46 protein-coding genes (2 of these 46 only partly in view) are annotated in these 57,671 nt (G+C 59.2%); 29 read left to right on the top strand and 17 right to left on the bottom strand.

All coding sequences use genetic code 11. The annotated features are described in order from the left end of the window. The 4 genes in view from prsT to H035_RS0107090 are tightly spaced (at most 11 nt apart) and all read right to left on the bottom strand, a layout consistent with a single transcriptional unit that may run on beyond the window. Nucleotides 1–72, bottom strand: the 5' end (the start) of a protein-coding gene (prsT, locus tag H035_RS0107105; RefSeq protein WP_022948295.1) for an XrtA/PEP-CTERM system TPR-repeat protein PrsT. It extends 2,700 nt beyond the left edge of the window; the window shows 72 of its 2,772 coding nt (coding positions 1–72); it begins with the start codon at nucleotides 70–72; its stop codon lies off the left edge, out of view. An 11-nt stretch (nucleotides 73–83) separates the two neighbouring features. After that, nucleotides 84–1,457, bottom strand: a complete 1,374-nt coding sequence (gene prsR, locus H035_RS0107100) for a PEP-CTERM-box response regulator transcription factor (RefSeq protein ID WP_022948294.1) — start codon at nucleotides 1,455–1,457, stop codon at nucleotides 84–86. Continuing rightward, nucleotides 1,454–3,550, bottom strand: a complete 2,097-nt coding sequence (gene prsK, locus H035_RS0107095) for an XrtA/PEP-CTERM system histidine kinase PrsK (RefSeq protein WP_022948293.1) — start codon at nucleotides 3,548–3,550, stop codon at nucleotides 1,454–1,456. Before prsK ends, prsR begins: the two co-directional genes overlap by 4 nt. 1 nt (nucleotide 3,551) lies before the next feature. After that, nucleotides 3,552–4,889: a TIGR03013 family XrtA/PEP-CTERM system glycosyltransferase gene (locus H035_RS0107090; protein ID WP_235044614.1), complete on the bottom strand. Its 1,338-nt coding sequence runs from the start codon at nucleotides 4,887–4,889 to the stop codon at nucleotides 3,552–3,554. Between the two features lie 345 nt (nucleotides 4,890–5,234). Between H035_RS0107090 and tviB the strand changes: the two genes are divergently transcribed. The 5 genes from tviB to bioD are packed head-to-tail and all read left to right on the top strand — an operon-like array spanning nucleotide 5,235 to nucleotide 10,025. Continuing rightward, the gene (gene tviB / locus H035_RS0107085; protein WP_022948291.1) at nucleotides 5,235–6,515 is read left to right on the top strand and encodes a Vi polysaccharide biosynthesis UDP-N-acetylglucosamine C-6 dehydrogenase TviB; all 1,281 of its coding nucleotides are present in this window, start codon (nucleotides 5,235–5,237) and stop codon (nucleotides 6,513–6,515) included. Continuing rightward, nucleotides 6,512–7,522 carry an NAD-dependent epimerase gene (locus H035_RS0107080; protein ID WP_022948290.1) on the top strand — a complete coding sequence of 337 codons (1,011 nt, stop codon included), beginning with the start codon at nucleotides 6,512–6,514 and terminating at the stop codon, nucleotides 7,520–7,522. The genes tviB and H035_RS0107080 overlap by 4 nt, the downstream gene beginning before the upstream one ends. Continuing rightward, nucleotides 7,519–8,079: a molybdopterin-guanine dinucleotide biosynthesis protein B gene (gene mobB / locus H035_RS0107075; RefSeq protein ID WP_022948289.1), complete on the top strand. Its 561-nt coding sequence runs from the start codon at nucleotides 7,519–7,521 to the stop codon at nucleotides 8,077–8,079. Before H035_RS0107080 ends, mobB begins: the two co-directional genes overlap by 4 nt. Continuing rightward, on the top strand, nucleotides 8,060–9,319 hold the full coding sequence (gene moeA, locus H035_RS0107070) for a molybdopterin molybdotransferase MoeA (RefSeq protein WP_022948288.1): 1,260 nt from the start codon (nucleotides 8,060–8,062) through the stop codon (nucleotides 9,317–9,319). Before mobB ends, moeA begins: the two co-directional genes overlap by 20 nt. Continuing rightward, the gene (gene bioD, locus H035_RS18630; protein WP_022948287.1) at nucleotides 9,312–10,025 is read left to right on the top strand and encodes a dethiobiotin synthase; all 714 of its coding nucleotides are present in this window, start codon (nucleotides 9,312–9,314) and stop codon (nucleotides 10,023–10,025) included. The genes moeA and bioD overlap by 8 nt, the downstream gene beginning before the upstream one ends. Before the next feature lie 306 nt (nucleotides 10,026–10,331). Here bioD and H035_RS0107060 read toward each other — a convergent pair whose 3' ends face one another. The 4 genes from H035_RS0107060 to H035_RS0107045 are packed head-to-tail and all read right to left on the bottom strand — an operon-like array spanning nucleotide 10,332 to nucleotide 12,605. Further along, nucleotides 10,332–11,339: an NAD(P)H-dependent glycerol-3-phosphate dehydrogenase gene (locus H035_RS0107060; RefSeq protein WP_022948286.1), complete on the bottom strand. Its 1,008-nt coding sequence runs from the start codon at nucleotides 11,337–11,339 to the stop codon at nucleotides 10,332–10,334. 7 nt (nucleotides 11,340–11,346) lie between these two features. Continuing rightward, complete coding sequence (secB, locus tag H035_RS0107055; protein WP_022948285.1) at nucleotides 11,347–11,805, bottom strand: protein-export chaperone SecB; 459 nt, start codon at nucleotides 11,803–11,805, stop codon at nucleotides 11,347–11,349. A gap of 19 nt (nucleotides 11,806–11,824) precedes the next feature. Then, nucleotides 11,825–12,253, bottom strand: a complete 429-nt coding sequence (locus H035_RS0107050; RefSeq protein ID WP_022948284.1) for a rhodanese-like domain-containing protein — start codon at nucleotides 12,251–12,253, stop codon at nucleotides 11,825–11,827. 34 nt (nucleotides 12,254–12,287) lie between these two features. Continuing rightward, nucleotides 12,288–12,605 carry an ArsR/SmtB family transcription factor gene (locus H035_RS0107045; RefSeq protein WP_022948283.1) on the bottom strand — a complete coding sequence of 106 codons (318 nt, stop codon included), beginning with the start codon at nucleotides 12,603–12,605 and terminating at the stop codon, nucleotides 12,288–12,290. A 177-nt stretch (nucleotides 12,606–12,782) separates the two neighbouring features. Here H035_RS0107045 and gpmI point away from each other — a divergent pair, with 177 nt between their 5' ends. The 4 genes from gpmI to nhaD all read left to right on the top strand — a co-directional run bounded on the left by gpmI (nucleotide 12,783) and on the right by nhaD (nucleotide 18,440). After that, complete coding sequence (gpmI, locus tag H035_RS0107040) at nucleotides 12,783–14,342, top strand: 2,3-bisphosphoglycerate-independent phosphoglycerate mutase (protein WP_026596361.1); 1,560 nt, start codon at nucleotides 12,783–12,785, stop codon at nucleotides 14,340–14,342. A 10-nt stretch (nucleotides 14,343–14,352) separates the two neighbouring features. After that, on the top strand, nucleotides 14,353–15,504 hold the full coding sequence (locus tag H035_RS0107035; protein ID WP_022948281.1) for a murein hydrolase activator EnvC family protein: 1,152 nt from the start codon (nucleotides 14,353–14,355) through the stop codon (nucleotides 15,502–15,504). Between the two features lie 75 nt (nucleotides 15,505–15,579). Further along, nucleotides 15,580–16,896: a S41 family peptidase gene (locus H035_RS0107030; protein WP_022948280.1), complete on the top strand. Its 1,317-nt coding sequence runs from the start codon at nucleotides 15,580–15,582 to the stop codon at nucleotides 16,894–16,896. A gap of 176 nt (nucleotides 16,897–17,072) precedes the next feature. Beyond that, nucleotides 17,073–18,440 (top strand): sodium:proton antiporter NhaD, encoded by a 1,368-nt coding sequence (gene nhaD, locus H035_RS18625; RefSeq protein ID WP_022948279.1) that lies wholly within the window; start codon nucleotides 17,073–17,075, stop codon nucleotides 18,438–18,440. Here nhaD and H035_RS0107020 read toward each other — a convergent pair. Then, complete coding sequence (locus tag H035_RS0107020) at nucleotides 18,437–19,705, bottom strand: AmpG family muropeptide MFS transporter (RefSeq protein ID WP_022948278.1); 1,269 nt, start codon at nucleotides 19,703–19,705, stop codon at nucleotides 18,437–18,439. The genes nhaD and H035_RS0107020 overlap by 4 nt on opposite strands. A 111-nt stretch (nucleotides 19,706–19,816) precedes the next feature. Between H035_RS0107020 and pilB the strand changes: the two genes are divergently transcribed. The 7 genes from pilB to H035_RS0106985 all read left to right on the top strand — a co-directional run bounded on the left by pilB (nucleotide 19,817) and on the right by H035_RS0106985 (nucleotide 27,301). Continuing rightward, a complete protein-coding gene (gene pilB, locus H035_RS0107015; protein ID WP_407635335.1) occupies nucleotides 19,817–21,535 on the top strand; it encodes a type IV-A pilus assembly ATPase PilB in 1,719 nt (572 codons plus the stop codon). A 5-nt stretch (nucleotides 21,536–21,540) separates the two neighbouring features. After that, nucleotides 21,541–22,770 (top strand): type II secretion system F family protein, encoded by a 1,230-nt coding sequence (locus tag H035_RS0107010; RefSeq protein WP_022948276.1) that lies wholly within the window; start codon nucleotides 21,541–21,543, stop codon nucleotides 22,768–22,770. Continuing rightward, entirely contained in the window at nucleotides 22,770–23,645 is an 876-nt protein-coding gene (locus H035_RS0107005) for a prepilin peptidase (protein ID WP_022948275.1), read from the top strand. The genes H035_RS0107010 and H035_RS0107005 overlap by 1 nt, the downstream gene beginning before the upstream one ends. 32 nt (nucleotides 23,646–23,677) lie before the next feature. Beyond that, entirely contained in the window at nucleotides 23,678–24,286 is a 609-nt protein-coding gene (gene coaE / locus H035_RS0107000) for a dephospho-CoA kinase (RefSeq protein WP_022948274.1), read from the top strand. A gap of 13 nt (nucleotides 24,287–24,299) precedes the next feature. Further along, nucleotides 24,300–25,448, top strand: a complete 1,149-nt coding sequence (gene hemW / locus H035_RS0106995; RefSeq protein WP_022948273.1) for a radical SAM family heme chaperone HemW — start codon at nucleotides 24,300–24,302, stop codon at nucleotides 25,446–25,448. A gap of 158 nt (nucleotides 25,449–25,606) precedes the next feature. Continuing rightward, nucleotides 25,607–26,248 (top strand): orotate phosphoribosyltransferase, encoded by a 642-nt coding sequence (gene pyrE, locus H035_RS0106990; protein WP_022948272.1) that lies wholly within the window; start codon nucleotides 25,607–25,609, stop codon nucleotides 26,246–26,248. Between the two features lie 33 nt (nucleotides 26,249–26,281). Continuing rightward, on the top strand, nucleotides 26,282–27,301 hold the full coding sequence (locus H035_RS0106985; RefSeq protein ID WP_022948271.1) for a DUF4124 domain-containing protein: 1,020 nt from the start codon (nucleotides 26,282–26,284) through the stop codon (nucleotides 27,299–27,301). Here H035_RS0106985 and argB read toward each other — a convergent pair. Genes argB through coaBC form a run of 4 tightly spaced genes read right to left on the bottom strand, consistent with a single transcriptional unit; the run spans nucleotide 27,287 to nucleotide 32,290 of the window. Further along, nucleotides 27,287–28,192, bottom strand: a complete 906-nt coding sequence (gene argB / locus H035_RS0106980) for an acetylglutamate kinase (RefSeq protein ID WP_022948270.1) — start codon at nucleotides 28,190–28,192, stop codon at nucleotides 27,287–27,289. The genes H035_RS0106985 and argB overlap by 15 nt on opposite strands. A gap of 8 nt (nucleotides 28,193–28,200) precedes the next feature. Next, nucleotides 28,201–30,633, bottom strand: coding sequence for a phosphomannomutase/phosphoglucomutase (locus H035_RS22415; RefSeq protein ID WP_022948269.1), 2,433 nt, complete (start codon nucleotides 30,631–30,633; stop codon nucleotides 28,201–28,203). A gap of 9 nt (nucleotides 30,634–30,642) precedes the next feature. Continuing rightward, complete coding sequence (gene dut / locus H035_RS0106970) at nucleotides 30,643–31,101, bottom strand: dUTP diphosphatase (protein ID WP_022948268.1); 459 nt, start codon at nucleotides 31,099–31,101, stop codon at nucleotides 30,643–30,645. Further along, nucleotides 31,067–32,290, bottom strand: a complete 1,224-nt coding sequence (coaBC, locus tag H035_RS0106965; protein WP_022948267.1) for a bifunctional phosphopantothenoylcysteine decarboxylase/phosphopantothenate--cysteine ligase CoaBC — start codon at nucleotides 32,288–32,290, stop codon at nucleotides 31,067–31,069. The genes dut and coaBC overlap by 35 nt, the downstream gene beginning before the upstream one ends. Nucleotides 32,291–32,330: 40 nt before the next feature. Between coaBC and radC the strand changes: the two genes are divergently transcribed. Continuing rightward, nucleotides 32,331–33,005, top strand: coding sequence for a RadC family protein (radC, locus tag H035_RS0106960; RefSeq protein ID WP_022948266.1), 675 nt, complete (start codon nucleotides 32,331–32,333; stop codon nucleotides 33,003–33,005). Nucleotides 33,006–33,038: 33 nt separating this feature from the next. On the opposite strand, the gene H035_RS0106955 is transcribed toward radC, so the two are convergent. Continuing rightward, a complete protein-coding gene (locus tag H035_RS0106955; RefSeq protein WP_022948265.1) occupies nucleotides 33,039–33,941 on the bottom strand; it encodes a phosphoribosylaminoimidazolesuccinocarboxamide synthase in 903 nt (300 codons plus the stop codon). Nucleotides 33,942–34,015: 74 nt separating this feature from the next. Between H035_RS0106955 and djlA the strand changes: the two genes are divergently transcribed. The 3 genes from djlA to H035_RS0106940 are packed head-to-tail and all read left to right on the top strand — an operon-like array spanning nucleotide 34,016 to nucleotide 35,725. Next, entirely contained in the window at nucleotides 34,016–34,843 is an 828-nt protein-coding gene (gene djlA / locus H035_RS0106950) for a co-chaperone DjlA (protein WP_022948264.1), read from the top strand. Between the two features lie 54 nt (nucleotides 34,844–34,897). Next, nucleotides 34,898–35,227, top strand: coding sequence for a DUF6763 family protein (locus H035_RS18620; RefSeq protein ID WP_022948263.1), 330 nt, complete (start codon nucleotides 34,898–34,900; stop codon nucleotides 35,225–35,227). A gap of 15 nt (nucleotides 35,228–35,242) precedes the next feature. Continuing rightward, nucleotides 35,243–35,725, top strand: a complete 483-nt coding sequence (locus H035_RS0106940; protein ID WP_022948262.1) for a YajQ family cyclic di-GMP-binding protein — start codon at nucleotides 35,243–35,245, stop codon at nucleotides 35,723–35,725. A gap of 6 nt (nucleotides 35,726–35,731) precedes the next feature. Here H035_RS0106940 and rmuC read toward each other — a convergent pair whose 3' ends face one another. The 3 genes from rmuC to uvrA all read right to left on the bottom strand — a co-directional run bounded on the left by rmuC (nucleotide 35,732) and on the right by uvrA (nucleotide 41,740). Continuing rightward, a complete protein-coding gene (gene rmuC, locus H035_RS18615) occupies nucleotides 35,732–37,111 on the bottom strand; it encodes a DNA recombination protein RmuC (protein WP_022948261.1) in 1,380 nt (459 codons plus the stop codon). A 204-nt stretch (nucleotides 37,112–37,315) separates the two neighbouring features. Further along, on the bottom strand, nucleotides 37,316–38,608 hold the full coding sequence (locus tag H035_RS0106930) for a hypothetical protein (RefSeq protein ID WP_022948260.1): 1,293 nt from the start codon (nucleotides 38,606–38,608) through the stop codon (nucleotides 37,316–37,318). A gap of 273 nt (nucleotides 38,609–38,881) precedes the next feature. After that, entirely contained in the window at nucleotides 38,882–41,740 is a 2,859-nt protein-coding gene (gene uvrA / locus H035_RS0106925; protein ID WP_022948259.1) for an excinuclease ABC subunit UvrA, read from the bottom strand. A gap of 71 nt (nucleotides 41,741–41,811) precedes the next feature. Between uvrA and H035_RS18610 the strand changes: the two genes are divergently transcribed. The 9 genes from H035_RS18610 to treY form a co-directional block, all read left to right on the top strand. Next, complete coding sequence (locus tag H035_RS18610; RefSeq protein WP_321162845.1) at nucleotides 41,812–43,362, top strand: MFS transporter; 1,551 nt, start codon at nucleotides 41,812–41,814, stop codon at nucleotides 43,360–43,362. A 4-nt stretch (nucleotides 43,363–43,366) separates the two neighbouring features. Beyond that, nucleotides 43,367–43,843, top strand: coding sequence for a single-stranded DNA-binding protein (gene ssb / locus H035_RS0106915; protein WP_022948257.1), 477 nt, complete (start codon nucleotides 43,367–43,369; stop codon nucleotides 43,841–43,843). 194 nt (nucleotides 43,844–44,037) lie between these two features. Further along, nucleotides 44,038–44,730: a PAQR family membrane homeostasis protein TrhA gene (trhA, locus tag H035_RS18605; protein ID WP_022948256.1), complete on the top strand. Its 693-nt coding sequence runs from the start codon at nucleotides 44,038–44,040 to the stop codon at nucleotides 44,728–44,730. A 270-nt stretch (nucleotides 44,731–45,000) separates the two neighbouring features. After that, nucleotides 45,001–46,917, top strand: a complete 1,917-nt coding sequence (locus H035_RS18600) for a 4-alpha-glucanotransferase (protein WP_022948255.1) — start codon at nucleotides 45,001–45,003, stop codon at nucleotides 46,915–46,917. 3 nt (nucleotides 46,918–46,920) lie between these two features. Continuing rightward, on the top strand, nucleotides 46,921–50,232 hold the full coding sequence (gene treS / locus H035_RS0106895; RefSeq protein WP_022948254.1) for a maltose alpha-D-glucosyltransferase: 3,312 nt from the start codon (nucleotides 46,921–46,923) through the stop codon (nucleotides 50,230–50,232). A gap of 1 nt (nucleotide 50,233) precedes the next feature. Next, entirely contained in the window at nucleotides 50,234–51,475 is a 1,242-nt protein-coding gene (gene glgC / locus H035_RS18595; RefSeq protein WP_022948253.1) for a glucose-1-phosphate adenylyltransferase, read from the top strand. Beyond that, on the top strand, nucleotides 51,475–53,649 hold the full coding sequence (gene glgX, locus H035_RS0106885) for a glycogen debranching protein GlgX (RefSeq protein WP_022948252.1): 2,175 nt from the start codon (nucleotides 51,475–51,477) through the stop codon (nucleotides 53,647–53,649). Before glgC ends, glgX begins: the two co-directional genes overlap by 1 nt. Next, nucleotides 53,646–55,589: a malto-oligosyltrehalose trehalohydrolase gene (gene treZ / locus H035_RS0106880; RefSeq protein WP_022948251.1), complete on the top strand. Its 1,944-nt coding sequence runs from the start codon at nucleotides 53,646–53,648 to the stop codon at nucleotides 55,587–55,589. The genes glgX and treZ overlap by 4 nt, the downstream gene beginning before the upstream one ends. Further along, nucleotides 55,586–57,671: the beginning of a malto-oligosyltrehalose synthase gene (treY, locus tag H035_RS0106875; RefSeq protein WP_022948250.1), read on the top strand. 3,023 nt of this gene lie beyond the right edge of the window; only the first 2,086 of its 5,109 coding nucleotides appear in the window; the start codon lies at nucleotides 55,586–55,588; its stop codon lies off the right edge, out of view. Before treZ ends, treY begins: the two co-directional genes overlap by 4 nt.

Genomic DNA, 57,671 nt, shown 5'->3' with positions numbered 1-57,671 from the left:
ATACGGATCCCCTTCTCCGGAGACCACCTGCACACTCCACATCAATAAGGCAATGGCAAAATGTCGAGTCATTATCTCCTCTCCTAGACTTTTAAATTAAATTTGTTGAGTAAAGCATACAAAGTGGGACGGGTAATATCGAGAATCTCGGCGGCCCTGGCAATCTTTCCGTCCGCTTCGTTGAGCGCCGCGCACAGCGCTTGACGCTCCGCCGCCTCCCGAGCCTCGCGCAAAGTCAGCAAACGGCGCTCGGCATCGGCTTCGGCCAGTTTGAGATCGCGAACCTCGACCTTCGGCCCCCCCGCCAGGGCGATGGCGGTCTTGACTCGACCTTCAAGTTCGCGCACGTTTCCCGGCCAATCATAGGCTTCCATAGCCATCAAGGCGGCATCGCTAAAATCAAGCAAATTTCGCTTCATTTTTCGGTTGTAGCGATGCAGAAAGGCTCTACTCAGCACCGGGATATCTTCTTTGCGCTCGCGAAGGGGCGGAATCTCGATTGAGGTTTCGTTAATGCGGAAATACAAATCCCGGCGAAACCGTTCCTCGGAAATCAATCGGTCAATTTTTTGATGGGTGGCACAGACGACCCGCACATCCACGGCAATCTCCTGCCGCCCCCCGACACGCTCGATCACTCGTTCCTGCAAGAAGCGGAGCAACTTGGGCTGTAACCCCAAGGGCATATCCCCGATTTCATCCAAAAACAGGGTACCGCCGTGAGCCATTTCGATCTTTCCTTTGGTCTGTTTGGCGGCATCGGTAAAGGCGCCCTTCTCGTAACCGAACAATTCGGCTTCCAGCAGGCTATCGGGGATGGCGGCGGTGTTGATTGCGATAAAAGGCCCCGCCGCGCGCGGACTCAGTCGATGCAAGGCCCTCGCCAACACTTCCTTCCCGGTACCGCTCTCCCCTAATAGTAATACACTCAAATCCGTGGATGCCAATTGCTCCACCAAGCGGCATACCTCGTGCATCTGAGGGCTGGCGGCGATCACGCCGTCGAGGGGGTGACTTACATGCAGGCGCGCCAGCTTGCGGTTCTCCTCTTCCAACTCATAGAGACGAAAGGCGCGCTCCACCACGAATCCCAACATGTTGGGATCCACCGGTTTGGCATAGAAATCATAGGCGCCCAACCCCACCGCGCGCACCGCATTATCGAGATCGTCATTCCCCGTGATGACAATCACCTTGGTCGCCGGCGCCAATTCCAACAATGCCTCCAACGTGGCGAACCCCTCCGACACGCCTCCCGGATCGGGGGGCAGCCCCAGATCCAGAGTTACCACCGCCGGTGCGCTTTTTTTCACCAAATTCAACGCCGTTTCGCGGTCCCCCGCGGTAATCACTTTGTAACGGTCGGCAAAGCTCCATTTGAGCTGGTTTCTCAACCCTTGATCGTCCTCGATAATGAGCAAAGCATCCTCTCCGTCTTTTTTCAAGTAAGTGGTCAAACTGAAACTCCTTGAGGGGACTGGGTCTTATCGGATACGCATTCAGCCAAAGGCAAGGCGAAACGAAATCGACTTCCCTCACCCGGCACGCTCTGGACGGTGAGTTCGCCGCCCAATGCACGGACATATTCCCGGCTTTCGTAGGCTCCGATCCCCATGCCGCTTAACCCCTTGGTCGTTTCGAATGGTTTGAACAAGCGGTGCTGAACGAACTCCGCGTCCATTCCTTGGCCATTGTCCTCTACTTCAACTATAGCCTGCTCTTGCCGATACTCCAGCATAACCTTAACATTTCCGGATTTGCCCGCCGCTTCCTGGGCGTTTTGAATGATATGCTCGAACGCTGATGCCAGCCTGTCGGGCTGGGCCAAGACGTAAATTTCCGAGTGCGCCAGACACTCGTACCTTGGTCGAGGCAACTGACTGGCCCGTGCGGCGACCACTTCCTGCAGCAAACTGCGCAAATCAATGCGTTCTTTCCTTTTTTCCGCGCCCAAATTCCTGAGCTGGGACAAGAGACTATTCATTTTGCCCACCGCGTGCTCCACGGTGGTCATCGCGTCACGCACGAATTCGGGATTGGCGGCATGCTTGTCGGCATTACGAACGACCAGGGAGAGTTGCGCGATCAGGTTCTTTAAATCATGCACGACGAACGCCGCCAAGCGGTTGAACCCTTCGAACTGACGCGCCTCCAACAAGCGCTGAGCGGTTTCCTCCACCACCAGGAAACTGGCTGCCTGACGGCCGGCGGTTTTAAGCACATCCAACACTTCCCAATTGCAATCGACGCGGGCCCGGGGACGAGTCAGCAAAACCATCCCCCACAAGGTTTCTCCGTAGAACAGGGGAATCAGCAACCAGGCGTCGTGCTGGCCAGCCAACCAGGGGGGAGAAACAAACCCGGGATACAATTCAGGCAAGGACTTAAGTTCCCGTAAATTCACCACCCATTCTTTTCGCCGGAGAAAATCGACCACCGGATCATCGCTCTCGAGGGACGCCACCTGGAATCCCGGATCCCCCCATTCGGCCTGTTGAAAATAACGTCCCGTTTCGGAGCGGACCCACAGCAGGCCGGAAGGACTCTCCACCAGATCGGCCAAGGTCCGGATCACCCGCTCGCCCAAGGGAGAAGCATCCTCCGGATAGGATAGATTGGCAGTGATCCTCAGCCACTCCTTACGATAGTCGTAGCGATAATTAAAAAAATGTTTATCCAGGAGAACCCGTAGCTGGGCCCTTACCTGACCGGAAAACAACAACACCAAGAGCAATAAGAAGGCCGCCGCCAAAAAGGCGATCCGGATCACTTCGCCCCACTGCCCACCGTACGAGCGCACATAGTAGCCGGCCGTGGCCATCACCAGCAGATAAAGCCCGGCGCCGACAACCGCAACCGAATGGAAAACGAAATCGCGGGATACGAACGCCGCCACCGACCAATCCGGATTGCGCGCCGCCGTTACCGCCAGGAAAGGCACCAATAAGCTTGCCATCAAGCCGCGCGCCATCCATAAATTCAGATCGATCCGTTTGAACAATAAGGCGTCCGAGTAGAGATAGAACTCATAAGCGAAAAATCCTCCCAGCGCCAGACATAAAAACTTGATATACCAGCGCCGGTCCGGCCGGGTATTGCGATACAACTGCTCTACCAAAATCAATCCTGCCAGCGCCAGCAGCAACTGCCCGGTTAGCGGTAATTCGATCAACTTAAACGCCGGTTGAAATCGCTCCAGCCACGACTCCGTCCATGCCTGAATCACCAAGGTTGATACCAGACCGAATCCGGCGTATCGAATCCAGCGCAAATGCCTTCGGACACGAATACCGGCCGGCAGCAACTGCCACAAAAACTCCAACCAAAACACCAGGTGAAGCGCCTCCAAGGTCCAGATCAACGCTGCCGGCAAACCTCGTTCGCCCAGTTGCCAAGCATTGATGCCGGCCCAAAGCGTCATCACCCCCACCGCGGCTAGCAGCAATCCGCCCCGGAAGCGCCCGCGCCATGCGGTGGCCATGATCGCAAACAACAACGAATAAGCCCCGGCGGCCACGCCGTAACTCACCGCCCCGATCGAGGATTCCACGTCAGCGCGCCCCCTTTCCCCAAAGGACCACTTCCACTGTCTGGAGCATGATCAAAAAATCCAGAAACAAGCTGTAATTCTTTACATAATACAAATCATACTGCAGTTTTTCGACCGTATCGGCCTCGTCTTCGGCATAGGGATAACGCACCTGTGCCCAGCCGGTGATGCCCGGCTTGACCCGATGCCGCTCGGCATAATAAGGGATTTTCTCGGCGAATTTCTCCACGAACTCGGGGCGTTCGGGACGCGGCCCCACGAAGCTCATATCCCCTTTGAATACATTCCACAATTGCGGGAGTTCGTCGATCCGGGTCTTGCGAATGAATCGCCCTACCCCGGTCACTCGATCGTCTCCCGTTCGGGCCATGCGCACGCCGTCTTTTTCCGCATCGGGACGCATGCTGCGGAACTTGATGACCTGGAATAATTTCCAGTTGCTCCCCACCCGCGTCTGGCGATAGAAGATGGGATGTCTTCCCCGGCTTTCGATCCAGATCGCCACCGCGGTCGTCAACATCACCGGCCAGGCCACGGCGAGCAGCGCCAAACTGGCAGCGATATCGAAAAGGCGCTTGACCAACATGCTACTGCGCATTCGGAAGCCATCGGAAAAAACCAGCCAACTGGGGTGTAAACAGTCGATCTTGACGATCCCCGCTTCGCGCTCGAAGAAGGTCAGCAGATCCACCACATCCACCCCTTCCATTTTACAATCGAGAATCTCGTCCACCGGCAGCCCCTGACGCCGGTCGTCGGGAGCGACCACGATCTCATCGATATCTTGGCTTTCCGCCAATTCCCGGAGCGGCGCGTTCAGCTCGAGCAATCGCTCCGCACCGACCCGGCAAGGCTCATACCCCATCCGAACGAATCCCACGAATGCCAGGTGACCGAATGGCAAACGTCGTTCGAAATCCAAAATTCGGTGAGCGAAATCGCCGGCCCCCAGGACCAACACCCGGCGTTTAAGACGCTGGCTATCGACGTAGCGGTAAAATAGTCGCCGAACCCCGATCACCGCGGCGAAAGAGAACAGCAGTGCGAAGCCGAAAACGCCCCGGCCGACGAACAAGGCCGGAAACGCGTAGAACAGCCAGCTCATCACCGCCGTCCCGAGAGCAAAGCTCGCCATCAAACGCAGCAAAAGGTTGGATAGACTCCATTGGGTTATGCGTTGATAAAGCCCCAGCCCGGCGTTCAGGGTGACCATGGCAAAAGTGAATAGAACGGCGGTGATCCACCACTGGGGTTCCATTTGCCACCCACTCGAAAATAGAAACCGGAGCTTCCCGCCGACAAAGATGGCCGTCAGGAATGAAATGGACTCCAGCAGCATCAAGCTCAAATAAGCCGCGGAAATATAATGGCGAAATATCCGGATTGTGGGCATAACTCTGCAATTTTTGTTATGGATGGAAACCGCCGTCCATTGGCTGCGTCATGCTAACAGAAAAAATCGGAACGCGGTCAATGCTTAGAATTATAAGCTTTCCGCCGACCTCTCTTTCCTTTAGAATGCGAATTCCCGCCCGGGAAACGAATGGTATCGAAGATTTCAATAGAAACCCGATTGTTTTAGGTCATTGCCCCCTTGACCGATGCTAAACCGCCCCAGGGTCTATCCCAGACCTAAATCGGCTATGCTTTTGCTTGCTCGGCCATAATTTTTACAGGAGGTTTCATGCCGTCACCTGACAACGTCAAAATCGGAGTCGTCGGACTCGGTTACGTGGGGCTCCCCCTCGCGGTGGAGTTCGGGCGCCAGTATGAGACGCTCGGCTTGGATATCAACCGGCAAAGGGTAAAAGAGCTCACTCGCGGGCTCGATCGCTCCCGCGAAGTCTCACCGGAGGAGCTCCGGCGAGCCGAACGCTTGGGCTACACCGCCGATGCCGAGGATTTGGCGCAATGCAATGTGTTCGTGGTGACCGTCCCCACTCCGATCGATCATCACAAACGCCCCGACTTGACCCCGCTGATCTCCGCCAGCCGAACGGTAGGCAAGCTGCTCAAGTCGAACGATGTGGTTATCTACGAATCCACCGTCTATCCCGGCGCCACCGAAGAAGTGTGCGTCCCGATCCTGGAGCAGGAATCCAATCTTACTTTCAACCGCGATTTCTTTGCCGGCTATAGTCCCGAAAGGATCAATCCAGGCGACAAGGAACACCGGGTCACCAGCATCGTCAAAGTGACCTCGGGCTCGACGCCGGAAACCGCCGATTTCGTCGACCGGCTTTACCGAAGCGTGATCTCCGCGGGCACCCATAAAGCCAGCAGCATCAAGGTGGCCGAGGCGGCCAAAGTGATCGAAAACACCCAGCGCGACGTCAATATCGCCTTGATCAACGAATTGGCGGTCTTGTTTCACAAGCTGAATCTGGATACTCTGGAAGTTTTGGAAGCCGCCGGCAGCAAATGGAACTTTCTTCCCTTCCGCCCCGGCTTGGTGGGCGGTCACTGCATCGGCGTGGACCCCTACTACCTGACCCACAAGGCACAGGAAATCGGGCATCACCCGGAAATCATCCTGGCCGGACGCCGCATCAACGACGCCATGGGAGAATACGTGATCTCACGGCTGGTCAAATTGATGAACCAACGCCGCATTCACGTGTGTCAATCCAACATCCTAATGCTGGGAATCACCTTCAAGGAAAATTGTCCCGACATCCGCAACACCCGGGTAATCGACATGATCCGGGAACTGCAAACCTATCACGCCAACGTGGAAATTCACGACCCCTGGGCTTACCCGGAGGAGGCCAAAGAAGAACTGGGCATCGAATTGCTCGAACAGCCACCGGAAACGGGGCGATACGACGCAATCATCCTCGCCACCGCCCACGACCGGTTCCGGGAAATGGGCACCACTTGGATCCGCTCCTTGGGCAAGCCGAACGCAGTCGTCTTCGACGTCAAAGGCATTCTTCCCCATGACGTCGTGGACGGGCGGCTATGAGGATTCTGGTCACCGGTACCGCAGGTTTCATCGGCTCGTTCCTCGCTCATAGGCTCCTCGATCGCGGCGACGAAGTCATCGGCGTCGACAACGTCAACGACTATTACGACGTGCGCCTCAAGGAAGACCGCCTCAAGCGACTCAAAGCCCGTTCCGGCTTCGTCGAAATCCGCGCCGACCTGGAGGACCGAGAGGCGCTGAGCGCGGCCTTCCGCCGCCACCGTCCGCGCCGGGTGGTGAATCTGGCCGCCCAGGCCGGAGTCCGCTATTCGCTGGAAAATCCCGGCGCCTACATCGACGCCAATCTGGTGGGATTCGGCAACATTCTCGAGGCGTGTCGACATTACGAAGTGGAACACCTGGTCTACGCTTCCTCCAGCTCGGTGTACGGCGCCAACACTCGGATGCCGTTCTCGGTCCACCACAATGTAGACCATCCGGTCAGTTTATATGCGGCCACCAAGAAGGCCAACGAGTTGATGGCCCATACTTACAGCCATCTCTACGGACTCCCCACCACCGGCCTGCGGTTCTTTACCGTTTACGGGCCATGGGGACGGCCGGACATGGCCTTGTTCAAGTTCACTCGCAACATACTCGAAGGCAGGCCCATCGACGTTTACAATCACGGCAGGCACAAGCGCGACTTCACCTATATCGACGACATCGTCGAAGGGGTGGTCCGTACCTTGGACCGGATCGCCGAATCCGATCCCGCTTGGTCCGGCGATCGCCCCGACCCGGGCACCAGCCAAGCGCCCTATCGACTATACAACATCGGCTGCCACAACCCGGTGGAACTGATGCGTTTTATCGAAGTGTTGGAAAATGCCCTGGGAATGCGCGCGGAAAAAAACTTCCTCCCCATGCAACAAGGCGACGTTCCCGCCACCTACGCCGATATCGACGATCTCATGCAAGCCACCGGTTATGCGCCCACCACTCCGATCGAAGAAGGCGTTGCCCGCTTCGTGGCATGGTATAAGGACTACTACGACTATCGATGACGGATTTCCCAAAAAACAAAGAAGCACATCCTGCTCCCCCCTTGCTCGGATTCGCCGCCTTCAGTGGAACCGGCAAGACCACCCTTTTGTGCCGACTGATTCCCCTACTCAAACAGCGGAATCTCAAAATCGGATTGATCAAACACGCCCATCACAAATTCGATATCGACCGTCCCGGCAAGGACAGTTATCAATTGCGCCAAGCCGGCGCCAGCCCGGTCATGGTGGTCTCCTCCAAACTGCGGGCGATCGTCTACGACTTGCAAAACGAGGCAGCGGAAAACTTGGAAACACCTCGCCTCGCCGAGCAATTACCCTATTTAAACACGCAAGATCTGGATCTGATTCTGGTGGAAGGTTTTAAGCGCGAACCGTTTCCCAAAATCGAGCTTCACCGGCCCTCCTTGAACCAACCGCTCTTATTCCCGAACGATCCCGACATCATCGCGGTGGCCACCGATACCCCCTTGGCATGTTCCTGCCCCCTTCCCGTGCTAAACCTCAACCAACCGGAACAAATCGCCGATTTCATCTGCCATGACTTTCTCTCCCGTTGATCCTTGCCGGAATGCTTCCCTCAACCTAGAGGCCGCCCTAGACCGGGTCTTGACCGCCATCGAACCCATGCATGCCTGTGAGCAGGTGCCGATCAAGGGAGCCTTGGGGCGTATTTTGGCCGAATCGGTCAGCGCTCCCGGCGACACCCCCCCCTTTGCCAATTCGGCCATGGACGGCTACGCCGTATCCGCTTCCGATAAGGCTTCGGGAAATGCTGAACAGGAAACGTTCACCGTTGTAGGAAGCGCTTATGCGGGTAAACCCTTCCCGGATCGACTCGCGCACGGGCAATGTGCGCGCATTTTTACCGGAGCGCCGGTCCCCGAGGGGACAGTGGCAGTCGTCATGCAAGAGGAAGTGGAGTTAGCAGGCCGCTCGATCCGCCTTAAGCGCCACCCCGCTGCGGGAGAAAATATTCGCCCCGCCGGTAGCGACGTTCGCGGGGGCGAAACGGTTCTATCCCGCGGTCGCTTGCTTCAACCCGCCGATCTGGGGCTTCTGGCGACGTTCGGCATCGCTCGGCTTCCTGTTTATCAAAAACCGCGCGTGGGCTACTTCTCCAACGGCGATGAACTCCGCGGTTTAGGCGATTCCCTGGCGCCAAGCCAAATCTACGACAGCAACCGCTACAGCTTGCACGGCTTGCTGGCGGACCTTCCCGTCGCCGCGACGGATCTGGGCAACGTCCCCGACGACCTGACTCGACTCACTGAGTTGTTGAACGAAGCCGGCCGGAATTTCGACCTGATTATCAGCTCCGGCGGCGCCTCGGTTGGGGAGAAGGACCTGTTGCGCCAAGCACTGGTCCGCGTGGGCGAAATCAATCTCTGGCGGATCGCCATCAAGCCGGGCAAACCCTTGATCTTCGGTCGGGTCGGACGCGCTTGGTATTTCGGCCTGCCGGGCAATCCGGTCTCGGCCCACGTCACTTTCGCTCAAATCGTTCGCCCCGCGCTTTGGAAACTGGCCGGCGGCTCTTTCAGGCCCTTGCGCTTGACCGCGCGCTGCCAAAACGACCTGGTCAAGACTTCGGAGCGGATGGAATTCCAGCGCGGCCGGTTGGAACTGGACGCACGAGGCCGACTGGCGGTGACCGGCCTGGCGGGACAAGGTTCGCACCAACTGGCCGAACTCAGCCGGGCCAACTGCTTCATCCTCCTGTCGGCCGCCAGCCACGGCGCTCGGGCAGGGGAGACGGTCCAAGTGGAACCTTTCTCCACCCATCTTTCGCATGGCTGAATTCGCCGGTTTGTTCATCACCGGGACCGATACCGGGGTGGGAAAAACCTTCATCGGAGCGGCCTTGGCCGGCGCATTGCGGCGACGCGGCCATTCGGTCCGGGTACGCAAACCGGCGGAAAGCGGCTGCCTCAGGGAAAAAGGCGATCTCGTGCCCCGAGATGCGCAAATCCTAAGCCGTGCCGCCGGCGATCCGGAGCCTCTGGAAATCGTCTGCCCCTATCGATTCGAAGCGCCCGTTTCCCCGGAACGCGCCGCGCGCCTGGCCGGCCGTCCCCTGCGGTTACGGGAATTGCTCGAGGCCTGCCAGCCTCGGGAACGAGACGTTCGGTTGGTGGAGGGCGCCGGGGGGTTTTATTCCCCCATCGCCGCCGATGGCCTCAACGCCGATCTGGCCCAGGCTTTGAAACTTCCGATCCTGCTGGTCGCCTCCGACCGGTTGGGCGTCATCCATCAGGTTCTGTTGACGCTCGAGGCCGTCGCCTCCCGGGGCTTGATCCCCCGGGGGGTGATGCTCAATCAAACCGAGCGATCGAACGGTTCCGCCATGAACAACCTGGAAGACCTGCGCCGCTGGAGCACAGTCCCGGTCTATCCAATTCCATTTTGTTATCCGGAAAAAAGCGCCGCTTTGGAGGCCGCCCTGATGCCCTTGATCGAAAACCTGGAACGAAGGATACAAAATAGTGGTGGACCGGATGCGTGATAGCGCATCACGGCGGACAGGAGGGTGGATGCGCTTCGCTTATCCACCCTACCAGGCTGTTTCAAAACTCGATATACCATACAAGCCTAGGGGCATGATGACCCCTTAATTCCCTCTCCATCCGGGAATGACTCAAGAAGCGTCCCTTCTCCCGCTGGCGGGAGAAGGTTAGGATGAGGGTGGATCTAATTGAAATGAAAGACTTTTTTATTTAACCACCCTCACCCCTGCCTCTCCCGCCAGCGGGAGAGGGGGATAATGGCATCCCGTTTACCCTGACCCTCACACGAGTTTTGAAACAGACTCTTAGCAATCCTCGGGTTTACGGTCGTCCCGAAGGAGCAGATTGTGCACCGCCTCTCGAGGCAACACCCCGTCATAAAGAAGCGCATACACCTGCTCCACAATGGGCATTTCGACCCGCAACCGGCAAGCCAGTTGCCAAATCAAGCGCGCCGTCAATATCCCCTCGATCTCCTGGCCGATTTCAGCTTTGATCTCCTCGATCGCCATCTCCTTGCCGAGCCCCAATCCCAAACGACGATTCCTGGATTGATCGTCGGTACAGGTGAGGATGAGATCGCCGACGCCGGCCAATCCCATCAAGGTACGCGCCTCGGCGCCCATAGCCTCTCCCAGACGCATCATTTCCGCCAGCCCCCGGGTAATCAGGGCGGCGCGGGCGTTGGCCCCGAACCCCATGCCGTCGGAAACCCCCGTGGCAACTGCCAAGACGTTTTTAACCGCGCCTCCCAACTGCACTCCGATGGGGTCTTCGCTGGTATAGACGCGGAAATAATCGTTATGGAGAAGTTCGGCGACTGCGGGGGCAAAGGACCGCTCGACGGACGCGACGGTGATGGCGGTGGGGAGTCGCAGCATGACCTCACGGGCGAAAGTGGGGCCTGATAGGACGGCCAATCGACAATCCGGACCCACCACTTCCAATGCCACTTCGTGCAGCAGACGGCCGCTGTCCGGATCCAATCCTTTGGTGCCCCAGGCGATAGGGGGCGAAACCGGCAAAAACGGCCGCAGGGACGTCAAGCAAGACCGGAACGCATGACTGGGCACCGCCAACAGGATGAGATCGCGTCCTTCAACCGCCCGTCCCAAATCGCTTTCGAACACGATGCCGGGCGACAATTCCAATCCGGGCAGATAGCGTTCGTTGGTGCGCGTGGATGCCAACGCCCGAATTCGCTCCGGATTGATGTCCCACAGGCTGACGGCAAAACCGTTGTCGGCGATCAAGTTGGCCAGAGCGGTACCCCAGGAGCCGGCTCCCAGCACGCAAACGGAGGAAAGTTTCATGTTTCCTTTAGTTGGGTTTTCCGGCGGTCTCCTGCTGCGATCCCTGTTGCTTTTTCTGTGCGTAGATCGCCTCGAAATTCACCGGCGGCAAAATCATGGGCATGAAACCGCCCTTGCCGGAAAGGTCCGTGACCACTTCCCGGGCATAGGGGAATAAAACGTTGGGACAGTAGATTTCGAGCAGCGGCTCCAATTCTTCCTCGCCGAACCCCTGAACATTGAAAATGCCCGCTTGGGCCACTTCCACCAGATAAGCGGTGGTTTCCCCCAACTTGACCGTCACGGTAACGGTCAATACCACTTCATACAGATTATCCTGAAGCGATTGCGCCTTGTTGGACAGATTGAATTCAACCTGAGGTTCCCAGCGCTGGGTAAAAATATTGGGAGAATTGGGCGTTTCGAAAGATAAATCCTTGATATAAAGCTTTTGGATAGCAAATTGCTTTTCCGGTTGGTCAGCCATGTTTTCAGTTCCTTCAAGATTACTTGGATTTCGTGATCGGCAGGCCAGCGTCCTCCCACGCCGTCATGCCGTTTTTGAGCAGGTAGACCTTTTCGAAGCCCGCCTGCATGAGCTTCTTGCAAGCCGTGGGTGAGCGGGTACCGGACTGGCAGGTCACGATCAGCGGCTGGGTTTTAAAGTCCTCCAACTCGACCAGATGTTTGTCCAACTCCCCCAAGGGGATATGACGGGCATTCACGATGTGGCCTTTAGCCCACTCCTGGGGCTCGCGCACATCGATCACCACCGCATCCTCCTGATTGAGCAACATCACCGCTTGTTGCGCCGTGGTCAACTTGTATTTGCGCAGTAGACTTTCCACCAGATCGCGAAGCAGAAGCACTGTCACCACGGCGAAACCCACGGCCAGGTACAAATGATTGCCCACGAACTCGAAAAAACGATCCATAAACCCCCTCGGTCATGTTTTATTATCAATCGATCTAGGAACGGACGTGATCATGCCCGCAAAAAACCTCCCGGATCATTTCAATCAATTGCAGGGTACGCGGGTCGTCGACGCGATAATAGACCCGGTTGGCCTGCTTGTCGAAAGCCAACAACCCCTTCTCACGCAAGATCGCCAGGTGTTGAGAAACATTGCTTTGCGTCGTCCCCACCTGCTCTAGAATCTCTTGCACGCTGGCGGGCCCTTCCCCCAATGTGCACAGAATTTTCAATCGCAAGGGATGCGACATCGCCTTCAAACACCGGGCGGCATGGAGGATATCCGCCTCATCGACAATCAATTGCTCAGACATATTTTCTGCCAATTGGGCTCATTACTGACCCAGCCGTTTACGATGAAAGTTGGCTCGGGATACATCCATTTGACTTGCAAGATGCGCTATTATAACGGTTTTCATTTCATTTGCTCTGTTTTCATAAGCGGAGCGCCCTTCACAGAGATCGTTCAAACGAAGACATCGGAGGCTCCTTTGACTCACACAAAACGCCCCAAACCTTTGGTCCTGATCATTTTGGACGGTTTTGGCCACACCGAAAAATCCGATCACAACGCCATCGCCCTCGCCGATACGCCGGTCTGGGATCGCCTATGGAATCAGTCCCCCCATACCTTGCTCCGATGCGCCGGCGATGTGGTGGGGTTGCCCGATCGACAAATGGGAAACTCCGAGGTGGGACACTTGCATTTGGGCTGCGGCCGCCTGATTCCCCAGGATTTGGTCCGCATCAACAAGGCCATCGAAGACGGTTCCTTCTTTTCCAATCCGGCATTGTGCGATGCGGTGGAGCGGGCGCAAAAAAACGGCAAAGCCCTCCATATCATGGGCCTGCTTTCCCCGGGCGGGGTCCACAGCCACGAACGGCACTTGGAAGCGATGGCCGAGCTGGCGGTCAAGCAAGGACTCGACCGAGTATATTTGCACGCCTTTTTGGACGGTCGCGATACCCCGCCCAAGAGCGCCGGGGATTCCCTGCGCCGGGCGCAAGCCAAATTCGAATCCCTGGGCGCCGGCCGCATCGCATCCCTCACCGGACGTTTTTACGCCATGGACCGGGACCAACGCTGGGAACGGATCCAAGCCGCCTACGACCTGCTGACCCTGGGCAAGGCCGAATACACCGCCCCCGACGCCCTCACCGGCCTGGAAGCGGCCTATGATCGGGGCGAAACCGACGAATTCGTCCAACCCACCGCCATCGTGCCTCCGGGGAGCGAGGCGGTCACCATCGAGGACGGCGACGTGGTCGTATTCATGAACTTCCGCGCCGACCGCGCCCGCCAAATAACCCGGGCCTTGACGGAAAGGAATTTCGACGGCTTCGAGCGTGAGCGGATTCCGCGGCTGGGAGGATTCGTCGCCCTGACCGAATATCAACAAGATTTCGATGTCCCGGTGGCCTTCCTCCCCATCGAGACAAAAAACAGTCTGGGCGAGGTGCTTTCTCGCCAGGGGCTGACTCAATTGCGCTTGGCCGAGACCGAAAAATACGCCCACGTGACTTTCTTCTTCAACGGCGGCACCGAGGAAGCGTTCCCGGGCGAAGAACGCGTTTTGATCCCTTCCCCCAAGGTCAGAACCTATGACGAACAGCCGGAAATGAGCGTTTACGAGGTCACCGACGTCTTGGTGGAAGCCATCGAACAACAAAAATACGACGTCATCATCTGCAACTTCGCCAACGGCGACATGGTCGGGCATACCGGGGTGGAGGCCGCGGCTGTTCAGGCGGTGGAGGCAATGGATCAATGTCTCGGCCGGGTCGCTCAGGCCCTGGACAAAGTGGGCGCCGAAATGCTGGTGACCGCCGACCACGGTAATTGCGAACAAATGGTCGATCCGAAAACCGGCCAACCCCATACCGCCCACACCCTCAATCCGGTGCCTTTGGTCTACTATCGCGGGGACTATGGCGAACTGGACCCGGTCGGCGGTAGCTTGGCGGACGTGGCACCCACCATGCTCGCCCTTCTCGGTATCGAACCGCCCGCAGAGATGAATGGCCACTCCTTGGCGATCAAAAAGGTTTGACCTTTTCGCGGTGACCCGTTTCGGGTCCTTTTCCCATCTGGCAGGCCGACTCGCTCTCGGCCTGCTGGCCTGGCTGATCGTCGCAGACGCTCGGCCGGAATCCGTCCAGCGGATTGAAGCCAAAATCCACGCCCTGCAAAAGAAGGTCCAACGACTCGATCAAAACAAGCAGGACCTGGAACAGGAATTGGCCCGCCTGGAACGAAGCCTCGGGCAACATGCCAGAAAAATCAGCCAACTGGAGCAAGAAGCACAAACGCTCAAGCAACGACGCGAGACCCTGGCTAAAGACCTGGATCGGGAACGCCTACGGCTGACCCGGTTACGCGATAAACTGGTCCGTCAAATCCGTACCGCTCATGTGCTGGGCCAACAGGAACCGTTCAAATTGCTCTTGAATCAGGAAGCCCCTGCCCGCTTCAGCCGCGCCCTCGTCTACTATCGCTATCTCAACCATGCCCGCCTCGATCAGATCGAACTGGCACGGCGGCATTTGGTGAAGATCCAGCATCTTAGTCGAGAACTCGACCAGGCTCGGCAACACCTGACGACCGTTCTCGACCAACAGCGCCAAAAATTAGCCCGCGTCCAAACCTTACACGGGGAACGGAAGCAACTGTTGCAGCGTCTTAAGCAGCAACTCCATGACCGGCGATCCCGCTTGGCCAAGCTGGAAGCGGATAAACGCCGTTTGTCGCAAGTGGTCGCTTCCGTGCAAGAAATCAACGTCGAGTTCCCCTTTTCGGATACGACCGACCGCCCGTTTGATCGACAACGCGGCCGCCTCAATTGGCCCGTCAACGGCAAACTGGCAACCGCTTTCGGCAGTCGCCGCGGCAACGGCCATTGGGGAGGGGTTGTCATTGGCGCTCCGGAAGGTACCCCGGTTCGAGCGGTTTCTTCCGGTCGGATCGTCTTCGCCGACTGGCTGCGGGGTTACGGCTTCCTGATTATCGTCCAACATGAACGAGATTTCATGACACTATACGCCTTCAACCAAAGTCTGCTGAAACATCCCGGTGAACGAGTCGAAACCGGCGAGATCATCGCCACCGTGGGAAGAAGCGGCGGCCGAACCCAACCCGGCCTGTATTTCGCCATTCGTCACCGAGGCGAACCGCTCGACCCACGGCGCTGGTGCCGAGGACATCAACCCGGATAGGAACGAATAAACGGGCAAAATATGTCATACTTAACCCCGTTTAACTGACCGTTTTGATCATTCAAGGAAGCATCAATGCGCATTACAACCAATTTATTCCTACTCGCAGCGGGAACCCTGCTCGGCATTTTGCTCGGCACTTGCGGCAGCGTTCTGGCTGAGCGTTCCGCCAAGGAAACCGAAACGATCCCTTTCACGGAACTGCGCACCTTCACCGAGGTTTTCGGACGCATTCAGGAAGATTATGTGGAACCGATTCCGGACAAAACCCTGTTGGAAAACGCCATTCGCGGCATGCTGTCCGGCCTCGACCCTCATTCTTCCTATCTGTCCCCCGATGAGTTCAAGGAGTTGCGCATCGGAACCACCGGCCAATTCGGCGGTCTCGGGATCGAAGTCGGGATGGAAAACGGTTTCATCAAAGTGATCGCCCCCATCGACGATACCCCCGCCCAGCGTGCCGGAATTCAAGCGGGCGATTTGATCATCCGCCTGGACGAGAAACCGGTCAAGGGGATGACCTTGCGGGACGCCGTCAAAATCATGCGCGGAAAGCCGGGCACCGAAATCACTTTAACCGTTATCCGCGAAGGGATGGACAAGCCGCTCAAAATCACCATCACCCGCGCCGTCATCAAGATTAAAAGCGTTAAACAGCACCTGCTGGAGGACGGCTACGGTTATTTGCGCATCACCAGCTTTCAGTCAGGCACCGGAGAAGAGTTGCTCAAAGCCATTGGCCAACTGAAAGACAAAGGTCCGCTCAAGGGCGTGATTCTGGATTTGCGCAACAATCCGGGCGGGGTTCTGAACGCCGCAGTCGCGGTCAGCGATGCATTCCTCGATAAAGGATTGATCGTCTATACCGACGGCCGAATCGAGGAATCGAAGATGGAATTCGAGGCGACTCCCGGCGATGACCTGGAGGGCGTCCCCCTAGCAGTGCTCATTAACGCCGGATCGGCTTCCGCTTCGGAAATCGTCGCCGGGGCCCTCCAGGACCACAAACGCGCCATCTTGATGGGGCAAAAATCCTTCGGCAAGGGCTCGGTTCAAACCATTCTTCCGTTGAGTAACGACGGCGCCGTGAAGATGACCACGGCCCGCTACTATACGCCTTCGGGACGCTCCATCCAGGCGGAAGGCATCATCCCCGACATTGTGCTGGGAGCGGTACGATTGGAAAAAGTCGCCGAAGCCGAGGAGTTCAAACCGCTGACCGAAGCCGACTTGTCCCGACACCTGGAGAATGGTCAGCAGGAACCCGAATCGAATGCAGACAATCAGGAAGAGATGGAAAACGAGGCTTTATTGAAGGATTATCATCTGCACGAAGCCTTGAACGTGCTCAAAGCGATCAATATCGTGGAATATTCCTCCGTTACCGAATAAGCCTGTGTAAAGGAGGAGGAAACCATACCGGGCTGCTGGATGCGGCCCGGCTGGCATGCAGAAAAAGATGGACGGAACCTACTAATTTTTCCTCTTCGGTCCACAAAAATTGCCTATCATATAGGGCTTGATTGTCATTCGATCATTCCACAACAACCAAATTAAAAGGGGGTCTCTTGTTTAGGAGCATTTTCACTTTTCTTGTTTTATTCGCGCTGGCGCCTATCGCCTCCGCCTCCGAATGGGAGGCGTTGGGATTGGTAACGACCGAGCGCGGTCTCTACTGCGTCTTGCTCTTCGCCATCGCCTATATCCTGGTAATGGCCGAAGAATTCATCGAGCTGAAAAAATCGAAACCGGTCATCATCGCCGCCATTCTCATCTGGGCCGAAGTGGCTTACATGGCCGGCACCGTGGGCGTGGGAACCGAAGAGCTTCACGGCGCCATCGCCCACAATCTGGCCGAATACGGAGAATTGATGTTGTTCCTCCTGGTGGCCATGACCTACATCAACGCCATGGCGGATCGCAATGTTTTCGAGCGTTTGCGTTCTTGGCTGTTGAGCCGCAACTTCGGTTATCGGAAACTGTTTTGGATCACGGGGGTGATCACCTTCTTCCTGTCTTCGGTAGCCGACAACCTAACCTCGGCGCTGCTGATCGGCGCAGTGGTCCTGGCGGTGGGCAAAGACAATCTCCGTTTCGTCGCTCTCGGACTGATCAATCTGGTGGTGGCCGCCAACGCCGGAGGCGCCTTCAGCCCGTTCGGCGACATCACCACCCTGATGGTCTGGCAGGCGGAAAAAGCCACCTTCTTCCAATTCCTGGCGCTGTTCGTTCCTTCGGTCGTCAACTATCTGATTCCCGCCGCCGTCATGTCCTTCGCCATTCCCGACGAGCAACCCGAACAAAGCGGTGAGGGACTGGTCCCGCTGAAGATCGGCGCCTACACCATCTGCGGCCTGTTCGCGCTGACCATCACATTCGCGGTGAGCTTCAAGCAGTTCCTGCATTTACCGCCGTTCATGGGCATGATGCTGGGATGGGGGGTTTTGGCCATCTTCGGCTTCTGGATCAAATTCCAGGAACACGACCTGCCCCATGAAAAGCGCTTCGACATCTTCGATATGGTCCGCGAAGCCGAATGGGACACCCTTTTATTCTTCTTCGGGGTCATCTTCTGCGTGGCGGGGCTCGGCTTCATCGGTTACATGAGCGTCACCGCGCAATGGATGTACGGCGATCTGGGCCCGACCTTCGCCAACATTCTGGTGGGTTTCCTGTCCGCCATCGTCGACAATATTCCAGTGATGTTCGCGGTCCTGAGCATGGAGCCGGACATGGATTTGTACCAATGGCTGCTGGTTACTTTGACCGCCGGCGTCGGGGGATCCATGCTGTCGATCGGATCGGCCGCCGGCGTGGCTTTGATGGGGATTTCCAAAGGCAAATACACCTTCTTCTCCCATCTGCGCTGGACACCCGCCATCATGGCCGGCTACTTCGCCAGCGTTCTGGTCCACTACTGGCTGAACGCCGCCTAATCCAAGCCGACCGCCCCTTGCCCGACCGCGGGCAAGGGGTCTTCCAACCAACGCCGCATTCGCAGCAGCAGCAGCAACCCGGGCATGGCCACCACGGCGCAGCCCACGAAAAACTCGATCCAACCCAATTGCTGCGCCAGCCATCCGGTGGGCGCCGCCACGATCACCCGCGGGATCCCCATCAAGCTGGAAAGCAAGGCATATTGGGTCGCGGTGAAACGTTTGTCGGTCTGGCTCGCCATGAACGCGACGAATGCCGCCGTCCCCATTCCCCCCGACAAATTCTCGAAGCTGATGACACCGGTGAGTCCCAATAGATTCGGCCCGAGATAGGCCAGCAAGGCGAACCCGGCCGTGGAAACCGCTTGAAGAATACCGAACAACCACAACGCGGGATAGATTCCCAAACGCAGAATCAATGCGCCTCCCAACAAACCGCCGATCACGGTAGCCCAAAACCCGAACAGTTTGACCACCGTCCCGATTTCCGTCTTGCTGAAGCCCAGATCCAGATAGAACGGCATGGTCATGTGACTGGCCATGGTGTCGCCGAGCTTGTAAAGAAATACGAACAATAGAATCGACACGGCATCCCGGCGCCGGAAAAATTCCAGAAAGGGTTCGACCACCGCCCCGGTCAAGGAAACCGGCGTCCCGTCCTCCACCTTGGGTTCTTGAGCCCAAAAAGTCACCAAAACCGCCGTCGCCATCATTATTCCGCAGATTCCGTAGACCTTCTGGAACCCGAGAAAGTCGGCCAAAATCAACCCGCCTCCTGAAGTCAGAAGCATGCCCAGGCGGTAACCGTTGACATACAAGGAAGCCCCCAGCCCTTGCTCTCTATCGCTCAAGGATTCGCGCCGATAGGCGTCGATCAGGGTATCTTGACTGGCGGACAAAAAAGTCACTATCAATGCCACCAGCGCCACCCCAAAAGGATTTTTCTCGGGATGGGTAAATCCCAAGCCGACGATCGCCAAGGCCAGCATCAATTGAATCCACAACAGCCATCCCCGGCGGCGGCCGCCCGGCGGGACAAAACGGTCGAACAGCGGCGCCCAGAGAAATTTGCCGGTATAGGGAAGTCCGACCAAGGCAAACAAGCCGATGGTGGTCAAATCCACCCCCGCTCCCCGCATCCACGCCTGCAAAACCGATCCGGTCAGAAGCAAGGGCAGACCGCTGTAAAAACCCATGGCAAACGCCACCGTCATCCGACGGTTGATGATCGAGCGCAACCAGGAACGCTCAGAAAGGATGGTCATACGCCTTGATTTCCTGCAGGCAGATCGATGGACAAACCCATGTCATCAACTATATTTAAGGATAGAGGACAAATCCTGACACAATCGCGGATAGAACACAAAAGCCCCATGGTGACTTCCACGGCATCCTTTTCCAAGCTCAACGGCCTGGCCCGCTGCCTGGTCGATTCCGGTTTGCTATCCGAACCGGACGCGACCAGGTATCAAGAAGAAGCCTACAACCAAAAAATCCCATTGGTGCCCTACCTGGTCACCAACAAGATTCTCGATAATCTTGCCATCGCCGCCACCGCTTCCCATCAGTTGGGGGTGCCTCTGTTCGACCTCGACGCGATGGACATGGAGCTTCTGCCCACCAAGCGCGTCAGCGACAAACTGATACAAAAGCACCATATCCTGCCTTTGTATCAACGCGGCGGACGGCTGTATATCGCGGTTTCCGATCCCACCAATCTACAAGCCCTGGATGAAATCAAATTTCATACGGGGCTAGCCACCGAAACCATTTTGGTGGAAGAAAGCAAGCTCGCCAAAGCCATCGATTTTTTGCTGGAAGCGGCCGACAGCAGCATGCAGGAACTGTTGGACGAAAATCTGGAAAACCTCCAGATCGACACGTCCGAGGACGATCAAGGGTCGGCGGTGACCGAATCGGAGGTGGAAGACGCCCCCATCGTTCGTTTCGTCAACAAGATTCTGCTCGACTCGATCAAGAAAGGCGCCTCCGACATTCACTTCGAGCCGTATGAAAAAAACTTCCGCATCCGCTTCCGCAGCGACGGCATGTTGCACGAGATCACCAGCCCGCCTACCAGCCTGGCCACCCGGGTGATCTCCCGAATCAAGGTGATGTCGCGTATGGACATCGCCGAGCGGCGGGTACCCCAGGACGGTCGGATCAAAATGATGCTGTCGCGCAACAAGGCCATCGATTTCCGCGTCAGCACCTGCCCGACCTTGTTCGGGGAAAAGGTTGTCATGCGTCTGCTCGATCCCACCAGCGCCCAGATCGGCATCGACAAACTGGGATTCGAACCCGATCAACAGGAATTGTTTTTAAACGCCATCCACAAGCCCTACGGCATGATTTTGGTGACCGGCCCCACCGGCAGCGGTAAAACGGTGACTCTCTACACCGGACTGAATCTTCTCAACACCTCGGACAAAAACATTTCCACCGCCGAGGACCCGGTAGAAATCACCGTTCCGGGCATCAACCAGGTGAACGTCCGCCCCAAAGCCGGCTTGACCTTCGCCAGCGCGCTGAGGGCCTTTCTGAGGCAGGACCCGGACATCATCATGGTGGGGGAAATCCGCGACCTGGAAACCGCCGAAATCGCCGTCAAGGCCGCCCAGACCGGCCACATGGTGCTTTCCACCCTGCATACCAACGACGCGCCCCAAACCTTGAACCGCCTGGCTCAGATGGGCATTCCACCATTCAATATCGCCTCCTCGGTGGTCTTGATCATGGCCCAAAGACTGGCTCGACGCCTGTGCGAATACTGTAAACGCGAGGCCGAACTGCCTCCGGAATTGCTATTGAAGTCGGGATTCAAGGAAGACGAACTGGACCAACTGAATCTCTTTACCGCCGATCCCGAGGGCTGCGAACACTGCACCAAGGGCTACAAGGGACGGGTGGGCATCTACCAGGTCATGCCGGTCACCGAATCCATCAATCGCATCATTCTGGAAAACGGCAATGCCATGCAGATTGCCGAACAGGCCCGAAAAGAAGGCATCAACGACCTCAGGGAATCCGGCCTGAACAAGGTCCGGGAAGGCATCACCAGCATTGAAGAAATCGATCGAGTCACACGGGATTAAAGACTATGGCAGCCACAGCGGGAAAAAAAGAACCCATTCTGTTTACTTGGGAAGGCATCGACAAAAGCGGCAAACGGGTCAAAGGCGAACAGTCGGGACGCACCGAGGTCCTGGTCAAAGCCCAATTGCGTCAACAAGGCATCAAACCGATCAAGGTCAAGAAAAAACCCAAGTCTCTCCTCGGCGGTCGCACCAAGAAAATCACCACCAAGGACATTGCCGTTTTCAGCCGGCAATTGGCCACCATGATGGGGGCCGGGGTGCCGCTGGTACAAGCATTCGACATCGTCGGCCGCGGCCATGAGAATCCCGGCATGCAGAAGCTCATCCTGACCATCAAGGATGACATCGAAAGCGGCAACACCTTGACCGAAGCGTTGCGCAAGCACCCGCTCTACTTCGACGAATTATTCTGCAACCTGGTGGAAGCCGGGGAACAGGCGGGAGTGCTGGAAACCTTGCTGGACAAAATCGCCACCTACAAGGAAAAAACCGAATCCCTCAAGGCCAAGGTCAAAAAAGCGTTGACCTATCCGGCCGCGGTGATCGTGGTCGCCTGTATCGTCACATCCATTCTGTTGATCTTCGTGGTTCCGCAATTCGAGGAATTGTTCAAAGGCTTCGGCGCGGATCTGCCCGCTTTCACTCAATTGGTCATCAATTTGTCCCGCTTCATGCAGGCAAACTGGTATTATTTATTCGGCGCCATCGGCATCGCCATTTACCTGTTCTTTTATTTCAAAAAACGCTCCAAAAAATTCAACCGTCTTCTCGACCGCCTATTTTTGAAAATCCCCATCGTCGGCCCTCAGATTTTGCATAAATCCGCCATTGCCCGCTTTTCCCGGACCCTATCCACCATGTCCGCGGCGGGGGTCCCCTTGGTGGAAGCGCTGGAATCGGTCGCCGGGGCTTCCGGAAATGCGGTCTATTCCGACGCCATCCTGGAAATGCGCGAATCGGTCGCCACCGGCCAACAACTCCAACAAACCATGCGTCAAACCGGCTTATTTCCCCACATGGTGGTCCAAATGGTCGCCATCGGCGAAGAATCGGGCTCCATCGACAGCATGTTGGCCAAGGTCGCCGACTTCTACGAGGAAGAAGTGGATAACGCCGTCGACGCCCTCAGCAGCTTGATGGAACCCATGATTATGGCTTTTCTCGGCATCGTGGTGGGGGGACTGGTGGTCGCCATGTATCTACCTATATTCAAGCTCGGGGCAGTCGTCTGATGTCACTTCTGGAAGCGCTCCAACAAAACCCGGTTCTTTTTTTCATCCTAATTGGCGTAACCGGATTGTTGGTGGGCAGTTTCCTCAATGTGGTCATTTTGCGTCTCCCCAAAATGCTGGAAAGGGACTGGCGGCGTGAATGCCTGGAATTCCTGGACCAACCGATCGACGAGGCGGACGGCGAACGATTCGATCTGGTCTATCCACCTTCCACCTGTCCCCGATGCGGTCACAAAATCCGTCCTTGGGAAAATATTCCCATTCTCAGTTATTTGTTTCTGAGGAGGCGTTGCAGCGTCTGCGGCACCCGAATCTCTCCTCGCTATCCGCTCATCGAGGGTTTGACGGCGGTCATGTCCTTCGGCGTGGCTTGGCGATTCGGTGCCGATATCCAGACCTTATGGGGACTGGTGTTCACCTGGGGGCTGATCGCCCTCACCTTTATCGATTTCGATCATCAACTCCTCCCCGACAATCTCACCTTACCCTTGCTCTGGCTGGGGTTGGTTCTGAGTCTGTTCGAGATATTTACCGACCCTCCTACGGCGATCATGGGCGCGGCGGCCGGCTACGGTCTGCTCTGGAGCGTCTATCAGCTGTTCCGGCTGGTGACCGGCAAGGAAGGCATGGGATACGGAGATTTCAAATTGCTGGCAGCCGCAGGCGCTTGGCTGGGATGGCAAATGTTGCCGCTGATGATTCTGCTTTCCTCCTTGGCGGGAGCGGTCATCGGTGTGGGTTTGACCTTCATTCTGGGGCGGGACAAGAATATTCCCATGCCTTTCGGTCCCTATCTGGCGATCGCCGCCTGGATCGCATTGCTTTGGGGAAAGGATTTGAACCGGCTTTATTTCCAGCTGAGCGGCATCGGTTGATGATTCAAAGAGCTGCGTAGCAGAATCCCCGAATGTTGAAGATCGGCCTCACCGGCGGTATCGGCAGCGGCAAGAGCACGGTCGCCCGGCTATTCGAGCAACGCCGCATCGATGTCATCGATACCGACCGAATCGCCCGGGAATTGGTGGCTCCCGGCCAACCGGCTCTGGCCGCTATCGTCCAAGCCTTCGGCCCGAAAATTCTTCAAGACGACGGCCGATTGAACCGGACCGAGTTGCGCCGCCGGGTTTTCCGGGACCCCGAAGCGAAAAAAAACCTGGAAGCCATTCTTCATCCCCGCGTTTTCACCGAGATGAACCGGCAGGCCGATCTATGCCGATCGCCCTATTGCATCCTCGCCGTTCCCCTCCTGGTGGAGACCGACGCGTTACACCGGGTCGATCGGGTACTGGTGGTGGATTGCCCGGAGCAAATCCAAATCGAACGGGTCCAACATCGGGACGGTTTGTCCGATAACATGATCCGCCGCATCCTCGCCAGCCAGGCTACCCGCCGGGAGCGCCTTCAGGCCGCCGACGATGTGATCGTCAACGACGGAGATCTTGGTCAATTGGAGCGGCAGGTGGACGAACTTCACCGCTTCTATTTACAGCTGAGTCATGACCCAGAGACAGGATAAGACACACACCCCGTTGATTCGACCTCCTCTCGGACTGTACATTCATCTGCCCTGGTGCGTGCGCAAATGCCCCTACTGCGATTTCAACTCCCACGCCCTGCGAGACGGTCTACCCGAGAAAGCCTACGTGGACGCCCTCCTGGCCGATCTCCGTCAAGATCTGGCCTGGGTAAAAGACCGAAGACTCCATAGCATTTTCCTGGGCGGCGGGACTCCCAGCTTGTTCTCACCGGACAGTCTGGCGCGCATGCTGGAAGGCGTCCAAGGTCTCGTTCCCTGGGACAAACCGATCGAAATCACCCTGGAGGCCAACCCCGGAACCGTGGAAAGCGCTAAATTCCGAGCATTTCGCGCTTCAGGCATCAACCGCCTGTCCCTGGGGGTGCAATCGTTTCAGGATGGTAAATTGACCGCGCTCGGCCGCATTCACACCGCCCGGGAAGCGCTCGAGGCGATCGACACGGCCCGATCGGCGGGGTTCGACAACTTTAACTTGGATCTCATGTTCGGCCTTCCCGGACAAAGCCTGAACGACGCCTTGAGCGATATCGACACCGCCATCGCCCAAAACCCCGCCCATATTTCCTATTATCAACTGACCCTGGAACCCCACACCCTATTCGCCAAGTACCCGCCCCGTCTGCCGCAAGACGAACACATTTGGACGCTCCAAAACGCCTGCCAGGAAAAACTGGCGGCGGGCGGATTCAAGCGCTATGAAATTTCCGCCTATGCCCGGGACGGATTCCAGTGCCGACACAACCTGAACTACTGGCGCTTCGGCGACTATCTGGGCATCGGTGCCGGTGCGCACGCCAAATTGACCGACCCGGAGCGAAACGCGATCCACCGCATCTGGAAAATCCGGCATCCGGACCATTATCGGGAAAAAGCCGCCTCGCCGGCTCGGATCGGCGGGCGATCGATCATCCGGGAATCGGACAAGCCCCTGGAATTTCTGATGAATACGCTGCGCCTCAAGGAAGGATTCACTCCCTCCCAATTCGAGCGAAGAACCGGCATGGACTTCGCGCAAATCGCCCCCTCCCTGGAGCCCTTGCTAGTCGACGGACTGTTGAAGCGAGCCGGGGAACGCATCACCTGCAGCTCCCGGGGATGGAACTTCCTCGATACCCTGCTCGAGCGTTTCATCCCCGCTTGACCATATTTTGGACAACCCAAAAAACCCATTAAATATCATACAACTAACCCACTTTCCCGCACCCTCTCCACATACTTATCCACAGATACTGTGGAAGTTTGAATAGACAATATTCGTCCTTCAACCGTAAGATTAGTCATTTGCTTACTCAAACCAACATGCTGTCTTATCAACAGGAATTCATTGAATTCGCGATCGACGCCGACGCCTTGCGTTTCGGCCGGTTCACCCTGAAATCCGGCCGCACCAGTCCCTACTTTTTCAACGCCGGCCTGTTCAACAGCGGCGCCAAATTACATCGCCTGGGCCAGTTTTACGCCGCCGCCCTGGAACAGAACGCCCTCGGCTACGACATGCTCTACGGGCCGGCTTACAAAGGCATTCCCCTGGCGTGCACCACCGCCATCGCCCTGGCCGATCGCCATGCCAAGGACATTCCCTACGCCTTCAACCGCAAGGAGATCAAAGACCACGGCGAAGGCGGCTTGATCGTCGGCACTCCCCTGCAAGGACGGATCATGATCGTCGACGATGTGATCACCGCCGGCACATCGATCCGGGAATCGGTGGAGATCATCACCCGGGCCGGAGCCATCCCCGGCGGCGTCATGCTCGCTCTCGACCGGCAGGAAATCGGCCCGGACGGCATATCCGCGATTGCTGAAATCGAACGCCGCTATGCCATCCCGGTCCGGGCCATCGCGACCTTGGCGGATGTGATCGAATATCTGGAGAAAAGCGGCCGTTTCGGGGACAAACTGGGCACCGTTCGCGCATACCGTGAACGCTTCGGCGCTTGATTGTGGCGCCCGAAAGGCTACGCTTAAATTAAGATGACACGCACAGTCCCCCTTTATCTGGCTCTCCTTCTGCTATGCTCTCCCGCTTGGGCGGAAGATAAATCGGCCGCCAAGTTATACCGCTGGGTGGATGATCGGGGCAAGGTGCATTATTCCGATACGGTTCCTGTCGAGGACGCCAAACACGAACGGCAGATCTACGACAAATCCCGGCTGCGCAAGCTCGATGTGGTGGAAAAGGCCAAAACCCCGGAGGAGCTGGCGCGGGAATCGCGCTTGGCGGAGCTACGCAAGACCGAAAAACACCTCCTGGAAGAAGAAATGGCCCGCGACCGGGCGTTGCTACGCACCTATCGTAACGAGGAAGAACTCCACTTGGCCCTGCAGGGACAGCTCAACACCATCGACGCGCGGATTACAGTGCTCAAGGCGAATATCGCCCGACAACGGACTCTCCTGGATGCCAAGATCAGCCAAGCGGCGGAAATCGAAAGGCAGGGACGCAACGTTCCCGCCTTCCTGATCGAGTCGATAGAAGGGATCCGGCGTCAGATCCGCCAGCACCACCTCAAGATCGCCCACGAATCGGAAGCCAAGGAAGAACTGAAACGCAAATTCGCCCGGGATGTGGATAGATTCCGCAAACTCCACGCACGCCTTCAACAAGGCGTGAAGAAGACCGCCACCACCCGGCCCGACTCGGAGCCATCGGGCAAACGTCGCGTCATTCTCAGTCTCCTCTCCTGCGAGGGACACGCCGAGTGCGATCGGGCCTGGCAGTTGGCCAAAATATACCTCCGGGTACATGCCACCACGCCCCTGTATATCGACAGCGAGACCATCCTCCATACCGAAGATCCCCATCAAGAACAGGATATCGCGTTGACGGTCGCTCGTATCAAAGGAAAAACCGGTTACGATACCTTGTTTTTGGATGTGCGCTGCAAGCTTTCCAGGCAGGGCCAGGCCTTATGCCGCAGTGAAAAGGTGCAGGAAATCCGCGCGGGTTTTTCCCGCTTCATTCAGGAAGGTCTGGGATCAGCCGCCCAATAGGGTGCCGATTCCACTGTCGGTGAGCAATTCCAGCAATACCGCGTGCTCCACCCGCCCGTCGATGATATGCACACTGCGAACCCCTTCCTGCAGCGCCTCCATGGCGCAGCGGATTTTGGGGATCATCCCGCCGGCGATCGTGCCGTCGGCGATCAAACTCTCCACTTCCTGGCGCGACAGGCCGGTCAACAACTGGCCGTCCTTATCCAACACCCCCCGGGTATTGGTGAGTAGAATCAATTTTTCCGCGCCCAGGACTTGGGCCACCTTGCCGGCGACCAAATCGGCGTTGATATTGTAGGAGCTGCCATCTTCGCCCACCCCGATGGGCGCGATCACCGGAATGAAATCCCCGTGGACCAACATATCCACCACCGCCGGGTCGATGTGATCCACCTCCCCCACATGCCCCAGATCTATGATCTCGGGCGCCTGGGCTTCCGGCGCGGTGCGCTGCAAAAAAATCTTGCGCGCTCGGATGAGGGCGCCGTCCTTGCCCGTCAAGCCGACCGCGTGGCCGCCATGCTGATTCAACAGGCTGACGATCTCCTTGTTGACCAGACCGCCGAGCACCATTTCCACCACATCCATGGTTTCACTGTCGGTCACCCGCATCCCTTCCACGAAGCGACTGGGTTTGCCCAAGCGTTCCAACAGACGTCCGATTTGAGGACCGCCGCCATGAACCACCACCGGATTGATCCCCACCAGTTTCAGCAACACCACATCGCGGGCGAAACTCGCCTTCAGGGTATCGTCCACCATGGCGTTGCCCCCGTACTTGATCACCATGGTCCGCCCCCGAAAACGACGAATGTAGGGCAAGGCTTCGATTAAAACGTGGGCGATGCGACCGGCGGAATCGCCCGGTAACGAATTTTGCTTTTCCATCTTCGGTTTTACTCCACTCTCACACCAAAAGGTAAATCCAGATCGATCTCCAAGGTCTCGAACCATTCCCGGAAATACCCTTGAATTCGGAACAAAGCTTCCTCGTTGTCCGCTTCGAAGCGGAACACCAGCCCCGGAACACTCTTGGAAACGCTCACCACCCCCCAACCGTCGGCGTAATCCGCCCGGATACCGTCGAGGGTATTGATTTTAGCGTCGCGGAAAAATTTATCCGAGGAAGCCACCAACACTTGCATCATTGTCTCCGGTTCGCCGGGAGACAAATCGACGTGCAAGCGGGGTGTGACAATCCCTTGAGGCAACTCGGCGAAAATTTCATCGGAAGTCAACGGTTCGGCGGACAGCACCTCCACCAATCGGGCCGCCCCGTAGATCGCATCGGACAAACCGGTCCAGCGTTCCTGAAACAGGAGAGAGCCATCGAATCCTCCGCCGAGAACCGCCCCCAATTCGGCCATTTTGGCGCGAATCGGACCGTCTCCCGAGGGCGTCACTACCGGACGCCCCCCGTGTTGAACGATATGCCCCGCCAAATGACGGCTGCATTGAATGTCGAAGACGATATCTCCCCCCGGCTCGCGCGACAACACATCGGCCGCCAGCAACATCAACACTCGGTCCGGCATGATCGGCTCGCCTTGCGCATCGACCACCGCCAGCCGGTTGCCATCTCCGTCGAATGCCAAGCCCAATTCCACCTCCCGATCTTCCCGGACTTTCCCAATCAAGCGATCCAAGGCACCGGGGGCAAAGGGATTCAGGGCTCCCTGGGTATGAAGTTCTTCCACCTCGCACCCCAGGGTACGTAATAGCGCCGGCGCCACTTGTCCCGCCACGCCGGGTCCGTAGTCCACGACGACCTTCAAAGGACGACCGATCTGAACATCATCGATGATGGCACCGATGTAATCGGCGAGAAGATCCCGGCTTTCCAGCATCCCCATGCCGGAACTCAAATCGCCCTTTTGCAAGCGCCGGTTGAGCGCCAGCAGCGCTTTTTCCCCGCAAGGCTCGCCACCGACGACGACTTTCAAACCATTGTATTCCGGAGGATCGGACCCGGCGGTCACCATGACGCCCGCGCAATTGGGCAAATAGTGGGTGGCAAAATTGACAACGGCGGTCGGCACCTTGCCCAGGTCGATCACATCCCGCCCGCTGGCGCGCAAACCTTCGCTCAGCGCTTGGACCAGCGCTTCACTGGACGCGCGGGCGTCCCGCCCGACCGCCACCATCTGCTGTCCCCGGGATTCCGACTCGCTCCCGATGGCCCGCCCCAATTCGCGGACGCTCTCCGGCGTCAGCGTTTCCCCGACCACACCTGCAATAGCGGAAGGGCGAAAGACGACCTCCGGCAAGGTCACCGGCGCCGCCTGCGCTTTCTCCGGAAGCGAAGGCGGTGTTTCCTCCCCCCTTGCTTCAGGCGGGGACTCGGTCTCGGGTAGCGGTGCGGCTTCCCGCTCCACTTGCTCTTCCTCGGAGAGAGCCGCTTGTTCGGGATGCCAACGGGATCGCTGAAGTTGCAAAAGACGATCCAAAAGGGGCCGAAGCTCTTGCAAGGTCATAGAATAATTGCCCCGTACGGTACCGGCCGCCAAATCGTTGGCCAAGGTAAACAAAGTCGTACGATCGGCTTCGATCGCCCTCTCACCTTTTCGCCAGACCCATCCAAACAAAATCCCCAACACCAAAACCGCCAAGGCCCAAATCGCGACGCCGCCTAGCAGGGTGATCCAATCCGAGGACGGTATCCAATACTGCAGCTGCCAGGGCGTCCCGGAGATCGGAAGGGAGGCCCCGGGCGATGCCTCCTTGAGCGCATCGTCCCCTCGAAAGGCCACCCACAACGATCCCTGTCGCAAGGCCACCGCCCCTTGGGGAGGCGTCGGCAAGGCTTGCTCTAACCATTGCACATCGATCCCGACCAAGAGCACCCCGATCACTCGATCTTCCCGCCTGACCGCGCGCGCCACCGCCACATGGCGCTCGCTGGAAGTGAAGTTATGGACCGCCGGTGGGGGAGCACCGGTTTCGGCTTGATTGACCAGATCCATGTCGGCAAACCCCAGCCCCAGATTGCCGCTATCCGTCCACGCCCCCGCTTCCCGAGGAATGATCCGCACCTGCACCGCGCGGGGAATCATCCGCAGCAAGCGTTGCTCTTCGGCGGAAATCGGTTGTCCCTCGCCAGTCAGCGCATCCGCTACGCGAGGATCGCGAACCAACCCGTCCACCCAAGCCAGCAAATATTTTTGACGGATCTGGATCTGCCGGGCGACGCTCCGGGCATATTCGCTCCAGACTCGGGCCTCGTTTGCCCGGGATTTCTGCCAGGCCAGAAAATAGGTGCCCGTCACGGCCAAAGTGAGCGACACCAGCGCCGCCGCAAGCAGAATGACCAACCATCGCGCCAAGCTCACCCTAGACTCCTATCCCCGGCCGGTATGTCCAAATCCCCCTTCTCCCCGATCGCTGGGCTCGAAGGTCTCGACCTGTTCGAATTGCGCCTGCACCACCGGCACCACGACCAATTGAGCGATCCGTTCCCCGATTTCGATGGTAAAGGGAATCGAACCGCGATTCCAGCAGGATACCATCACCTCGCCCTGGTAGTCGGAATCGATCAATCCCACCAAATTGCCGAGCACAATGCCGTGCTTGTGGCCCAATCCGGAGCGGGGCAATATCATCGCGGCCAGGTGGGGATCTTGGATATGAATGGCCAGCCCGGTGGGAATCAAAGCGGTATCGCTCGGCGCCAAAGTCAACGGCGAGTCGAGACAAGCCCGCAAATCCAAACCGGCGGACCCATCCGTGGCGTAGCGGGGCAAGGCGATATCCCGCCCCAGTCGGTCATCGAGAATCTTGAACTGAATTTTTCGCTTCATAGCGCTCCACAATCAAGGCCAAAAGTTGCCTGGCCAGTTCCAATTTGGAAGTGGTCGGCAGGTGCCGTTCCCCTTCCGGCCACAGTACCCATAAACGGTTTTCCTCCGCTTCGAAACCGAGTCCCCCGCCGACCTGGTTAGCGGCGATCATATCCAGACCTTTACGCTCGAGTTTAGCGCGGGCGTGCTGTTTGAGATGATCGGTTTCGGCGGCGAACCCGACCGTAAACGGCCGTTTTTCCAGCGCCGCCACCGCGGCCAGGATATCCGGGGTCTTGACCAATTCCAGCCGCATCGTTCGGGCATCCTTTTTGATCTTTTCGGGCCGGGAAGCGGCGGGCGCATAATCGGCCACCGCCGCCGCCCCGATGAAAATCGCCTGTTCCACCGCCCGGTCCATGACCGCCGTATACATTTCACTGGCGCTTTCCACGCGCACCAGTTTCACCTTAGACGGCGGCTCCAGGGCGCAAGGACCGGACACCAAGGTCACTGTCGCCCCTGCCTCGGCCGCGGCCCGGGCCACGGCATACCCCATCTTGCCGGAACTGCGGTTGCTCAGAAACCGCACCGGGTCGATGGCCTCGCGGGTCGGACCGGCGGTGATCAACAGGTCAACCCCCGAAAGCGGCCCCGGCTGCAGCCACTCGATCACGCACCGATGGAGTTCGGCGGCCTCCAGCATCCGACCCGGTCCCGTCTCTCCACACGCCTGCGAGCCCCGATCCGGCCCCCAAACTTGCACTCCCCGGACCTGCAGCGCGGCGACGTTTTCCCGGGTCGCCGGATGTTCCCACATGCACCGATTCATGGCCGGCGCCACCGCCGTCGGGGCGTCGGCAGCCAGACACAGGGTCGTGAGCAGATCATCCGCCCGGCCCGCTCTAAGTTTAGCCAGAAAGTCGGCGCTCGCCGGTGCCACCAAGATTCGCTCGGCCCAACGGGCCAGCTCGATGTGCCCCATGGCCGCCTCGGCCGCCGTGTCCCACAATTCGGTCCGGACTGGCCTGCCCGATAACGCCTGGAGCGTCAGAGGAGTGATGAAGCGGGTCGCCGCCTCGGTCATCACCACCTGCACTTCGGCTCCGGCGACCCGCAACCGGCGGACCAATTCCGCGGTTTTGTAGGCGGCGATGCCGCCGGTGACGCCCAGCAGAATCCGGCGTCGATCGAGAGAAAGCGGTTCCATACTAGACTTAACTCAAATCAGCAACTCGACAAGGTGTAATATGGCGATCAGCGACTGGCCCGAATTGGAACGGCCCCGGGAAAAATTGCTCAGCCGCGGCCCGGAGGCGCTGTCGGATGCGGAATTATTGGCCATTTTCCTGCGCACCGGAGTGAAAGGCAAAACCGCCGTGGATTTGGCCCGGGAACTGCTCACCCAATTCGGCTCCCTGCGCGCCCTCCTGGATGCCGACCATTCCCGCTTCACCCAAGGCAAGGGTTTGGGGTCCGCCAAGTACATCCAGCTCCAGGCGGTGTTGGAAATGGCTCGCCGCCATATCCGAGAAAACCTGGAACGCGGCGACGCACTCACCTCGCCGGATTTGACCCGCGCGTTTTTCCAACGCCATTTGCGCGATCATCCTCACGAAATTTTCGCCGCCTTGTTTTTGGACACCCGCCATCGGGTCATTCGCTACGAGGAATTATTCCGCGGCACCGTGGACGGCGCCAGCATCTATCCCCGGGAAGTCGCCAAACAGGCTTTGAACCTGAACACCAGCGCGGTGATTTTCGCTCACAATCACCCGTCGGGCATCTCCGAGCCCAGCGCCGCCGACCGCGCGATCACCGACCGATTGCGCCAGGCCTTGGCCCTGTTCGACATCCGGGTGCTGGACCACATGATCGTCGGAGACGGAGAAACCTTTTCCTTCGCCGAGCACGGTTGGTTATAAGGCGCCTGCCGGATGCGACTTCGCTTATCCGGCCTACAGGCCCCCACCATGCCCCATCAACCGCCGCTCTGCTTCGCGGTATTTGGCCGCCGTTTGGGCGATGATTTCCGCCGGCAACCGGGGCGGCGGCGGCTTTTTATCCCAATCGATGGATTCCAGATAATCGCGCACGAACTGCTTGTCAAAGCTGGGCGGATTGCGCCCGGGCCGGTACCCATCCGCCGGCCAGAAGCGCGAGGAATCGGGGGTCAACACCTCGTCGATCAAATACAATTGCCCCTCCGCATCCAAGCCGAACTCGAACTTGGTATCGGCGATGATGATTCCCCGCGTCAAGGCATATTCAGCCGCCTGAGCATAGATCGCCAGGCTCGCATCGCGTACTTGTTCGGCTAAATTAGAACCCACCCGTTCAACCATACGCGCAAAATCGATATTCTCGTCGTGGGTGCCCAATTCCGCCTTGGTGGACGGGGTGAAAATGGGCTCGGGCAGCCGATCCGCCAGCCGCAGTCCGGACGGCAATTCGATGCCGCACACCGTGCCGGTGCGCCGATAATCCTTCCAACCGGAACCGATCAGATAGCCGCGCACGATGGCCTCCACCGGCAATGGCTTCAGGCGCCTGACCACGAGCGCGCGACTTTCCACCTGCTCGCACTCGGCCGGATCGGGCAGCACTTCCGCCAAGGGCACGTCCAGAAGATGGTTGGGCACCCGATCCGCCGTCCGGTCGAACCAAAAACGGGACACGCGCGTCAAAACCTGTCCCTTGCCGGGAATGGGGTCGGACAGGACCACGTCGAAGGCCGACAAGCGATCGGTGGTGACGATCAGCAAACGCGCCCGGTCGATTTCGTAGATGTCCCTGACCTTGCCCCGGCCCAACAACTTTAGACTGGAGAGGCGGGATTCGAACAGGGTTTCCGGCGGCATAGGCGATTTTTCCTTATCTCAAAACGTGTAATAATGAGTTTTTTTCTCGATTTTAGCAAGCGGCGACAAAGGGAATGAGCTGGTTAGGCAAGGTTTTCGGCGGCACTTTCGGTTTCATGCTGGGCGGCCCCCTGGGCGCGCTTTTGGGGACGGCCATCGGCCACCAATTCGACCGCGGCATGGAAGGCGGAGACGTCTTGCCGCGCCTGGAGCCGGGACGCCAACACCGCATCCAGATGGCGTTCTTCACCGCCACCTTCTCGGTGATGGGACACCTGGCCAAGGCCGACGGCCGGGTCTCCGAGGCGGAAATCGAAATGGCGCGCCGGATCATGGCGCGGATGGATCTCACCGAAGAGATGCGCCAGGCCGCGGTCCGCCTGTTCAACGAAGGCAAGTCCCCCCGCTTCCCCCTGGACGACACCCTGGATCAATTCCGCCGCGAAGTGGGGCGGCGTTCCTCCTTGATCCGCCTATTTCTCGAGATCCTGCTGCAGGCCGGCTACGCCGACGGCAGTCTCCATCCGGCCGAGGAAAGGATGCTCCTGCATATCTGTCACCGCCTGAACTTTTCCCGCTTCGAGTTCAAGGCGCTGCGGGCCTTCATGGAAGCCCAGTTGCGCTTCTCCCAGGCCCGCTATCAATATCAATACACCGGCCGCCGCCAAGCTCCGCCCCGGCGCCAAGGTCCCAGCCTGTCCGATGCCTACGCCATATTGGGTGTTTCGCCTTCGACCTCGGACGCGGAAATCAAAAAATCCTATCGACGGCTGATGAGTCAGCACCATCCGGATAAGCTGGTGGCCAAGGGACTGCCGGAAGAAATGGTCAAGATCGCCACCGAGAAAACCCAACAAATCCGCAACGCCTACGAAATCATCCAAGCCCATCGCAAACGTTGAGAACCTTGTGCTAGGATTCAGTCAGACGGTCAACTTCATCCTCAGGAGGCGGCAATGAACGAACTCGAGCCGATCGAAGGTCACTGGTACCTGGACCTGGACACGGAGGACAAATTCAAGGTGCTGGTCGTCGACGAGGCCGCCGCCGTGGTCGAGGTGCAGTATTTCGACGGGAATGTGGACCAGATCGACCTGGAGGCTTGGCAGGAAATGAACCTGGAAACCATCGAGGAGCCGGAAGACTGGACCGGCCCGATGGACGACGTGGAGGCCGACGATCTGGAATATTCCGAAATGGGCTTGCAGGAAGGCAAGAACGAATGGGACGAAGAAAATTTTCCCGCCGAGGGAGACGAGGACTCCTTTCACGAAGACAGAGAATAATCCATTACCTTTAATATGCCATCATTCGACATCGTTTCCGAAATCGATCATCACGAAGTCAGCAACGCCGTGGACCAAGCGAACCGGGAGGTCACCAACCGCTTCGACTTCAAAGGGTCGGGAGCACGCTACGAGCTGGCGGAGGACAAAATCACCCTGCACGCGCAAAACGATTTCCAGCTCAAGCAAATGCTCGACATCCTGCAGATGCGCTTGGCCAAGCGCGGGGTGGACGTGGATTGCCTCGATACCGGAGAACCCCAAACCAGCGGCCAGGCGGCGCACCAGGAAATCACCCTGCGCCAGGGCATCGACCGGGATCTGGCCAAGCAAATCACCAAGCGAATCAAGGAAACCAAACTAAAGGTCCAAGCCGCCGTTCAAGGGGATCAGGTGCGAGTGACCGGCAAAAAGCGCGACGACCTGCAACAGGTCATGCAAATGCTGCGGGAAGCCAAGCTGGATCTGCCCCTGCAGTTCACCAACTTCCGGGATTGAGGGCTGTCAATCGGGCCTATCCGGCAGCCGCAACGGATGGACGGTCTGATCGACCGACTCCAGCGGCGCCAGGGCCGGATGTTCGGGGGAACGGCGCAAGGATTGGAATTTGCGCGCCGTGGGCAGGAGGCGGGACTCCAGACTCCGGGTGGCCTGATTATAGCTCCGGACCGTTTTCTCCAACTGATCGCCCGTTTTCGCCCAGTGCTCGGACACCTTGACGATTCGTTCGTAGAGCGCCTTGCCTAGCTGAACGATCTCTTCGGCGCTCTGGGCCATGGTCTCCTGCTGCCAGCCGTAAGCCACCGCCTTGAGCAAGGCGATCAGGGTGGTGGGGCTGGCCGGAATCACCTTGTTCTCCACCCCGTATTCGATCAAGCCCGGGTCGGCGTGGAGGGCGGCGCTGAAAAAAGCTTCCCCGGGCATGAAAAGCACCACGAACTCGGGCGCCCGCTCGAACTGCTCGAAGTAGCTTTTCATGGACAACTGCTGAATGTGGCGCTTGAGCTGAGCGGCGTGCTCGGTCAAACGGCTCTGGCGCTCCTCGTCGTCTTCCGCCTCCACCGCCTGGAGATAGGCTTCCAGGGGGACCTTGGCATCCACCACCACCGACCGCCGCCCCGGCAGATGCACGATCAGATCGGGCCGCAGGCGGCCGTTGCCGCGATCGCGGGATACTTGTTCCTCGAAATCGCAGTGGGACACCATCCCGGCCATCTCCACCACCCGCCTGAGCTGCATTTCTCCCCAGCGCCCCCGGGCGGCGGGTTGGCGCAGAGCTCGAACCAGGGTCTCGGTCTCCTTGTGGAGGCGCGGCAAATGGGTTTGGAGCAAGGCGTCCATCTGCTGCTTGAGCGCCGCGTAGGCATCGATGCGCGCCTTTTCCACCTCCCCCACGGCCGCCTGTACTTGGGCCAGGGACTCGCCGATGGGTTTCACCAGGGACTCCACCGCCTGGTGTTTCTTTTCCCACTCGTGGCCCGCCTGCGCCTGAAGGCGCTTGAAGGACTGTTCCGCCAACTGGAGAAACTGGCTGCTGTTTTGATCGAGGACATCCTTGGACAAGCCCTTGAAGATATCGGCCAGGCGCTTCTCGGCCTGTTCGAGCAAGGCCCGGGACTCCTCCACGCGGCGGCTTTCCTGCTGGAATTTCTCCTCCAGCACCGCCGCCCGGGTGCGGCTGGCGTCCAAATCCTCCCGAACCCGAGTCAACTCAATCTCCAGCTTATCCGCCTGTTCCGCCTCGCGGCGGGCTTCGGCCCGATGCAGATCCCTTTCTCGCCGCAAGCGATAGCTGTACCCAACCGCCGCCGGCAGCGCCGTCAGCCAACCGGCCAAAGCACCTGCCAAAAGCCAGACCCAGGCGGGGATATCAGCGGGCTGCATCGATCTCGCCCGACACCGGGACGGCTAAACGTGTCCTCGACTCTGAGAGCTTGTTTACAAATCCGAAAAAGCGGGTATCGGGCGTTCGTCCGAAGGGCGTACTCGGCCGGGATGGCCGAGTCCCGAGCGTCCAGGGACGGACTTGCAGCGTCCCTGAGGACGAATGGCCGATACCCCGCAGCAATTTGTAACCAAGCGCTGAAGTCACTGCAATATGAGAGCCCCCGACACTCCGGTGTTGATCGTATAGACGCCGAAATCCAGGCCATCGGCGTCGAAGGACGTCATGCGGCTGCGCTCCACGAGTATGGTTGCCTGAGACGCGCTGCCGGCCAGTTCTCCCAGCAACGAGGCGGGCACGACGCCGCTGCCGTCATCGGCAAATCGGCAGTGGAGGGTCTTAGTGGTCGTCTGAAAGGTAGTGAAATCCGTCGACGAGGTCGAAAGAAACAGATTCACCACGCCCTGACCGCCATTACCGTTCCAAGTCACTGGCAGATCGTCGGAGGTGTTAAGCGTTCCGGTTCCGGAGAGGTCGGGCGCGGTCACCGTCAACGGCGCCGGAGCGTTCAAGGAGGTGGAAAACTCTCCGATGTCGGCTCCGCCGGGGCCGGAAAAAGTATAGGTGCCGCTGTCTTGATACACCCCCGGCGGAAGAGACTCGTCCCTGTAATTAATGAGCGGGCCGAACTGAGGCAAATCGATCACTTCTTTGGGAACCGACGCGGTCTGTCCGGCCGGAGCGGTGATGGTCAACGGGTCTCCGGCATCCAGGAAGGTGGGAAGCTGAACATCCCCGCCCCCCGTATCGAAGCCGTCGGAACTGCTGCTGGAACTGCTCGAGGTTTCGATCTCGCCGCATTGGTCGATCCCCGGGCCCTCCCCCTGAAAGGCCTGCAGGACATCATCGCTACTCACATCGCTTCCCGAGGACTCGCCACCTGGAAGCGCCATGAAGAAGCCGAAAGCCGCCTGGGTCCTTCCGGAGTCCCCGTCGTCGGTATCGTTGATGGAAAGGAATCCGATGCGGTTCACCCCGTCGCTCGACGACGCGCCGGGAATCACCAAGGGCTGGAAATCCACTGAAATAATATTAAACGTCCCCGGTTCGGTCAAAGCCGCCGCCACTTGCCACTGCCCGGACGAGAAATCGGGAAAACTTCCCATATCGACAGGTAGGGCAAACGGATTCAAATGGTAGCCGCCGGGCAAGTCGAAAGAACTCAGCCAAGGACTCTGCCCCTCATCCAATCGCTTCCAACCCGGGTATTGATAGATGGTTCCGTCGGGCGCGATCAAGCCGAGGTAAACGTCCACCTGCCTGTTCGTCTCGTCCCCCTGCCCGGTCACCGAAACCGACGGTGCGGCCTCCTCGCCCGGTTCGAAGACGTTCTTGTCCAGAAACACGCCGATGGAAGGCGCCGCCGAAACGACTTTCACGGCACCGATCAGAAAAAACGTCGAGACCAATCGTTTCAATCCCCTTCTTTTTTGCATAGCGTTAATCTCCCTAAAGAACGATTCATCAGATGCAAGTTACGTTCATCCTAGCCGAGTTATCCATCTTTGCAACTCGCCCTCGCCTATCCGCCGACTTTCCCTTGGCTTGGATTCAGTTGACATTTGGACAAACCCAGCGTTTATCGGAAGCCGGGGAGCGCGTTCCGGGACACGCTGTAAATACCTCCTTGTACGCTCGAATCGCAGCATCCCTGCTGCGAACGGTCCCGGAACGCGCTCCCCGGCTTCTGCTGTAAATGCCAACAGGACCTAAACACCCCCGCTTCCGGCCAGTCTTTTCCTTTCGGGCAGGGAGGGACTTTTCAGCTTGGGTCGCAAATACCGCCCCGTATGCGATTCGGAGCATGCAACCACCTGCGCCGGCGTACCCTCGGCGACGATCCGACCGCCGCCGGAACCGCCTTCCGGCCCCAAATCCACGATCCAATCGCAGGTCTTGATCACATCCAGGTTGTGCTCGATGACGATGACCGTGTTGCCGTGGTCGCGCAGGCGGTGCAGCACGGTCAAAAGCTGGCGGATATCGTGAAAATGCAGCCCTGTGGTGGGCTCGTCCAGAATATACAAGGTGCGGCCGGTATCGCGCTTGGACAATTCGCGCGCCAATTTGACCCGCTGGGCCTCCCCGCCGGACAGGGTGACGGCGTTCTGGCCCAGGGTGAGATAGGACAAGCCCACATCCATCAAGGTCCGGAGCTTGCGGGCGATCACCGGCACCGCGTCGTAAAAGGCCAAGGCTTCCTCCACGGTCATCTCCAGCACTTCGTGGATGTTCTTGCCCTTGTAATGGATCTCCAGCGTCTCGCGATTGTAGCGCTTGCCCTTGCAGACGTCGCAATGGACGTAGATATCGGGCAGAAAATGCATTTCCACCTTGATCACTCCGTCGCCCTTGCACGCCTCGCAGCGCCCCCCCTTGACATTGAAGCTGAAGCGGCCGGGGGTGTAACCGCGCGCGCGCGACTCGGGGGTGGCGGCGAACAATTCCCGGATCGGGGTGAAGAGCCCGGTATAGGTGGCCGGATTGGATCGGGGCGTGCGGCCGATGGGGCTCTGGTCGATGTCCACCACCTTGTCCAAATGCTCCAGTCCTTCCACATCGTCGCAAGGCGCGGCGTTGGTGGCGGCGCCGTTCAGCATCCGCGCGGCGAACCGGTGCAGGGTATCGTTCACCAAGGTGGACTTGCCGGAACCGGAAACGCCGGTGACGCAGGTAAAAAGGCCGACGGGGAAAGCCGCGTCGACGGCTTGCAGATTGTTCCCTCGGGCGCCGCGCACCACCAACTGCCGTTCCGGATCGGGAGGCGTCGGTTCGGCCGGCACCTCGATCCTTTCCTTGCCCGCCAAATAAAGTCCGGTCAGGGAAGCGGGGTCGGCGACGATCTTCGCCGGCGCTCCCTGGGCCACCACCTCGCCGCCGTGGACCCCCGCGCCGGGACCGATATCCAGCACATGGTCGGCGGTCAGAATGGCATCCTCGTCGTGTTCCACCACGATCACCGTGTTGCCCAAATCCCTGAGACGCAGCAGGGTATCCAGCAGGCGTTGATTGTCACGCTGGTGAAGGCCGATGGAAGGTTCGTCCAGCACATACATCACCCCCACCAGACCGGCGCCGATCTGACTGGCCAGACGGATGCGCTGGGCTTCGCCCCCGGAAAGGGTGTCGGCGCTGCGGTCGAGGCTGAGATAGTCGAGGCCCACGTTAACCAGGAACTGGAGACGGGCACGAATTTCCTTGACGATCCTTTCCGCCACTTGGCCGCGCCGACCGGGCAAATCCAAGCGCGCGAAGAAGTCCAGGCACGCCCGGATCGACAATCCGGTCAACTCGGGCAGAGAAGACTCGGCCACGAACACGTTGCGGGCGGCCCGGTTGAGGCGGGTGCCTTGGCATTCCGGACAAGGCTTGGTGGACAGATACTTGGCCAACTCCTCCCGCACCACGTTGGAGTCGGTCTCCCGGTAGCGCCGCTCCATGATCGGTAAAACGCCTTCGAACGGATGCCGACGCACACCCCGACCGCCGAAATATCGAAACGCGATCACTTCCGAACCGCTGCCGTAAAGAATGATTTTGCGGATCGACTCGGGCAATCGGGCAAACGGCGTTTCCGGGTCGAAACCGTAGTGATCGGCAAGCGATCGGACCAGGGCGTAATAATAGGCGTTGCGCCGGTCCCAACCGCGTACCGCGCCGCCCGCCAGGCTCAGCTTGGGGTTTTGCACCACCCGCTGGGGGTCGAAATACTGCCTGACCCCGAGCCCGTCGCAAGTGGGGCACGCCCCCTTGGGATTATTGAAGGAGAAGATTCGCGGTTCCAGCTCCTCCAAGGCGTAGCCGCATTCGGGACAGGCGTATTGATTGGAAAAAGTGAACGCTTGTTCGGGATCGTCCAAATTGGCCACCATGACCGATCCGCCGGTCATATTGAGGGCGGTTTCCAAGGATTCGGCCAATCGCGCTCCCAGATCCTCGCGAATCCGAAACCGGTCCACCACCACCTCGATGGTGTGCTTCTTGCGCAGATCGAGCGTGGGCGGATCGTCCAACTCGTACACTTCCCCGTCGATGCGGGCGCGGATGAAGCCCTGCCCTCTGAGTTCGTTCAAAAGCTGGACGTATTCTCCCTTGCGCTCCCGCACCACCGGCGCCAGCAGCATCCAGCGGCTGCCGGCATCCAGATTCAGAATCGTATCCACCATCTGGCTGACGGTCTGGGCTTCCAGGGGAAGCCGATGCTCGGGGCATCGGGGAGTCCCGGCGCGGGCGAACAGAAGGCGCAAGTAATCGTGAATTTCAGTCACCGTGCCCACCGTGGAGCGCGGGTTGTGGGAGGTGGATTTCTGCTCGATGGAAATCGCCGGCGACAATCCCTCGATGTGGTCCACGTCGGGCTTTTCCATCATCGACAGAAACTGGCGCGCATACGCCGAAAGCGACTCCACATAGCGCCGTTGGCCTTCGGCATACAAGGTGTCGAAGGCCAGGGACGACTTGCCGGAGCCGGACAGCCCGGTGATCACGATCAGCTTGTCGCGGGGCAATTCCAGGCTGATATTTTTCAGATTATGGGTGCGGGCACCCTGGATTTGGATGGTATCCATAGAAGGTGTCGAGTAGCCAAATAACTTGTTACTATAGAACGCTTAATGAACTCAAGGCAAAGGGGAAAACGTTGCGACCGACCAGGGGCTCAAACGCTGCTGCCGCCCCGTCTTCCGCCGGCATCGGGAAACGGGGCGAGAAAGGCTACGGAGTCGCGATTTCCGACCCGATGACGGGGACGGAAAAACGCGCCGCCGCGGGTCTCGCGCTGATCTTCGCGCTCCGGATGCTGGGATTGTTCATGATCCTGCCGGTATTCTCCGTCCTCGCGGGCGACCTCGAGGGCGCCACGCCGCAATTGGTAGGACTGGCCATCGGCGCCTATGGTTTCACCCAAGCCCTGCTGCAGATTCCTTTCGGCCTGTTGTCCGACCGGATCGGCCGCAAGACCGTGATCGCCACGGGGCTGTTGCTGTTCGCCGGCGGCAGCGTGCTGGCGGCGGAAGCCGATTCGATCTACCAAGTGATCGCCGGCCGCGCCCTGCAAGGCAGCGGCGCCATCGCCGCGGCGGTCATGGCCCTGGCCGCCGATCTGACCCGCGAGCAGCACCGCACCAAGGCCATGGCGGCGATCGGCATGAGCATCGGTCTGGCCTTCGCCGTTTCCATGGTGGCCGGACCGGCGGTGGGTCACTGGCTGGGACTGTCCGGCTTGTTCTGGACCACCGCCGTCCTCGCCCTGCTCGGTCTGCTGGGTTTGTTCTTCGTGGTCCCCAAGCCGGTCTCCATGCGTTTTCACCGGGAGGCGGAAGTCCAGCCGGGTCGCTTCGGCAGTGTCCTGATCAACCCGGACCTTCTCCGCCTGGATTTCGGCATTCTCGCCCTGCACTGCATGCTCACCGCCACCTTCGTCGTCCTTCCGGTGGCGCTGCGCGAATTCACTCAAATCCCCACTTTTCAGCAAAGTTATCTATACCTTCCGGTGATGGCCGCCTCCCTCCTGTTCATGGTGCCGCTGGTGATCGTGGCGGAAAAGAAACGCCGAATGAAATCCACATTCCTCCTGGCCGTCGCCTTGATCGCCCTGAGCGAGGCGGGCCTGGCCCGTTTCCACACCGACCTCTACGGGATCGCCGGCTGCCTGCTGGTTTTCTTCACCGGCTTCAACCTGCTGGAAGCGCTGCTGCCGTCGCTGATCTCGAAAATCGCGCCGGTGGATTTGAAAGGCACCGCCATGGGCGTCTACTCCAGCAGTCAGTTCCTCGGCGCCTTTCTGGGCGGCGCGGCCGGAGGCTGGCTGCATGGCCGCTATGGCCTGGAAGCGGTCTTCTGGTTCGATGCCGGCCTGGCCGGCCTCTGGCTGTGCATCGCCCTCTGGATGAAAACGCCGCGCCAAGTCAGCAGTCTATTGCTGAATATCGCCCTGCCCGATCCTCGGGAAGCGCCGCCTTTGGCCCACGCACTGCGCAAACTACCCGGCGTGGTGGAAGCGGTGGTGGTCCCGGAAGAAAGCGTGGCCTATCTGAAAATCGACAAACAACGCTTGGACGAGGAACGGCTGGAAGCGCTCATCGACCGCTTCACCCGTTCCGGCAACTCCGAAATGGATTCGGACGGCTTCGGTCAAAACTCGAAGCGTTCCGAAGAAAAATCCCCTGAACCCCAACCCGTGGAGAGTTGAAATCATGGCATCGAGAGGCGTCAACAAAGTCATTCTGGTCGGCAACCTGGGCGTCGACCCGGAAGTCCGTTACATGCCCAGCGGCAGCGCGGTCACCAATCTGCGCATCGCCACCAGCGAAAGCTGGAAGGACCGGGAGACCGGCCAAACCCAAGAGCGCACCGAATGGCATCGAGTCGCCATGTTCGGCAAACTGGCCGAAATCGCCGGCGAATATCTGCGCAAGGGCAGTCAGGTCTATATAGAAGGCTCCCTGCGCACCCGCAAATGGCAGGGCCAGGACGGTCAGGATCGCTACACCACCGAGATCGTCGCCCGCGAAATGCAGATGCTGGGCGGAGGCCGCGGCGGCAACAACAGCGGCAATTTCGATTCGTCTTCGAACTACCCGAACAACGCCCCGTCCTCGGGGTCATCCGGACAGGCCCCTTCCTCCAAACCCGAAACCCTGGACGATTTCGACGACGATATTCCGTTCTAATAGGCTGTTTACCAACAACCCTTGACGCCCAAGGAGGGGCCGAGGGATTGCCTTCAGGGACGCCTTGAACCCCGTCCCTGGGGGCTCGAATCGCGGCCATCCCGGTCGCGAACGCCCTTCAGGCAATCCCTCGGCCCCTCCCCCACTCTGGGAAAGCAAATTGTAAACCGCCTCTAAAAACTGGAAGACCGCCCATGACCATCCAGCCGATACCCGGTTTCACCCAGCCGGTCAGCTCATTGACCCATCTGCTCGGTGCGGGGATCTTCGCAGTGCTGGCGGTCCCCTTATGGCGCCGATGCCGTGGGAGTCGGCTATGCCGGTGGACCACGGCGGTCTTTTCTTTCACCGCCGTGGTGCTGTTGTCGATAAGCGGAAGCTATCATCTCCTCGCCACGGAAGGCACCGCCCATCAGGTCATGCAGCGTCTCGATCACGCCGCCATCTTCGCCCACATTGCCGGCAGTTTTACCCCCATCCAAGCCTTGTTTTTCCGCAGTGGCTGGGGACACTGGGCGTTCCTGGCTCTGATCTGGACACTGGCCATCTGCGGCATCGTGGTGAAGGTTATGTTTTTTACCACCATTCCCGAAATAGCGGGGCTGCTTTTCTATCTGGGATTGGGCTGGATGGGATTGGGGTCGGCCATCGCCCTGGCCTATCATTACGGCTATACCCTTATCCGTCCGCTGGTATGGGGCGGACTCGCCTATACGCTCGGCGGAATCGCCGATTTCACTCGCTGGCCGGTATTGATACCGGGAGTGGTCGGCCCTCACGAACTGATGCACGTGGGGGTGCTGGCGGGCATCGGCGGATTTTGGTGGTTCCTATACCAGCACCTGCCTGGCTTTTGCTGGGTGGATTTCGATCCCTATCGTCACTGACTTCTCAGCCTACAATTATTTCTTTCCTTTCAACCACCCAAAAAGGAAATGAATTCGCCTTGTCGATTGTCCTGAAAAGCCGCTTCTGTTTGCTTTTTTGTCTCCTCCAGCGAGGAAACGCTGAATGTTACCGTCCTCATTGAGATGTCCTCCACGCTTCTACACCGGCTTGTTTGATGATGTAGCCCACCGACCGTCGACTCCAGCTTGAGCTTTTCCCTTCCTCCATACTAAGATGGATTTCACCTTCTGTCCGTGGAGGACGACGATATGCGGGTCCGACCCGATCCCACGATTACCGAGGCACTGAGGCTGCTGGGCAAGGAACGTTTTATACTTGCGGTCCACGATGCCAGTTTCCCCGGCCTGGAAAGACAAGACACCGGGCGCGGCACGCCCTATGGGAAGGGCGGAGAGCATTTCGCCCGCTTCGCTCGCAGTCTCGGATTTACCGGCTTGCAATTGGGTCCTCAAGGACAAACCTCTGCGTCCAATCCGTCACCCTACGACGGCACGATCTTTTCCCGCAATTTTCTCTCGCTCGACCTCGTGTCCCTGGTCGCCGACGGCCTGCTCAGCCGAAGGACCTGGGAAACGATCGTAGCGGACAATCCTCGCCCCGGCGGAAGGCGCGCGGCCCATGCATACGCCTACGACGCCTATAGCCAAGCGCTCGCCGAAATCCACGCCAATTTTCGCGCCGACCGTGAACATCAAGATCCCGACGTCCTGGCGCTGGACCGGGAACTGAAAGCATTGTGGCATTCCGAGGACTGGCTTCGGAACGATGCTTTGTACGAAGCCTTGAATCTGGAACACGGCCGATTGCCGTGGCGTCAATGGCCGAATCAAGGCCAAGCCGCCCTGGATCGGATGCTGTGCGCACCACCGCCGGAAAAGAAGGCGGCCTGTGCCGCCCGCCGCCGCGCCCTGGAGAAGACATACGCGGAAACCTTGGAACGTTACGCCCTCGTCCAAACTCTCCTGCTCCGGCAACATCGAGCCTTCCGCGCGCGGATGCAAGCCATGGGACTCAAGTGCTACGGCGACGTTCAGGTGGGGTTTTCCCTGGGGGACGTGTGGAGCCGGCGGAGCTTGCTGATGCGGGACTACTTTCTCGGCGCGCCGCCCAGCCGGACCAATCTCGAGGGGCAACCCTGGGGCTACCAGGTATTGGATCCCGGCCAATATCTGGATGAAACGGGTGCGCCGGGGCCGGTATTGAGGTTCGTCGCCGAGCGGATGGGCAAGATGCTCGCCGAGTTCGACGGTCTGCGCCTGGATCATCCCCACGGTCTGGTTTGTCCGTGGGTTTACCGGGCCGACGAGGACGATCCCTACTACGCCGTCCAACACGGCGCCCGGCTGTTCTCCTCGCCCGACCTTCCGGATCATCCCGGGCTCGCCCGCTACGCCATTGTGCGGCCGGACCAACTCCACCGGGAACGGCCGCGCTACGCCGACGATTGGGTTCGGGGCCTGACACCTGAACAGGAAGCTCAATACGCCTTGGTAATGGACACCCTCATGGATCAGGTCCGCGAACACGGCCGGCAAAAGGCGGACATCCTCTTCGAGGTGCTGTCCACCGAGCCGCTGCCTCTCGCCCGGGTACGGCAACGCCACGGCCTGGGACGCTTCCGGGTAACCCAGAAAGCCGATCTCGTCAAACCGGACGACGTATATCGGAGCGAGAACGCCCAGCCCCAGGACTGGCTGATGGTGGGCAACCACGATACCCCTTCCATCTGGCGCCTGGCGCGCAGTTGGGAAAACAGCGAGGCAGGCCGCCGGCAGGCGGATTACCTGGCGTGGCGTTTGAAGCTCGACGACCCGCAACAACTCGCTTCGGACGGGCGCCGTCTGGCCCATGCCAAGGCGGCGGATCTATTTCTTTCTCCGGCCTCCAATATAATGGTATTCTTCCCCGATCTACTGGGGATCGAGGAAACCTACAACGCGCCGGGGGTCGCGAACTCGGACAACTGGACTCTCCGGGTGCCTCCGGATTTTTCCCGCCGCTACGCCCAAGATCGGCTCGAAGGACGCGCGCTCAATCTTGAAGCCGTCCTGGCATTGGCCCTGCGCGCCAGACACGATATTCACCGCCCGGAGCTGATCGCCCGCCTGGAAGAACGGGCCGGATGGCAGGTAATATCACCCCGGAAACCAATGACAGGTGCTTGACGCATGGGCTTTCTCGATGACCCCCTCTGGTACAAGGACGCCATCATCTATCAATTGCACATCAAGGCGTTCTACGACAGTGACAAAGACGGGATCGGCGACTTCAAGGGGCTGATCGAAAAGCTCGATTACCTGGAGGAATTGGGGGTCAACACCATCTGGCTGCTGCCCTTCTACCCTTCACCCTTGCGGGACGACGGCTACGACATCTCCGACTACCGCAACGTCTTCCCCGGCTACGGTACACGGCAGGACGTGCGTCATCTGATCCGCGAGTTGCACAAACGCGAAATGCGGCTCATCACCGAATTAGTGATCAACCATACCTCCGATCAGCACCCCTGGTTTCAAGCCGCCCGGCGGGCCCACAAGGGTTCCGCCAAGCGGAATTTCTACGTTTGGAGCGATACCCAACACAAGTACCGGGACGCGCGGATCATCTTCACCGACTACGAAGACTCCAATTGGGCCTGGGACGAGGTGGCGCAGGCCTATTACTGGCACCGCTTCTTTTCCCATCAACCCGATCTCAACTTCGAAAATCCCCAGGTGGTCAAGGCGGTGATCCGCGCCATGCGCTTCTGGCTCGACATGGGAGTGGACGGGATGCGCCTGGACGCCATCCCCTACCTGATCGAACGCGACGGCACCGATTGCGAAAACCTGCCCGAGACCCACCAGGTCATCAAGCAAATGCGGGCGGTGGTGGACGACCACTACCAAGGGCGGATGTTCCTGGCCGAGGCCAACCAGTGGCCGGAGGACGTGCGCGCCTACTTCGGCGACGGCGACGAGTGCCACATGGCGTATCACTTCCCCCTCATGCCGCGTATGTACATGGCGGTGGCTCAGGAGGACCGCTTTCCCATGACCGACATCCTGGCCCAGACCCCCGACATTCCCGACAATTGCCAATGGGCCCTGTTTCTGCGCAACCACGACGAACTGACCCTGGAAATGGTCACCGACCGGGAACGCGATTACATGTACAAGGTTTATGCCTCCGACCCGCGCATGCGGGTGAACGTGGGCATTCGCCGGCGGCTGGCCCCGCTGTTGGAAAACGATCACGGCAAGATCAAGCTTCTCAACAGCCTGCTGATGACCATGCCCGGAACCCCCATCGTCTATTACGGTGACGAAATCGGCATGGGCGACAACATTTACCTGGGCGACCGCAACGCCGTGCGCACCCCCATGCAGTGGAGCCCCGACCGCAACGCCGGTTTCTCCCGGGCCGACCCCCAGAAACTTTATCTTCCCCCCGTGATGGACCCGGTCTATGGCTACGAGGCGCTGAACGTGGAAGCCCAGGCGCGCAACCCCTCCAGTCTGCTCAATTGGACGCGCCGCCTCATCGGCGTCAGACGCAGCTATCCGGCGTTCGGACGCGGCAAACTCGAGGTCTTGAAACCCGGCAACCGTAAAATCTTCGCCTATCTGCGCATCTATCGGGAACAGGTCATTCTCTGCGTCGCCAATCTATCCCACTCGCCCCAGCCGGTGGAATTGGATCTGGCCGCCTACAAGGGCCGGGTGCCGCTGGAGCTTTCCAGCCGCACTTCGTTTCCCACCATCGGCGAATGGCCCTACCTGTTGACCTTGCCCCGTTTCGGCTTTTACTGGTTCGAGTTGTCCGCCGAGGCGCCTGCCCCCATTTGGCACGCCGACTTCCCGCCCTTGGAATCGGTGCCCATTTTGGTTTTATCCGACCGGCGCAGCTTCTTCTATCCCACCAGTCCGGAAAAAACCGAACATCAGGAGTTGATCGTTCCCTTCGTACGTCAGCGGCTGGAGGAAGAGATTCTGCCCCGCTATCTGACCAATCAACGCTGGTTCGCGGGCAAGGGTGAGCAAATAGCGGCTATCCGCCTAACCCCCTTGGGAACCTGGCAAACCTCGCAAGGCCAATGGTTCCTGGACGTGGTTCGGATTACTTTCGGCGAGGGCCGGCAGGAGGACTATTTCCTACCGCTCACCCTGCGCTGGGGCGATCCCGAAGACTTGCCCACCGAACACCTCACCCGGGTGATCAGCCGGGTGCGACGCAGGGCCCAACCGGGCCTGCTGCTGGAAGCCCAATCCGACAACGCCTTTTCCCACGCGGTGGTCCGCGCCATGGCGGAAAACCGGGCAACCCCTCTGACCCGCGGTCGGCTCAATTTCATGGCCACCCGCGCCTATGCGGATTGGATTCCAAAACCGATCGACTGGCCGGTCTATCATCCGCCGCTGGAACAAAGCAATACTTCTTTGATCCTGGGGGAGAATCAGCTCATGCTCAAGCTCTATCGCAAGAGCCGACCCGGCGTCAATCCGGAATGGGAAATGGGGCGATTCCTCACCGAACATACCGATTTCCGCCAAATCGCTCCGGTGTTGGGCGCGATGGAATGGATATCGGAAAGCGGCGAAGCCTGGCTGCTCGCCCTGCTCCACGGCTATCTGGACAATCAGGGCAGCGCCTGGGACTCCACCCTCGATTATCTGTGCCGCTTTCTGGAAAATTGGCAAGCGGTCATCAACGGAGAGCAAGCCGGCCTGAAAGAAGAATCACCGCATCTCGCCTTCCGCAATCAGATTCAGTTGCTGGGCCAACGCACCGGCGAGCTCCATCAATCGTTAGCCTCAGCCACCGACGATCCGAACTTCATGCAGGAAAACCTGGCTCCGGGAGAAATCGATAACTGGGTGGCGCAGGTGCGACACGACGTGGATCGAACCCTAGCGCAACTCCAGGGGGCGATGGATCGATTGACCGAGGAAACTCAAGCGCTCGCCGAGCAAATCCTGACCCGTCGGGAAGCGCTCGAGGCGATGCCGTCGACCTTGCATCCGGGGGACTTGGACCTGGTCAAGACCCGCTACCACGGCGATTATCATCTGGGCCAGGTACTGGTCTGCGGCAACGATTTCGTGATCATCGATTTCGAGGGCGAACCCAACCGCTCCCTGGACGAACGCCGCCGCAAAGGCAGCCCCTTGCGGGACGTGGCGGGCATGCTGCGGTCCTTCGACTACGCCGCCGCCAAGGCGGCCGACGCCAGCCGTTGCGAATCTCCCGCCGCCAGCCTGGCGGTGGAGCAAATACTCAAGACCTGGCAACGGGAGGTAAAAAGCGCTTTTTTGGAAGGCTACCATGCGGCGGTGGAAGGCTGCCCCAGCTATCCCAAAGAATCCTGGCAGGCCAGCTTGCTGATCCGTCTTTTCAGTTTGGAAAAGGCCTTGTACGAGGTTCGTTATGAACTGGCCAATCGTCCGCAGTGGGTCATTCTTCCCCTGCGAGGCTTGACCGAAATGATGGGAGAACAATAAGATGTCTAAAAAAACAATCCTTGCCTTCGTGATGGCCGGCGGAGAGGGCAGCCGTCTGCATCCGCTCACCGCCGAACGCTCCAAACCCTCGGTCCCCTTCGGGGCGCGCTATCGAATTGTCGATTTCGTGCTGTCCAACCTGGTCAACTCGGGCATTCACGCCATTTACCTATTGGTGCAGTACAAATCCCAATCGCTGATCGAGCACGTGCGCAAAGCGTGGGTATTGCCTCCCATCCTGCCGGGCAGTTTCATCACCGTGGTACCGCCCCAAATGCGACGGGGCCAACAATGGTTTCAGGGAACCGCCGATGCGGTGTATCAAAATCTCAACCTGATTCGTCAGCAGTCCCCCGATTTAGTGCTGGTATTCGGTGCCGATCACATCTACCGCATGGATATTCGGCAAATGGTGGATTTTCATCTCTCCCGCCAGGCCGCCTGCACCGTGGCCGCCCTACCGGTGCCCTTGCCCCAGGCCAGAAGCTTCGGGATCATCGACGCGGACGCGGATTGCCGCATCCGCGGTTTTCTGGAAAAACCCGAAAACCCGCCGCCCATGGCCACCGACCCCACCCGAGCCTATGCTTCCATGGGCAACTACCTGTTCAACGCCGATGTCCTGGAACAAGCCTTGACCGAAGCCCAAGCCCGAGACAAGCACGATTTCGGCAAGAATGTTTTGCCCCGCCTGGTCGAAGACGGCCAGGTATACGCCTACGATTTCGGCCAAAACCGGGTGCCGGGCGTGCGCGATTACGAGGAACAGGGTTATTGGCGGGACGTGGGCACCTTGGACGCCTATTACGAAGCGACCATGGACGTACTCGGCTTGGAGCCGAAATTCGACACCTTCAACGCCCAGTGGCCCATCACCTCCTCCAATTATCAAGGTCCGGTGGCCAAATTCCAAAACGCCCGGATCGACAACAGCATCATCCGCGCCGGCTGCCTGGTGAACGGCGCCACGGTGAAGAATTCCGTGCTCCGCCGGGAGGTGGTGCTGGAGCCGGAGGTGGAGTTGGACGGCTGCATCGTCATGGACGGTGCGATTATCCGTCGCGGAGCCAAACTCAAGCGCGCCATCGTGGATCGTTACAACATTATCGAGGCGGGCACCCGAATCGGCTACGACGCCCAAGCGGACCGCAGCCACTATCATGTCAGCGACTCCGGCATCGTGGTACTGCCCGAAGCGCAGCCCCATACGCTGGCACGCACTTCCTACGAGGAGGATTCTTGATGGCAACTTCGGAATTCACCGTTTGGCCCGGCCATCCCTATCCCCTGGGCGCCACCTGGAACGGAAAGGGGGTCAATTTCGCTCTGTTTTCAGAGCACGCCGAGGAAGTCTCGCTGTGTCTGTTTCATCCGGAGAATCAACAAGCACTTCAATGCGTCGCCTTGAAAGAACACACCGATCAGGTCTTTCACTGCTACCTTCCCCAGGCCCGCCCGGGGCTGCTTTACGGTTACCGGGTGAAAGGCCCCTACCGACCCGAGGAAGGATTTCGCTTCAATCCCCACAAGCTGCTGCTGGACCCCTATGCCAAGGCGATCGTCGGAAAAATGAAATGCTCGGAAGCCCATTACGGCTACCGCGTCAGTCACCGCCGCGAAGACCTGTCCTTCGACGAACGGGACAACGCCGACCTGATGCCCAAATGCCAGGTGATCGACTCCGGTTTCTCCTGGGATGACGATCGTCGACCCGACGTTCCCTGGCACGAGACGGTCATCTATGAACTCCACGTCAAGGGCATGACTCAACGCCATCCCCAGACCCCCCCGCGGCTCCGGGGCACTTACGCGGGCCTGGCCAGCGAGCCGGTGATCCGTCACCTCAAGCAACTGGGCATCACGGCGGTGGAGCTGATGCCAGTGCACACCTTCGTGGACGAACCTCACCTGATGGAAAAAAAATTGACCAATTACTGGGGCTACAACTCCATCGGTTATTTCGCCCCGGATTTCCGTTACGCCACCAACGGCACCATCGGCGACTTCAAAACCATGGTAAAAACCTTCCACCAGCACGGTATCGAAGTCATTCTGGACGTGGTCTACAACCACACCGCGGAAGGCAATCATTTGGGCCCCACCCTCTGTTTCCGTGGCATCGACAACACCGCCTACTATCGCTTGAAACCGGACAACCCGCGCTTCTACACGGACTACACCGGCTGCGGCAATACGCTCAACATGATGCACCCGCGGGTGCTGCAGCTGATCATGGATTCTTTGCGCTACTGGGTGCTGGAGATGCACGTGGACGGCTTCCGCTTCGATCTGGCCTCGGCGCTGGCCCGCGAGCTGCACGAAGTGGACAAGCTCGGAGCGTTCTTCGACATCATCCATCAGGACCCGGTGATTTCCCAGGTGAAGCTCATCGCCGAGCCCTGGGATCTGGGCGAAGGCGGCTATCAGGTGGGCAATTTTCCCGTCGGCTGGACCGAGTGGAACGGCAAATACCGAGATTCGGTACGCGCTTTCTGGAAGGGGGAAGGCGGCCTGATCGGCGATCTCGCCTATCGCCTCACCGGCTCCAGCGATCTCTACGAGACCAGCGGACGCCGGCCTTACGCCTCGATCAACTTCGTCACCTGCCACGACGGTTTCACCCTGCAGGATCTGGTCAGTTACAACCACAAGCACAACAAAGCCAACGGCGAGGAAAACCGCGACGGCACGGATCACAACCTGAGTTGGAACTGCGGCGTGGAAGGGCCCACCGACGACCCCGAAATCCGCGCCCTGCGCGCCCAGCAAAAACGCAATCTGATGGCCACCCTGCTCTTCTCCCAAGGGGTGCCCATGCTGCGCCACGGGGACGAACTTTCCCATAGCCAAGGGGGCAACAACAACGCCTACTGCCAAGACAACGAAATTTCCTGGTTGAACTGGGAATTGGACACCGAGGATCAGGCGTTTCTGGAATTCGTCCGGCAGGTGATCCGACTGCGCCGAGAGCACCCTCTTTTCCGCCGCCGCAGGTTTTTCCAGGGACATCCGATTCACGGCAAGGACGTCAAGGATATCGTTTGGCTCAACCCGGACGGGCACGAGATGAACGAGGAGGAATGGAGCCAGCACGCCGCCCATTGCCTGGGAGTTTTCCTGTCCGGCGCCGAGATGAACGAAGTGGACGAACGGGGCAGGCCGGAGGTCGACGACGATCTGGTCCTGCTTTTCAACGCGGACTCCGATTCCCTTTCCTTCCAGCTGCCCGTCTTCGGCCGCGAAAGCCATTGGACCCGTCTGTTGGATACCAGCGTTAACAATGGTCTCGCCGCCGAAGATCGCTTCAAGGCCGGCGACAACTATCCCCTGCAAGGCCGGTCCTTGGCACTGTTGATGCGTCCCCGGAAACCCTATCCCGAGAAAAATATTTTTTCCTGGTTCAAGGCTCACCAATGAAATCGAAACATACCATGCCCTTCGGGGCCCAATGGATTCCGGGAAAAGGCGTCCGCTTCCGCCTCTGGGCACCGGACGCCGAGCAGGTGGAACTGGCGCTTGGAGACGGTTTACAAACTTACTCTCCCCAAGTGGGGGAGGAGCCGGGGGTTGAACGCCGCCTGCCCATGGACCGATTGGACGACGGCTGGTACGAACTGACCGTGTCCGAGGCCGGCCCGGGCAGCCGCTACCGATTCCGACCCGACGCCGGCCACCCAGTGCCCGACCCCGCCTCCCGCTTCAACCCGGGGGACGTCCACGGTCCCTCCGAAGTCGTCGATCCTTTCGCCTACATCTGGCAACACGCCGATTGGCGCGGGCGGCCCTGGGAGGAAACGGTGCTGTACGAACTCCACGTCGGCACTTTCACCCCCGAAGGCACCTTTCGCGCCGTCATCGATCGGCTGGATCATCTTCAAGGGCTGGGGATCACCGCACTGGAACTGATGCCGGTGGCGGCATTTCCGGGCAGCCGCAATTGGGGCTACGACGGCGTGCTGCCTTTCGCTCCGGCCGCCGCCTACGGCCGTCCGGAAGATTTGAAAGCCTTGATCGACGCCGCCCACGGCAAAGGTTTGATGGTCTTTCTGGATGTGGTTTACAACCATTTCGGCCCCGAGGGCAATTACCTGCATCTCTACGCGCCCCAATTTTTCACCGAACGTCACCATACCCCGTGGGGCGCGGCGATCAATTTCGACGACGAGGGATCGCGGACGGTGCGCGATTTTTTCATTCACAACGCGCTCTACTGGCTGGAGGAATTCCGTTTCGACGGCCTGCGTTTGGACGCCGTCCACGCCATTTTGGACGATTCGGAGAAGCATATCTTGGAAGCATTGGCCGAGGCGGTTCAAAGCGGGCCGGGGCGAGAGCGCCGGATTCATCTGGTGCTGGAAAACGACGCCAATCAGGCCCGCTTTCTGGCCCGAAGCAATAGCGACCCCAAGTGGTACGCCGCCCAATGGAACGACGACTTTCATCACGCCTGTCACGTTTTGTTGACGGCGGAATCCGACGGTTATTACGCCGATTACAGCAGCGAACCGGCCTTTCTTTCTAGCGATCCGTCGAAGCAAGACTCGCCCCGCAAACACGCCCTCCACTATCTGGGCCGTTGCCTCACCCAAGGCTATGCCTGGCAAGGAGAGCCTTCTCCCTTTCGCAAGGGCGAAGCGCGCGGAACCCCCAGCGGACACTTGCCCGCGGCGGCCTTCGTCGCCTTTCTGCAAAATCACGATCAGGTGGGCAATCGCGCCTTCGGCGAACGCCTCACGCAACTGAGCGACCCGGCGGCTTTCCGCGCCGCTCTGGCGGTCATGCTGCTCTCTCCCTCGGTTCCTCTTTTGTTCATGGGGGAGGAATTCGGCGCGGACACCCCTTTCCTGTTTTTTTGCGACTTCGGCGAGGATCTGCACAACGCCGTGCGCGACGGCAGGCGGCGGGAATTCGCCCATTTCGAGCGTTTCTCCGATCCCGCGGTACGCGAGACCATCCCCGATCCCTGCGTCTTCGAAACCTTCGCCGCCAGCCGGCTCGATTGGGGATCTCTGGAAAACCCCGAAGCCGAACAGTGGCTCGATTTTTACCGTCAACTCCTGGCGCTTCGCCGTCGGGAGATCATCCCCCGGCTCGCGGGAGCCCGAGGGCTAGACTATCGCGTATGGGAAAGGCGGGGACTCCAAGCCGCCTGGCGTATGGGCGACGGCAGCCTCCTGACCCTGCTCGCCAACTTCAGCGGGCAACCTTTGAGAGAATTGGAGATTCCTTCGGGAAGCCTCATCGGAACTCAACCCAAGGGCATTGCCCCCCTCCCTAACCCTCCCCCCACCAGTGGGGGGAGGGTCGAAAGGGGGGGTGAACTTCCGCCCTGGTCTGTTGCGTGGTATCTCGCATGACCGATCCACTCGACCGATTGACCGAACTGGCCGGTATCCAAGCCGCCTACCGGGATAAGGATGGCAAACGCCACACCGCCTCCCCGGAAACCAAACGGGCGCTCCTTGCCGCCATGGGCATCGCCTGCGAGGACGACGCCACGGCCGAAGCGAGTCTCGAAGCCTGGGCACAAAAGGAATGGAGCCGCCCGCTCCCGCCCGTTCAAGTGATCACGGTGGAATCTCCCTGGCGCGCGACCCTGCGCATCCCGGATCGGGCGCTGAATGCCGGCGGCCGATGGTATCTTGCCCTGGAAAACGGCGATGTCCGGGAAGGCGAGATTCGGCTCGATGCTTCGATGGTGCGGGAACGCCGCCGACTGGGCGACGAGGCGCATCTGGCCTTGGATTTGGAATTGCCGCCGTGTGACACCACCGGCTATCACCGTTTCGGCCTCGAGCTGGACGGCTGTCCCGAAAGCCGGATGACGCTCATCGTGTGCCCGCCGACCTGTTACCTTCCGCCGGCGGTGACAGGAGAAAATCGTGTCTGGGGCATCGGCGTGCCCCTGTACGGCGTACGGTCGGCGCGCAATTGGGGGGTGGGCGACTTCACCGATCTGAAAACGCTGGTGGAATGGGCCGCCGAAGCCGGCGCCGGCTTGGTGGGCCTGAATCCGCTCCATTCCCTGTCTCGCCCCGATTCCGGGCACTGCAATCCCTTTCAACCCAGCAGCCGCTGCTTCTTCCACCTGCTCTACCTGGATCTGGAGGCGGTCCCTGAATTTTCCGAATGCGGCGAGATCCGCGATACGGTCACCGCGACCGAATTTCAAGCCCGTCTGCGGGCGCTCAGGGCCGCTCCGCTGATCGACCATGGGGAAGTCTGGGAAACGAAGTTCCCCCTCTTGAAAAAACTGTATCGCCACTTTCGCGACCAACATCTTGCCGTCGATACCCCCCGCGCCCGCGCATTCCGCGAATGGGTCGCCGAACAAGGGGAAGCCCTTCGTTATCAAGCCTTGTTCGACGCCCTTCAAACCCACTTTGCCGGTTCGTCCGAACGAAAAGGAGAAAAAGAGGCTTGGGGCTGGCCCGCATGGCCCTCGGCCTTTCACAATCCGCGCGGGGACGAGGTGGAGAACTGGGCCGAGGACAACCAAGCACGGGTGGATTGTTATCGTTACCTCTACTGGCTCGCCGACTGCCAGCTCCACGCGGTCGGTCGACGCTCCTACGAATTGGGCTTGGGGGTGGGGCTTTGTCCCGAACTGGCACCGGGAGTCGACCGAGAGGGGGGTGAAACCTGGAGCCGGCGCGACCTGTACGCGCTCGAAGCCCAGCTAGGCGCTGAGCCGGATGAAGATCGCGAAACCGGCCGGGATACGCTCCCGTCCACGGAAAATCCGGCTCCCCTCATCCCCCATCGATTGCGCGAATCGGCCTACCAACCCTTCATCCGGATGCTGCGCGCCAATATGCGTGAAGCCGGCGGAGTGCACATCGGTTCCCTCATGGGGCTGATGCAGCGTTACTGGATACCTGCCAATTCGCCTTCCGATCGGGGCGCATACGTGAGCTACCCGTTCCGGGAACTGATGGGCATCCTGGCATTGGAAAGCCAACGCCTGCAATGCCTGGTGGTCGGCGACGACCGAGGCTGCACCCGCGAGACCCGCCAATCCATGCGCGAATCGGGCGTTCTGTCGCAGCGCTTGTTCTATCGCGAAAGACATCCGGAAGACCGCCGTTTCAAGTCGCCGGGAGAGCTCGCCCCCGATACCCTGATGGCGGTGACCGACCGCGATCACCCCACCCTGGCCGGATTCTGGCAAGGAGTCGACCTGGATGTTCTCAGCCGGCTCGGTTTATTGCCTTCCGACGCCCGGCGGCAGGCGGCGATCGTCCAGCGAGCCGAGGACCGGGCGCGCCTCCTTCTCGCCTTGGAACAAGAAAACCTGTTACCCGAAGGGATGACTGTCCATCCGGTGACCGTGCCGGAACTCACCCCGCCGCTGACCCTCGCCATCCATCAATACCTGGCTCGAAGCCCTGCTCGCGCGATGTTGGTCCAAGCCGGCGACATGCTGGGCGAACTGGAGC

It is taken from the genome of Methylohalobius crimeensis 10Ki (assembly GCF_000421465.1).
In the GTDB taxonomy this organism is placed as follows: domain Bacteria; phylum Pseudomonadota; class Gammaproteobacteria; order Methylococcales; family Methylothermaceae; genus Methylohalobius; species Methylohalobius crimeensis.
Note: the sequence above shows the minus strand (reverse complement) of the source record. Positions and strands in the feature narration are given on the sequence as shown.

What these genes read in the sequence shown, in the direction of transcription:
- pyrE (WP_022948272.1), top strand. Translation starts at nt 25,607, where the DNA reads ATGCTGTCTTATCAACAGGAATTCATTGAATTCGCGATCGACGCCGAC.
- ssb (WP_022948257.1), top strand. Translation starts at nt 43,367, where the DNA reads ATGGCATCGAGAGGCGTCAACAAAGTCATTCTGGTCGGCAACCTGGGC.
- H035_RS0107005 (WP_022948275.1), top strand. Translation starts at nt 22,770, where the DNA reads ATGTCACTTCTGGAAGCGCTCCAACAAAACCCGGTTCTTTTTTTCATC.
- glgX (WP_022948252.1), top strand. Translation starts at nt 51,475, where the DNA reads ATGGCAACTTCGGAATTCACCGTTTGGCCCGGCCATCCCTATCCCCTG.
- radC (WP_022948266.1), top strand. Translation starts at nt 32,331, where the DNA reads ATGGCGATCAGCGACTGGCCCGAATTGGAACGGCCCCGGGAAAAATTG.
- moeA (WP_022948288.1), top strand. Translation starts at nt 8,060, where the DNA reads ATGACTTTCTCTCCCGTTGATCCTTGCCGGAATGCTTCCCTCAACCTA.
- glgC (WP_022948253.1), top strand. Translation starts at nt 50,234, where the DNA reads ATGTCTAAAAAAACAATCCTTGCCTTCGTGATGGCCGGCGGAGAGGGC.
- trhA (WP_022948256.1), top strand. Translation starts at nt 44,038, where the DNA reads ATGACCATCCAGCCGATACCCGGTTTCACCCAGCCGGTCAGCTCATTG.
- H035_RS18600 (WP_022948255.1), top strand. Translation starts at nt 45,001, where the DNA reads ATGCGGGTCCGACCCGATCCCACGATTACCGAGGCACTGAGGCTGCTG.
- H035_RS0107080 (WP_022948290.1), top strand. Translation starts at nt 6,512, where the DNA reads ATGAGGATTCTGGTCACCGGTACCGCAGGTTTCATCGGCTCGTTCCTC.
- H035_RS0106940 (WP_022948262.1), top strand. Translation starts at nt 35,243, where the DNA reads ATGCCATCATTCGACATCGTTTCCGAAATCGATCATCACGAAGTCAGC.
- H035_RS0107045 (WP_022948283.1), bottom strand. Translation starts at nt 12,605, where the DNA reads ATGTCTGAGCAATTGATTGTCGATGAGGCGGATATCCTCCATGCCGCC.
- H035_RS0107090 (WP_235044614.1), bottom strand. Translation starts at nt 4,889, where the DNA reads ATGCTGCTGGAGTCCATTTCATTCCTGACGGCCATCTTTGTCGGCGGG.
- H035_RS18620 (WP_022948263.1), top strand. Translation starts at nt 34,898, where the DNA reads ATGAACGAACTCGAGCCGATCGAAGGTCACTGGTACCTGGACCTGGAC.
- H035_RS0106985 (WP_022948271.1), top strand. Translation starts at nt 26,282, where the DNA reads ATGACACGCACAGTCCCCCTTTATCTGGCTCTCCTTCTGCTATGCTCT.
- secB (WP_022948285.1), bottom strand. Translation starts at nt 11,805, where the DNA reads ATGGCTGACCAACCGGAAAAGCAATTTGCTATCCAAAAGCTTTATATC.
- H035_RS0107050 (WP_022948284.1), bottom strand. Translation starts at nt 12,253, where the DNA reads ATGGATCGTTTTTTCGAGTTCGTGGGCAATCATTTGTACCTGGCCGTG.
- djlA (WP_022948264.1), top strand. Translation starts at nt 34,016, where the DNA reads ATGAGCTGGTTAGGCAAGGTTTTCGGCGGCACTTTCGGTTTCATGCTG.
- rmuC (WP_022948261.1), bottom strand. Translation starts at nt 37,111, where the DNA reads ATGCAGCCCGCTGATATCCCCGCCTGGGTCTGGCTTTTGGCAGGTGCT.
- mobB (WP_022948289.1), top strand. Translation starts at nt 7,519, where the DNA reads ATGACGGATTTCCCAAAAAACAAAGAAGCACATCCTGCTCCCCCCTTG.
- tviB (WP_022948291.1), top strand. Translation starts at nt 5,235, where the DNA reads ATGCCGTCACCTGACAACGTCAAAATCGGAGTCGTCGGACTCGGTTAC.
- treS (WP_022948254.1), top strand. Translation starts at nt 46,921, where the DNA reads ATGGGCTTTCTCGATGACCCCCTCTGGTACAAGGACGCCATCATCTAT.
- uvrA (WP_022948259.1), bottom strand. Translation starts at nt 41,740, where the DNA reads ATGGATACCATCCAAATCCAGGGTGCCCGCACCCATAATCTGAAAAAT.
- treZ (WP_022948251.1), top strand. Translation starts at nt 53,646, where the DNA reads ATGAAATCGAAACATACCATGCCCTTCGGGGCCCAATGGATTCCGGGA.
- dut (WP_022948268.1), bottom strand. Translation starts at nt 31,101, where the DNA reads ATGAAGCGAAAAATTCAGTTCAAGATTCTCGATGACCGACTGGGGCGG.
- argB (WP_022948270.1), bottom strand. Translation starts at nt 28,192, where the DNA reads ATGGAAAAGCAAAATTCGTTACCGGGCGATTCCGCCGGTCGCATCGCC.
- coaBC (WP_022948267.1), bottom strand. Translation starts at nt 32,290, where the DNA reads ATGGAACCGCTTTCTCTCGATCGACGCCGGATTCTGCTGGGCGTCACC.
- H035_RS0107030 (WP_022948280.1), top strand. Translation starts at nt 15,580, where the DNA reads ATGCGCATTACAACCAATTTATTCCTACTCGCAGCGGGAACCCTGCTC.
- H035_RS0107060 (WP_022948286.1), bottom strand. Translation starts at nt 11,339, where the DNA reads ATGAAACTTTCCTCCGTTTGCGTGCTGGGAGCCGGCTCCTGGGGTACC.
- H035_RS0107020 (WP_022948278.1), bottom strand. Translation starts at nt 19,705, where the DNA reads ATGACCATCCTTTCTGAGCGTTCCTGGTTGCGCTCGATCATCAACCGT.
- coaE (WP_022948274.1), top strand. Translation starts at nt 23,678, where the DNA reads ATGTTGAAGATCGGCCTCACCGGCGGTATCGGCAGCGGCAAGAGCACG.
- bioD (WP_022948287.1), top strand. Translation starts at nt 9,312, where the DNA reads ATGGCTGAATTCGCCGGTTTGTTCATCACCGGGACCGATACCGGGGTG.
- H035_RS0106930 (WP_022948260.1), bottom strand. Translation starts at nt 38,608, where the DNA reads ATGCAAAAAAGAAGGGGATTGAAACGATTGGTCTCGACGTTTTTTCTG.
- H035_RS0107010 (WP_022948276.1), top strand. Translation starts at nt 21,541, where the DNA reads ATGGCAGCCACAGCGGGAAAAAAAGAACCCATTCTGTTTACTTGGGAA.
- H035_RS0106955 (WP_022948265.1), bottom strand. Translation starts at nt 33,941, where the DNA reads ATGCCGCCGGAAACCCTGTTCGAATCCCGCCTCTCCAGTCTAAAGTTG.